The following is a 56,469-nucleotide window of genomic DNA, read 5'->3' on the forward strand; positions in this document are numbered from 1 at the left end:
TTCATCCGTCTGCACGCCACGAACGTACTGGGTTGTGGGAGTCGCCGATTCACACCCCCAACCACCACCCGCGGGCAGCCCGGTACCCGCCTTGGCCTGGTAGACCTCACTCACGGCGGTGCGGCATTGCGATGCCGCCAGCACCGCTTCCGACATCTTGGCCCGCACTGCATAGTCTTGGTACCAAGGCAGGGCGATGGCGGCAAGGATACCGATGATCGCGACAACGATCATCAGTTCGATCAGGGTGAACCCCTTTTGGAGAGCGTGTTTCATGAATACTCCTTCTTGAGCAATGGTGATGTGTCTTGCAAAGCTTGGCGCCGCAGGTTCGCGCCGCCATGAACGCGGCGAAGAATACCCCAAGACTTCGTCGCACAGCGGTGCGGCCAGCCCCGCATCGGCGCAGAGGCTTGACGCGCGTCAAACCAAGTCGGGAATCGCCGCGTCAGATGGATTCAGGTAATTGGATTGTTCGCCAAGGCCACACATGTGGCCGCGCGCCAAGTTTGGCGGCTGGCTTACAAATCGAACTCTTGACCCGCTTGAAGGCCATGCAGTTCATACAGGCGGCGGCCATGGTCCGTGGCCCCCGGCGGCGCGGACTTCTGCGCGTTGTCGCGCTGAAGCCCACCCAACTCCACGAGGATTTGAACTGTCTCCGTCGGCTTGGTGTGCGTGATGTAGATGGGAAAATCCTTCTCCGGCGAGATTTGCGCAAGCTCCTGCGCCAGAGTGTCAGGGGCCAGATGCTGGCTGATTTCCGCCAGCTTGCTTTCCCGGCGGCTGAAGGCTGTTTCAATCACCAGCATGCGCACACCGTCCAACTGATTGACACGTTGCCAGAACGCAGGGTTGGGCCCCGTGTCTCCACTGAACACCCACGTGGCAGCCTTGCCATCCTTGCGCATAGCCGGGTCGGCACTGACTGCGTAACCCACGGCAGGCACGGTATGCCGAGCTGGCAAAGCCTCGATGCGCCGACCGCCGATCTCCTCGACTTCGCCAGTTTCAATCGCCGCGAAGCGCATGAAAGGCGCCGCCTCGGTGGGAATGCGGCTGAAGTCGGGCCAGATGAGGTTGTTGAAGATATGCGCCCGCATGGCCTCGATGGTTTGCGGCAGGGCATGCACGATGACGGGCTGGCGGCGACGCGCACCCATGGCATCCAGCATCAATGGCAGAGCCGTGATGTGGTCCAGGTGGGCATGGGTGATGAAGACATGATCAACGCGCAGCATCTCGCCGACGGTCAGGTCACCGACCCCCGTGCCAGCATCCACCAAGATGTCCGTATCGATCAGGAAAGAAGTGGTGCGGCTACCTCGCGCGATCGCGCCAGAACAGCCCAAAACCCGCACCTTCATGTTTGCTCCATCGAGCATCAGCCCGCTTTTGAATTGCCCGAAACAGAAACTTGTGGAGAAAAACCCAAGGCCGTTCGCTCATGATCATGCCCGAAGCTGTTTTTTTCTGCAACATCTCGAAACATGTCGCCAGCATAACCCGGCTCGTGCCGATCGGTGACGCGGCCATCGCAGGTACAGCCCCTGGGTGAGAGAAAAATCACAAGGTAGGCCGTTGCCCTTGCGCATGGACCAACAGGACCGTGATGTTGTCGCGGCCACCCCGGTCATTGGCCATGTCAACCAGGGCTTCGGCACGGAGTTCCAAGCTCAGTGGCAAACGCAGCAGTTTGGCGATGTCCGTGTCGCGCAACATGTCTGAAAGGCCATCAGAGCACATCAGGTAGATGTCTTCAGCCTCGACCGGATGTGTGTGCACTTCCAGCATGACGGCGGAATCCACGCCCAGAGCACGAGTCACCAAGTTGCGGTGAACGGAGACCTCCGCTTGTTCCGCCGTGATGAGCCCCGCATCCAGCTGTTCCTGCAATAAGGAGTGGTCGCGGGTGACACGTGTCAATTGGCCATCTCGCAAACGGTAGCAGCGCGAATCCCCAATATGACCCAGCACCAGGTCTCGGCCATGGAAAACTCCTACCACCAGCGTGGTGCCCATTCCCGAGTATTCAATGTGTTCACGCGCCGCCTGCAACACGGCGCTATTGGCGTGCGCAACGCTGCGCTCAAGGACACGCCGGATATCTTCCAGAGTAACAGGATTGCCGGCGTCGTCGGCACGGAACCAACCACTCACATCGCGTTGGATATTGGCGCAGGCCATGCTGCTGGCCACCTCGCCAGCGTTGTAACCGCCCATGCCATCCGCCAGAACCGCCAGCCCCGCCGCGTCGTCCAAGGCAAAGGCGTCCTCGTTGTTGCCGCGCACTCGACCCTGGTCGGTACGCGCGCAAAACCTGTAGCTCAAACTGCTTGCTGCCATGGCTTTTCATTTCTCCGCCACGCCAGACGCCTACCCATTCGTGAAGTGCCGCGGGACTCATTGCATCGCCCTTCAACGGGTCGATGCTGCCGACATTAGCAGAGCCCAGAGCGGCCCGCAAGCTAGCTCACTTTTGTGTCGTGCAATTTGCATTTGCACACACCGGTCTCTCGGCGATCGTGACCAAGCCACGCCCCGCAGGGCATGACTTTGAATCAAAACTCAAAACGCCAGGCAATCAAGTTGCCGTGTGGCCACGTTTCTGCAAGCTTCTGCCCAGCAGCACAACCAGAATCGCACCCAACGACGCCGCCGCGTAATGCAGCCAAGGCTGGCCCGCGAGGATCGGTTTGAGAACGTTGTCGTTCATGATGGTCTCGCCGCCAACCCACCCGATCAAGGCGGCGCCCAGCGTTACGATGATCGGGAAACGCTCCATCAAGTGGATCATCAGCGAGCTGCCAAAAACCACCAAGGGAATGCTGATTGCCAGGCCCAAGACCAGCAACACGACGCTCCCGTGCGCTGCTGCAGCCACCGCGATCACGTTATCCAGGCTCATCACCAGATCAGCGATCAGGATGGTACGAACGGCGGCCATCAGGCCACCGACCTGCTTGCCATCCCCCTCGTCTTCCTCGTCCTCGCTCAAGAGTTGGACTCCAATCCAGAGCAGCAGCACGCCACCCACGATTTGCAAGAAAGACAATTCCAGCAACTTGGCCGCCACGACGGTCAGCGCAACCCGTAGCACCACTGCCGCGCCGGATCCGAACAGGATCGCCCGCTTCTGCTGATGCAGAGGCAAGGAGCGCGCGGCCAAAGCAATGACCACGGCGTTGTCGCCGGACAGAATGATGTTGATCCAGATGATCTTGAGCAGACCGATCCAGAAGTTGGCATCCTGCAAGAATTCCATCAAAAAACTCCTTAGCTGTTATGGTTTCTAGTAGAAGGAATGAAGCCCGATGATCCATGCGGACCACCGGGCCAGATATAGAGGAAAACGTCAGTTCTTGACCGGAGTCAAGAGGAAAAACGCTCGCCGCCCATTCAGAGCATGGCCTTGAGCAGCTTGCCCATTTCCGAGGGGTTGCGCGTGACCTTGAAACCGCACTCTTCCATGATGGCCAGCTTGGCATCGGCGGTGTCGGCTCCACCAGAGATCAGAGCGCCCGCATGGCCCATGCGCTTGCCGGGAGGCGCGGTGACGCCAGCGATGAAGCCGACGATGGGCTTCTTCATGTTGGCCTTGCACCAGCGCGCGGCCTCGGCTTCGTCAGGGCCACCAATCTCGCCGATCATGATCACGGCGTCGGTGTCCGGATCGTCGTTGAAGGCCTTCATCACGTCGATGTGCTTCAGACCGTTGATCGGGTCACCACCGATACCCACGGCGCTGGATTGGCCAATGCCGAGTTCGGACAGCTGCGCGACGGCTTCATAGGTCAGCGTACCCGAGCGGGAGACAACACCCACGCGACCCTTCTTGTGAATGTGGCCGGGCATGATGCCAATCTTGATTTCGTCGGGCGTGATCAAGCCGGGGCAGTTCGGGCCCAGCAGCAAGGTCTTCTTGCCACCCTTGGCCTCTTTTTCCTTCATCTTGTTGCGCACGACCAGCATGTCGCGCACCGGAATGCCTTCCGTGATGCAAATCGCCAGGTCCAGGTCAGCCTCGACGGCTTCCCAGATCGCATCGGCCGCGCCCGCCGGGGGCACGTAGATCACCGACACGGTGGCGCCGGTCTGCTTGGCGGCTTCCTTCACCGAGGCGTAGATCGGGATGTTGAAGATCGACTCGCCGGCCTTCTTCGGGTTCACGCCAGCGACGAAGCAGTTCTTGCCGTTCGCGTATTCCTGGCACTTCTCGGTGTGGAACTGGCCGGTCTTGCCCGTGATGCCCTGGGTGATGACCTTGGTGTTCTTGTTGATGTAAATCGACATGATGGATTCCTTCGCGTCTGGTCTGGGCTTACTTCACGGCGGCGACGATCTTGGTCGCGGCCTCGGCCATGGTGTCGGCGCTGATGATGGGCAGGCCGCTCTCGGCCAGCATCTTCTTGCCCAGTTCTTCGTTCGTGCCCTTCATGCGCACGACCAGCGGCACCTTCAGGCTCACGGCGCGGCTGGCCGTGATGACGCCGGTGGCGATGGTGTCGCACTTCATGATGCCGCCAAAGATGTTGACCAGGATGCCCTTGACCTTGGGGTTCTTGAGCATGATCTTGAAGGCCTCGGTCACCTTCTCGGGCGTGGCGCCACCGCCGACGTCGAGGAAGTTGGCCGGCTCGCCGCCGAAGAGCTTGATGGTGTCCATGGTCGCCATGGCCAGCCCGGCGCCGTTGACCAGGCAGCCGATGTTGCCGTCCAGGCTGATGTAGGCCAGGTCGAACTTGGACGCTTCGATTTCCGCGGCGTCTTCCTCGTCCAGGTCACGCAGCGCGACGATTTCGGGGTGGCGGAACAGGGCGTTGGAGTCAAAGTTGAACTTGGCGTCGAGGGCGATGATGTTGCCCTTGCCGTCGCGGTTCAGCGGGTTGATTTCAACCAGCGAAGCGTCCGTGTCCATGTAGCACTTGTAGAGCTTCTGGCAGACGTCGATGAACTGCGGCACGGAGTCGGCAGGCAGGTTGATGCCCTTGGCCAGTTCCTTGCCGTTGGCTTCGGTGAAACCGGTGAGCGGATCGACGAAGATCTTGACGATCTTCTCGGGCGTGCTGTGCGCCACTTCCTCGATGTCCATGCCGCCTTCGCTGGAGGCAATGAAGGCCACCTTCTGCGTGCCGCGGTCGGTCACGGCGGACAGGTAGTATTCCTTCTGGATGTCAGCGCCTTCTTCAATGTAGAGGCGACGCACCTTCTGACCCTCGGGACCCGTCTGGTGGGTCTTGAGCTGCATGCCCAGGATCTGGCCGGCCAGCGTCTTCACGTCATCCACGGTCTTGGCGACCTTGACGCCGCCGCCCTTGCCGCGACCACCGGCGTGAATCTGCGCCTTGACGACCCAAACCGGGCCACCCAGCTTCTGCGCAGCTTCAACGGCTTCTTGAACGGTGAAGGCTGCAATGCCGCGCGGCACAGGCACACCAAACTGACGCAAGATTTCCTTGCCTTGGTATTCGTGGATCTTCATGAGGGCTCTCTCAGGAAATGGTTTCTATCGGTTGCCGAAGCCGGTGGCCGGACAGGGCGCATCGTCAAAGTTGCGCAAGGCGCGGGCACGGCCAGCGGATCGCGCTGGTTCAGACGCAGCGCCGAAATGTATCATGTTGCCCTGCACAAGGTCGGTGCGCCGGGACCCGGCGAGCCGCGTTGGCAAATCAGCCAACCTCGGCCTGGGTTGGTCACTCCCATTCCGCCACCATGACCCGAAAAAAAGTCTTCATCGACGGCGAAGCAGGTACCACGGGCCTGCAAATCCGTGAACGCCTGCAAGCCATGCCGCAGGTGGAGCTGCTGAGCATCGCCTCCGAGCGTCGCAAGGACCCTGCGGCCAAGCGCGAAATCTTGGCCACGGCCGACTTGGCCATCCTCTGCCTGCACGACGAGGCTGCCGTGGACACCGTGGCCCTGGTCGATGCGCTCGAGGCCTCGGGCGAGTTGGGTGGCAAGCCAGGGCCGCGCATCATTGACGCGTCGACCGCGCACCGCGTGGCCCCCGGGTGGGTTTACGGCTTTCCCGAGCTGACACGTGAGCACGCGCGGGCCGTGGCCCAGGCACGGCGGGTCGCCAATCCGGGTTGCTATCCGACGGGCGGTATCGCGATGCTGCGCCCGCTCATCGACGCAGGCCTGCTGCCCAAGGACTACCCCATCGTGCTGTCGGGCTACTCGGGTTATTCGGGCGGTGGCCGCAGCATGATCGAGGCCTATGAAGTCACCAAGACCGCGCCGCCTTTGGAGGTTTACGGTCTGGGCCTGACCCACAAGCATCTGCCTGAGTTCCAGCGCTACACCGGCCTGACACGTCGGCCCATCTTCGTACCCGCCGTGGCGAACTATTACGCGGGCATGATCGACCAGATCGGCTTGCAGTTCGATTTGATGAACGGGGTACGCAAGGCCGGGCAGTTGGAAGAGGCGCTGCGCGCCCACTACGCGGGCAGCGAATGGGTGCGTGTCGTGCCGCCTCAAACGAGCGGCCGCCTGGAGCCCACCGCGCTCAACAACACGAACCAGATGGAGCTCAGCGTCTATGGCAACGACGCGTTGGGCCAGGCCGTGCTGGTGGCGCGCTTCGACAACCTGGGCAAGGGCGCCAGCGGCGCGGCCGTGCAAAACTTGAAGTTGATGCTAGGACTGTGAGTTGTGGGCGTCCGAGTCTTCGCTTCCATGCCCGTGATGGTCAGGGTCTAGCCGCTGGGTGTTGAGCACCCGGCGCACGACATCCCCTGAAAACCCGCGCGCCAGCAGAAACCGGCCTTGCCGCGCGCGGTCCTTCGCGTCTACCGGCGCGGCCTCAAAACGGCGCTGCCAGACTTGGCGAGCACGTGCTTCCTCGCTGTCCTGCAAGCCTGCCAGGGTCTGGTTGATGAGCTCGCGGTCCAACCCTTTGTCTTGCATCTCTTGCCGCAGACGCGCTGCGCCATAGGCACTGGCACGGCGGTGCGCCAAGGATTCCGCGGCACGGCGTTCGTCCAGGAATCCCCGCGCTTGCAACTCGTCCAGGGCCTGGGCCAGGGTCCCAGGCGCTTCCTCGAAGCGCGCCAGCTTACGCTCCAACTCGCGGCGGGTATGTTCGCGCTGGCTCAGCAAGCGCAAAGCCCGGCCTTTCAGGCTGGGCTGAAAGGCCAGTTTGCGGTTGTGCTCTGGCGCGTTGGACGAACCAGGCCTGTCGGTCACCGACATGGGCCGGGCGTCAGGCTTCAGCGTCGTCGCCGCCGGTCGAGGCCATGGGCGATCCCCCCTCGCCGCGCAGCGGGATGCCCAGCGACTCACGCACCTTGTTCTCGATTTCCAGGGCCAGTTCCGGGTTCTCGCGCAGAAATTCACGGGCGTTGTCGCGGCCTTGGCCGATTTTTTCGCCGTTGTAGGCATACCAGGCACCGGACTTGTCGATGATGTGGGCGTTCACCCCCATGTCGATCACCTCGCCCTCGCGGCTGACGCCCTCGCCGAACAGGATGTCGAATTCAGCGCTCTTGAAGGGCGGGCTGACCTTGTTCTTCACCACCTTGACCTTGGTCTCGTTGCCAATGGCGTCTTCGCCCTTCTTGATGGTGCCGGTGCGGCGGATGTCCAGACGCACCGAGGCGTAGAACTTCAGTGCGTTGCCGCCGGTGGTGGTTTCCGGGCTGCCGAACATCACGCCGATCTTCATGCGGATCTGGTTGATGAAGATGACCATGCAGTTGGTCTTCTTGATCGTGGCGGTCAGCTTGCGCAACGCTTGGCTCATCAGACGGGCCTGCAGGCCGGGCAGGCTGTCGCCCATTTCGCCTTCGATTTCGGCCTTGGGAGTGAGCGCGGCCACCGAGTCCACGACGATGAGGTCCACGGCGCCGGAACGCACCAGGCTGTCCACGATCTCCAGCGCTTGCTCGCCGGTGTCTGGTTGACTGATCAGCAAATCCTGCAGGTTCACGCCCAGTTTCTGCGCGTACTGGACGTCCAGCGCATGCTCGGCGTCGACGAAGGCGCAGGTGCCGTTGAGCTTCTGCATCTCCGCGATGACCTGCAGCGTCAGCGTGGTCTTGCCGGAGGATTCCGGACCATAGATCTCGACCACCCGGCCGCGGGGCAGGCCGCCGACGCCCAGCGCGATGTCCAGCCCCAAGCTCCCGGTGGAGACAACCTGGATGTCCTCGATCTTCTCGCCTTCGCCCAGACGCATGATGGTGCCCTTGCCAAACTGCTTTTCGATCTGGGCCAGGGCGGCCTGCAGGGCTTTGGCTTTTTCGCTGTTGGCGTTCTTGACGGCGGTGTCCATGGTGTTTCCTTGGTCGGGTTGAAGAGGGGCGCCTGATTTTTCTCACAGGCTGGATGCTTGAACAGGACTTTATCAGCGCGATACTTTCTCGTAAAGCTGATATTTAGTCATTTTGGCTTACTATCTGCCCGTGATCTCCAACAGCCCTTTCCCCCAAGCCGCTCAGCGCATCGATGAGGGGTGGCGTCAAACCCATCTGGGCCGCCTGCTGGGCCATGCCATGCGCCGGTTTGACACCCGTGTGCAGGCGCTGATGGCGCATGACGCTGACGTCCCCCTGGCTTTGTCCCATTTGGCGGCGCGCGGGCAGATCAGTGCCGCGCACATTCACATCACCCGGCACCTGGCCGTGGCGGGCTCCCGGCTGCAGGATCTGGCCGACGCGGCCGGCATGAGCAAACAGGCCATGGGCAAGCTGGTGGACCAGTGCGTGGCATGGGGTCTGGTGACGCGCGAGGCCGATCCGCATGACGGCCGCGCCAAGCAGGTGCGCTTCACGCCCGCAGGCCTGGCCTGGCTGAGCGGCTTCCAGCGGGCCGTGCAGCAAGCCGAAGCCGAGCTGCGGCAGTCCGTGGGCGAGGAGGTGGCCACGGTGATCGCCTTGGGCCTGGAAGCCTACACGGGCAGCTAAACCGCGTGTCGACATCCAGAGGCGCGGCGAAGTCTGTCGAAACCTGATCAACGAGAAAGGCTGCCAGGCAGCCTGCCGCCGCCTAGAATCGCCTCAGACATGAAGCAGCCCGCCCCCGTAAGGCGGTGAACTGCGCGGAGACACACGCATGCGAATTCTGATTGCGGAAGACGATCAGGTGCTGGCCGACGGCCTGCTGCGCACCTTGCGCGGCTCGGGCGCCGCGGTCAACCACGTGGCCAATGGCGCCGAGGCGGATGCAGCCTTGATGACGCAGCCGTCCCAATTCGACCTGCTGATCCTGGACCTGGGTCTGCCCAAGCTGCACGGCCTGGAGGTGCTGCAGCGCTTGCGCGCCCGTGGTGCCAGCCTTCCCGTGCTCATCCTCACCGCGGCGGACAGCGTCGAAGACCGTGTGCAAGGCCTGGACTACGGTGCCGACGACTACATGGCCAAGCCCTTCAGCCTGCAGGAACTGGAGGCCCGCGTGCGCGCCCTGACACGCCGGGGTTTGGGGGCAGCCAGCGGCCTCATACGTCATGGCCCGTTGGTCTACGACCAGGCCGGCCATGTGGCGACCATTGACGGCCGCTTGGTGGAGCTGTCAGCTCGCGAACTCGGTTTGCTGGAGGTGTTGCTCCAACGCTGTGGCCGTCTGGTCAGCAAGGACCAGCTGGTCGACCGCCTGTGCGAGTGGGGCGAGGAAGTGAGCAACAACGCGATCGAGGTCTACATCCACCGCCTGCGCAAGAAGATTGAACGCGGCCCCATCCGCATCGCCACCGTGCGCGGCCTGGGCTACTGCCTGGAAAAGATTCAGCCGGAAGCCACGATGGGGATGGATGCCGATTCCCCTTCCCTGGCCTAGGGCTCGGCCAGAAGCATCTCCAACGCGGTTCCATGCCTTTCGGCAGAAAGCTCTTTCACCGGGAACAACGCTCGCTGTTCGGGGAGATCCTCGATTGGATGCTGACGCCACTGCTCATCCTCTGGCCAGTCAGCCTCATCCTCACATGGTTGGTGGCCCAGAACATCGCGGGCCGCCCCTTTGACCATGCCCTGGAGCTTCAGGTCCGCGCACTGGCGCAGCACCTGAGCCTCCAGAACCCCAATCCCCGCGGACAGACCCGCTTCGATCCGCCCATGCCCGCGCGCACCCTCTTGCACGCGGATGCCACGGACACTTTGCATTTCCAAGTTCTGGGTGCACAGGGTGAGTTTCTTTCGGGTGACCCTGATTTCCCGCCACCACCGGCCCTCGAAAGCCCGGAGGGCATTGCCCGCCCGGGTCTGGAACCGGGCGTCGTGCAGTTGCGCAATGACGAGTTCGAAGGCACGCCGGTGCGCATCGCCCACCTTTGGATTGCGCTTGCGCCCATCCCCTATACCGAGGGCGCGCCTGCCAAGGGATCATTGCTGGCGCTGGTCCAAGTCGCGGAGACCCTGGACAAGCGCTCCCTCTTGGCGGCCGAAATCATCAAAAGCGTGATGCTGCCGCAGTTTGCGATCCTGCCCCTGGCCGTGCTGCTGGTCTGGCTGGCGCTGGCGCAGGCCATCCGTCCCCTGGATCATCTGGCCAGTCACATCCGCGCACGGGCGCCCGAGGATCTGAGCCCCCTGGAGACACGGGCCGTGCCGCTGGAAGTGGCGCCCCTGGTGACTTCGATGAACGACTTGCTCACGCGGCTCAAGGAGTCGGTGGCCGCCCAAAAGCGCTTTCTGGCCGATGCCGCGCACCAGCTCAAGACCCCGCTGGCGGGCCTGCGCATGCAGGCGGATCTGGCACAGCGCCATGACGCCAGCCCGGAGAACCTTCGGCAATCGCTGCAGCAGATCGTGCGGGCCAGCACCAACGCCACCCACACCGTCAACCAGCTGCTGGCCCTGGCCCGGGCCGAGGGCAGCGGCGCTGCGCTTGCTCATCAGCGGTGTGACCTGGCACAAATCACCATGGAGGCCATGCGTGAAGTGGTGCCCTTGGCACTGGAAAAGCATCTGGACTTTGGCTACGACGGCCTCGCCCCAGGAACGCCCATTGCGCAGCTGGACGGCAACCCCACCTTGTTGAAGGAACTGGTGCGCAACCTGCTGGACAACGCGATCAAGTACACGCCCAGCACTGCGCAGCTGCCCGGTGTCATCACAGCCCGCGTCCTGTCCAACGCCGCAGGGCAGTTGATGCTGCAAGTCGAAGACTCCGGACAGGGCGTGCCGCAAGCGGAGCGAGGGCTGATCTTCCAGCCCTTCTACCGAGCCTTGGGCACGCAGGCCGATGGGTCGGGACTGGGCTTGTCCATCGCGCAAGAAATTGCGCGTCAGCACCAGGCACGCATCGAGGTCGAAGATCTGAACCCGAGCCTGGCGCAGCCTGGCGCCCGGTTCACGGTGCGCTTTGCGGGGGGAAAGGCCTCCTTGTCCTGAACCGACTGCAGCGCAAGCGGCTCAGGGTGAGCAGGTCGTCGACGCCTTGCCGTTGAGGGTGGGCAGAGATTGCAATGCGGCTTGGCCCGCGGCCGCTTGGGAGGCATCCGCGGCCTGCACGCGAACCCACGCCTGTCGGCGTTCGGGCCATTCCTGCACAACACGCGCGGTGCGAACGCCGCGCTTTTGCATCGCTTCGAGTTCGTCCTGGGCCTTGGCTTGGGTCTCGAAGCGCGCCAATGACAAGCCCGGCTGCAGCTCCGGGTTATCCAAGGTCTGCAAGCCGCGACGGGTGCGTGGCGAGAGCTGGGCGCGCTTGCGATCCAGTTCCGCCGTGTTGGCGTAACGGCCCATGTAGATGATCCAACGCGCGGGCGCCGTGACGCGCACATCCAAGGTCCAACTCCCTGCGGGAAGAGACTGCCCGAGTTGGCGGCGTACGGCCTCCAGCTGCGCGGCCTGGGTCACGTCCCACGGACCCGCCTGCCAGCACTGCGCGGTCGCGCGGGCTGATGATTCCTCCGCGACTTCGGGAGTCGGAGCGGTCGGAGCGGTCGGAGCGGCGACTTGCGGCACCGGAGCGGTAGGCAGGACCGGAGTGGACAGTATCCGTAAGGCCTCCGGTCGAACCTGCTGCGCAAGGCGCTCGGGTTCATGCTGTTCCACCGGCGCCCAGCCATAGGCGCGCAACATGCCTTGCGACCAGGCGAAATAGCCAGCGTTCAGCAGTATCAGCAAGAGAGCGACGACGCGCAGCATGCAAGCAAAAAGGAAGGGTATGAACGCAACCGTGAGCCTTGCGGCAGGACTCAGCCCGGCATCGGCCGCACACTGACTTCGGCGGAATCGATGGTTTTCAGGCCCGTGGAAGTATGCACCAGCAACGCGCCGCGCTCATCAACGCCTTGCGCCATCCCCTCGGTGCCATCGCTGAGCCTCACCGCGCGGCCAGTGAAGGCGTCGCGAGCCAGCCAGGATGCTCGCACGGGGGCGAAACCCTGTTCCTGAAACCTTAGCACCGTTCGCACCAGCGGCAGGGCGAGGCGCGAAAGCACAGCCGGCGCGTCCCATCCGGGGTTGATTTCGCGTGCCCAGGCCGGGGGAGTGCGCATGTCCGACGCGCCCTGGCTCACACGCTCGCTGATGTTCAGGCCCACGCCAATCACGGCGTACCGCAGGTCCAGCGCTTCGATCAGCACGCCAGCAAGCTTGCGGTCCTGCCACCACAGATCATTGGGCCACTTGAGTCGCACCTCTGGATGCAGGCTCTCAGCCAGGGACAGGCCCACGGCCAGCGACAGACCCGACCAGTCCTTGCGCTCCAAGGGCAGGCCCAAGGAGAACATGAGCAAATCGCCCGGTTGCACGCCGCTGTTCCAGGCCCGGCCCAGTCGGCCCCGGCCTGCGGTCTGTTGCTCAGCGACCAGCAGCACGGGCTCACGCTGGCCATCACGCGCACGGCGCATCAGCTCGCTGTTGCTGGAGTCGACTTGCGGCAACACCTCGACCGTGAAGCCTGGCAGCAGGGGAGCCACCTCTTCCCAGACTGCCTCGGCGGGCCAGCGCAGCGGCGGGGAGCCTGCCTTGTTTTTCAAGCTCACGCTGAGGGACAAATCGCGCCTCAGCGCTTGGGCGCCAGCAAGGTGCCTCGGCAATTCTTGCTGCCGCACCAGCAGGGGTACTCGGCCTTGAGCTTCTTGGTGTAAGGCTCGTCGATGATCAGGCCGTAGTCGTAGTTCAGCTCCTCGCCCGACTTGATCTTGCGCAGCGCCTTGATGAAGACACGGCCCTCATCGGTCTCGTCCGCTTCGCAGTTGGGGTTGCAGGAATGGTTGATCCAGCGCGAGGCATTGCCGCCCACCTTGGCGTCGATCACATGGTCTTCGTCGACGTGGAAATAGAAGGTGTGATTGGGGTCCTTCGGATCGTGCGGGTGACGGCGCAGCGCTTCCTTCCAGTTGATGATCTCGCCCACGTACTCGATGATGATCTCGCCCTTGGCGATGTCCTGCAGGGCGAACACGCCCTTGCCATGGACGCCGGAGCGCCGCACCTGGATACGACGGCCGGAAGCGGAGGAAGCGGCGGGAAGTTTGGACACGGCGGATTTTTTTGGTAAGGTGAACTCGTATGGGCGCGCGCGGGCGCGCCCGCGTAGGCGTGCGCACGCGTGTGCGTGCGCGAGACAGGGATTGTATTCATGAAGACTTTGGTCATTGCAGAGAAGCCATCGGTCGCGCAAGACATCGTGCGCGCCCTCACGCCCACGGCCGGCAAGTTCGAGAAGCACGACGAGCATTTCGAGAACGAGCAGTACGTGGTGACGAGTGCCGTGGGGCATCTGGTGGAAATCCAGGCCCCCGAGCAATACGACGTGAAGCGCGGCAAATGGAGCTTCGCCCACCTGCCCGTGATTCCGCCGCATTTCGAGCTCAAGCCCGTCGACAAAACCAAGACCCGCCTGAACGCCGTGGTCAAGCTGGCCAAACGCAAGGACGTGGACAAGCTGATCAATGCCTGTGACGCGGGCCGGGAGGGCGAGCTGATCTTCCGCTTGATCGAACAATATGCCTTCGGCAGCGAAGATGCCGCTGGCGCCCGCGCCAAGACGCAACGCAAGCCGGTCTCGCGACTGTGGCTGCAAAGCATGACGCCGCAAGCCATCCGCGATGGTTTCGAGCAGTTGCGCAGCGACAAACAGATGCTGCCCCTGGCCGACGCGGCACGCAGCCGCAGCGAAGCCGACTGGCTGGTGGGCATCAATGGCACGCGTGCCATGACCGCCTTCAATTCCCGCGACGGTGGTTTTTTCCTCACGACCGTGGGCCGCGTGCAGACGCCGACGTTGGCCGTGGTGGTGGAACGCGAGGAACAAATCCGCAAGTTCATCAGCCGCGACTACTGGGAAATCCACGCGACGTTCGGCGCGCAGGCCGGCGAGTACGCTGGCAAATGGTTCGACCCGAAGTGGAAGAAGAACGAGGAAGACCCCGAGAAAAAGGCCGATCGTCTCTGGAACGAGCGCGACGCGCGCGCGATCGCCGACGCCGTGCGCGGCCAGCCGGCCACCGTCACCGAGGAGAGCAAGCCCAGCACGCAGGCCTCGCCCATGCTGTTCGACCTGACCAGCCTGCAGCGCGAAGCCAACGGCAAGTTCGGCTACTCGGCCAAGACCACCTTGTCCTTGGCGCAAAGCCTGTACGAACGCCACAAGGCCTTGACCTACCCGCGGACGGACTCGCGCCATCTGCCTGAAGACTACCTGGCCGTCGCCAAGCAGACCTTCGAGATGCTGGCGGACTCCCACCTCAAGCATCTGGCACCGCATGCCGCGACAGCACTGAAGAACGGCTACGTCAAACCCAGCAAACGCATCTTCGACAACGCCAAGGTCAGCGATCACTTCGCCATCATTCCGACGCTTCAGGCACCGAGCGGCTTGAGCGAAGCCGAGCAGAAGCTCTACGACCTGGTGGCGCGGCGTTTCATGGCGGTGTTCTTCCCCAGCGCCGAATACCAAGTCACCACCCGCATCACGACCGCCGCCAGCCATCAGTTCAAGAGCGAAGGCAAGGTGCTGGTCAAGCCAGGCTGGCTGGCCATCTACGGCAAGGAAGCCGAGGACGAAACCGACGACAAGGACAAGGAGAACAGCAAGATCCTCGTCCCCGTCCAAGCCAACGAAAAGGTCAAGACCCAGGCCGCCGACGCCAAGGGACTGAAGACCCGCCCGCCAGCCCGCTACAGCGAAGCCACCCTGCTGAGCGCGATGGAAGGCGCCGGCAAGATGGTGGAGGACGATGAACTGCGCGAGGCCATGAGCGAGAAGGGCCTGGGTACGCCTGCCACGCGAGCCGCCATCATCGAAGGGCTGCTCAACGAAAAGTACATGCTGCGCGAGGGCCGTGAGCTGATCCCGACCGCCAAAGCCTTCCAGCTGATGACCTTGCTGCGTGGCCTGGGCGTGGAGGAGCTCTCCAAGCCCGCGCTGACGGGCGAATGGGAGTACAAGCTCTCGCAGATGGAGCGGGGCCAGCTCACGCGTGAGGCCTTCATGCGCGAGATCGCGGCCATGACCGAGCACATCGTCAAGAAGGCCAAGGAATACGACCGCGACACCGTGCCCGGCGACTACGCCACCCTGGCCACGCCCTGTCCGAACTGCGGTGGCGTGGTCAAGGAAAACTACCGTCGCTACGCCTGCGTGGGCAAGAAGGGCACGGGCGAAGACGCCTGCGGCTTCTCCTTCACCAAAATGCCCGCCGGCCGCGCCTTCGAACTGCCCGAAGTAGAGCAGTTCCTGCGCGACAAACGCATCGGCCCCCTGGAGGGATTCCGCTCCAAGGCGGGTTGGCCGTTCACCGCCGAGATCGCGCTGGTCTTCAACGAAGAAGAAAAGAACTGGAAACTGGAGTTCGACTTCGGTAACGAAGACGAGTCAGAGACCGGCGAGCTGGTCGACTTTTCCGGCAAGACCTCGCTGGGCGCCTGTCCCAAATGCGGCGGCGCGATCTATGAGCACGGCAAGAACTACGTGTGCGAAAAGTCCTTGCCCACGCCCGCGCAGGCCACGCCGAGTTGTGACTTCAAGAGTGGCCAAGTCATCTTGCAGCAGCCCATTGAGCGTGAGCAAATGATGAAGCTGCTCGCCACGGGCAAGACCGATCTGCTCGACAAGTTCGTCTCCATGCGCACGCGCCGTCCTTTCAAAGCCTATCTGGCCTGGAACGCCGAAGAGGGCAAGGTGAGTTTCGAGTTCGAGCCATCGAAGTTCCCGCGCAAGGCGGGGGCCACCACGGGTGCACGCGCGGGCGCAGCCGCCAAGTCGGGGGCTCCCGGCAAGACGGCGGCCAAGAAGGCGCCCGCCAAGAAAGCCGCCGCGAAGAAAACCACGGCCAGAAAGCAAAGCGCAGGTCTGACGCCCAGCGCCGAACTGGCCGCCGTGATCGGCAGCGAGCCGGTGGCTCGCACGGAAGTCATCAAGAAAATCTGGGACTACATCAAGGCCCAGGGCCTGCAAGATCCCAAGGACAAGCGCAGCGTGCTGGCGGATGCCAAGCTACAGCCCGTCTTTGGCAAGGACCGGGTGACCATGTTCGAGATCACCGGCCTGGTCGGCAAGCACCTCAGCTGAGGGGCTCGGGCCTGAACGCGTGGGTCAGCCCTTGAGGAGGGCGCGCACGCGAGCGTAATTGCGCTGCACCTTGGCGATGTAGCTGGCCCGCTTCGCGGGGCTGATGGCGTTGTAGGCGCCCACCGCCTTCCAGAGCGTGCCGTGCTGTTGGATCTTCTTGGACAGGATCCAGGCCCCGACGTAGATGTTGGTGCAGGCGCCCTTGAGCTTCTCGCGGTGGATGCCCATTTCGGCCAGCTGGGGTAGCCAGCGGGTGTTGATCTGCATCAGGCCGACGTCGTGCGTGCCATCGGCATTGGTCGGCCCGACCGCGTTCGGGTCAAAAGCCGACTCGGTCTTGGCGATGGCGATCAGCATGTGCTTGTCCACCCCGAAGCGCTCGGCCGCCGCCGTGAAGCAAGGGTCGAAAGGCGACCACGCATGACTGGCAGGGAAATCCGTCGGCGTGGGCGCAGCCTTGAGCTGGGCAGCCTGTTGCGCGCCAGCCGCGCCAGCGAGCGTGGTGGACAACAACAGGGACGCCCAGCCTTTCATGGTCACACTCCGTTTATTTCGCGACGACCACCCGGGCCATTTCCAAGCATTTGTTGGAATAGCCCCACTCATTGTCGTACCAGGATACGACTTTGATGAAGGTTTTGTCCAGGGCAATACCCGCATCGGCATCGAACACGGAAGTGCAGGTTTCGCCACGGAAATCGGTGGCGACCACTTTGTCCTCGGTGTAACCCAAAATGCCCTTGAGCGCGCCCTGGCTCTGGGCCTTCATCTCGGCCTTGATCTCGTCGTAGCTGGCATCTTTTTCCAACTCGACCGTCAGGTCAACGACCGACACATCGGACGTCGGCACGCGGAAGCTCATGCCCGTCAGCTTTTTGTTCAGCGCGGGAATGACCACGCCCACGGCCTTGGCGGCGCCGGTGCTGCTCGGAATGATGTTTTCCAGGATGCCGCGGCCGCCGCGCCAATCCTTGTTGCTCGGGCCGTCCACGGTCTTCTGCGTGGCGGTGGCAGCGTGCACCGTCGTCATCAAGCCGCGCTTGATGCCCCACTTGTCGTGCAGCACCTTGGCCACGGGTGCCAAGCAATTGGTGGTGCAGGAGGCGTTGGAAATGATGGCTTGGCCTGCGTAGGTCTTGTCGTTGACGCCGAACACGAACATGGGCGTGTCGTCCTTGCTCGGGGCCGAGATGATGACCTTCTTCGCGCCCGCAGCCAGGTGCTTGCCGGCGCTGTCTTTGTCCAGGAACAGGCCCGTGGACTCGATCACCACTTCGGCGCCCACCTCGCCCCACTTCAAGTTGCTGGGATCACGTTCCTGGGTGAGACGGATCTTGCGTCCATTGACGACGAGCTGGCCGCCTTCAATCGAAACCTCGCCCTTGAAGCGACCATGCACGCTGTCGTACTTCAGCATGTAGGCCAGGTAGTCGGGCTCCAGCAAGTCGTTGATGCCGACGATTTCAATGTCCTTGAAATTCTGCACGGCCGAGCGGAACACATTGCGGCCGATGCGGCCAAAACCGTTGATGCCTACTTTGATGGTCATGGTTACTCCTTAAAGTTGAATCAATCGCTCACGCGCGCCTTACGGGCAATGAGAAAAAAGGCGGCGCTTGACACAAGTACTAAGCCGGCCTGAAGGAAGCGTTCGTGAGCCGCTTGCCTGCGTTCAACCACCAATTCAGCATACGACCAGACCATTCGATCTCCCTGCTGAAGTTGCAGCACTTGCGCAAAGTCATTCCGTTCAACCCACAGCCTGACCCGCGTAGGCATGGCCGGGTCCATTGTGATTCGCGCCAAACGTACCAGCACTTGCGGGTTATCTGGGAAGGCGAAGCTACGCTCCTTTTGCTGCTCATCCAGTCCGACCAGCATGTAACGTGTACTACTACCGGTTCCTCGCCTTGTTGTCTCCTGCAAGAATTTCGTTGGCTGAATCTCGTGATATGCGAGCCTGTCCAGCGAAGGCGGTAATTGCGCGACCCCGGCCATGAGCAGAAATAGCACCAGCACAAGCGACAGCGTGCTCATCCAATACAGTGCATCTCGCGTCATTCCGGATACTTGCATGCGCGATTTCTAGCCGAATCAACTGCCCAACACGGCGCGCACCGTGTGCGCGACGTTCTCTGGCGTGAAGCCGAAATGCTTGAACAGCACCGGCGCGGGCGCCGATTCACCGTAGCTGTCGATGCCCACGACGGCCGAGCAGCCGTATTTCCACCAGCCCCCGGTGGCGCCCATTTCAACGGCGACACGCGGCAGGCCGGCGGGCAGAATGGCCTGCTTGTAGGCCACCTTCTGCCGGTCGAACACGGTGGTGCTGGGCATGGAGACCACGCGCACAGCGATCTTCTGTGCGGCCAGCAGTTCCTGGGCCTTGAGCGCCAGAGCGACCTCGGAACCGGTGGCGATGATGAGCGCCTGGGCTTTTTTCTTCAGGCCCACATGTTCAGGTTCCGACAGCACGTAAGCGCCGCGGCTGATGTCACCCAGGTCCCGCTTCGGGGCGTAAGCCAGGTTCTGGCGCGACAGCAGCAGCGCTGTGGGCCGCGTCTTGTTCTCCAGCGCCACCGCCCAGGCCACGGCGGTCTCCGCCGTGTCGGCAGGACGCCAGACGTCCAAGTTCGGGATCAAGCGCAGGCTGGCCGCGTGCTCGATGCTCTGGTGGGTGGGACCGTCCTCGCCCAGGCCGATGCTGTCGTGCGTGAACACATGCACCACGCGCTGCTTCATCAAGGCGGCCATGCGGATGGCATTGCGGCTGTAGTCGCTGAAGGTCAGGAAGGTGCCGCCATAGGGGATGTAGCCCCCGTGCAGCGCCACGCCATTCATGATGGCGGCCATGCCGAATTCACGCACGCCGTAGTTGATGTGGCGACCCACCTTGCCATCGGCCGACTTGACCACGGCACCCGTGCTGTCAAAGCGCAGGGCTGGGGTGTGGCTGGTGTTGGTGAGGTTGGAGCCAGTCAGGTCGGCGCTGCCACCCAGCAGTTCGGGCAGCGCGGCGGTGAAGGCCTCCAGCGCGATCTGCGACGCCTTGCGCGTGGCCACGGTGTCGGCCTTGCTGTGCGCGGCCACGGCGGCGTCCACGGCCACCTGGGCGAAAGCCTTGGGCAAGTCACCGGCCATGCGGCGCTTGAACTCAGCCGCGAGTTCAGGATGGGCGGCGGCATACGCGCTGAACTTGTCGTTCCAGGCGGCTTCGGCGGACTGGCCACGGTCCTTGGCGCCCCAATCGGCGTAGACCTCGGCCGGGATATCAAAGGGCGCGTGCGGCCACTCCAGCGCCTCGCGTGTCAGCTTGATTTCGTCCGCCCCCAGGGGCTCGCCATGCGCCTTGGCCGTGCCCGCTCGGTTAGGGCTGCCCTTGCCAATGCTGGTCTTGCAGATGATCAGCGAGGGGCGTTCGGTTTGCGTCTTGGCCTTGGCGATGGCTTCGACGACCGCCTGCGGATCATGGCCGTTGATGGGACCAATCACGTTCCAGCCATAGGCGACGAAGCGCAGCGAGGTGTTGTCCGAGAACCAGGGCTGCACCTGGCCATCAATGGAAATGCCGTTGTCGTCGTAGAGGGCGATCAGCTTGTTGAGCTTCCAGGCACCGGCGAGGGCGGCCGCTTCATGGCTGACACCTTCCATCAAGCAGCCATCGCCCAGGAAGACGTAGGTGTGATGGTCCACGATGGCATGGCCGTCGCGGTTGAATTCCGCTGCCAAAAGCTTCTCAGCCAGCGCCATGCCCACGGCGTTCGTCACACCTTGGCCCAGCGGGCCGGTGGTGGTTTCCACGCCAGGGGTGATGCCCACCTCGGGGTGTCCAGCGGTCTTGCTGTGCAACTGGCGGAAGTTCTTCAGTTCGCCGATGGGCAGGTCATAGCCCGTCAGATGCAGCAAGGCATAGATGAGCATCGAACCGTGACCATTGGACAGCACGAAGCGGTCACGGTCCGCCCAGTGCGGATTCTTGGGGTTGTGCTTGAGATGCTGGCCCCAGAGCGCGACGGCCATGTCGGCCATGCCCATGGGGGCGCCGGGATGTCCGGAATTGGCTTGTTGTACGGCGTCCATTGCCAGCGCACGGATTGCGTTGGCCATCTGTTGGGTGTTTGCCATGTTGGGGGCGACTCCGGAGAAATCAGCGCGTTGGTAGGGGCGGGGAAACCCGGCATTTTACCGGGCGTCCCGCCGCAAGCCCCGCGCGACCCGGCATGGGTCCATGTCGAGCCGCGCGTGCCAGAATGAAGCGCATGCCCGACTCCTCTTTTCCCGCGCAGGCCTTGATCCTGGCCGCCGGCCGCGGCGAGCGCATGCGCCCGCTGACCGACACCACGCCCAAACCCTTGCTTCAGGTCCGGGGACGCCCTTTGCTGCAATGGCATGTGGATGCGCTGGCCCAGAGCGGATGCACGAACTTGGTGATCAACACGGCCTGGTTGGGCGAGCAGATTCCTGCCCATTTCGGCGCCACGCCCCACGCCAGTGACGGCCAATTCTTGAACATCACTTACTCCGAGGAGGGCCGGGATTTCGGGGGCGCGCTGGAGACCGCTGGCGGCATCGTGCGCGCCTTGCCCCACCTGGCCGAGGTCTTCTGGGTCGTGGCTGGCGACGTGTACACACCGGGCTTCACCTTCAGCGCAGATGCACTGGCGCGGTTTGCCGCGAGTGGCAAATTGGCGCACCTCTGGTTGGTGCCCAACCCGCCTCATAACCCACGAGGAGATTTCGGGCTGGGTCCGGATGGTCTGGCCCTGAACATCCCTGCCCCACTTCGAGAGAAGCAGCGCGCTTACACCTACAGCACCATCGGCCTTTACCGGCGCGCATTTTTTACAGCGCCTTTTGTCCAGTCCGTGAGTGCCATCCCACCAGGGAATCCGGGAGGCGTCAAAGCCCCACTGGCACCGATGCTGCGCGCGGCGATGGACAATGCCACCGTGAGCGCTGAGCTGTACACGGGGCCTTGGACCGACGTCGGCACACCCGAACGCTTGCGCGAGCTCAACGCCACGCACCCCGAGGCCCACACCACCGAGACGCCATCGCCATGAACGCTCCGCTGAAGAACCCTGCCTGGTTGACGCCCGCCCCCATCGCGCTCTACGCGCAACGCCGCGCGCGGCTGGCGGCGCAAATGACGGAGTTGGGAGGACCGGACGCCATCGCCATCATCCCCACAGCGCCGGAGCGCATGCGTAACCGCGACAGCGATTACCTGTTCCGCTTTGACAGTTACTTTCACTACCTCAGCGGCTTCACGGAGCCAAACGCCTGGCTGCTCATCGATGGCAAGGGTCACACCACCCTGTTCTGCCAACCCAAAGACTTGGAGCGCGAAATCTGGGACGGCATCCGCCTCGGCCCGGAGGCGGCTCCGCTGGCGCTAGGCGTGGACGCGGCCTATTCGGTGTCCGAACTGGAGCAGCGACTGCCCAAGCTGCTTGAGAACCAAGCCACGGTTTGGTACCCCTTTGCCACGCACGCCGGACTGGAAGCCCGCGTCGACGGCTGGCTCAAGACCGTGCGCACCCGGGTGCGTTACGGCGCGCTCTGCCCCGAGGCTCAGCGTGACCTCTGCGCGCTGCTCGACGAAATGCGATTGATCAAGGACGAGTACGAGCAAGACGTGATGCGCCGCGCTTCGGCCATCAGCGCCCGTGCGCACATCCGCGCCATGCAACTGTCCGCACGCATGCTGCGGGGGGGCAAGGACGTGCGCGAATACCACCTGGACGCCGAACTGCTGCACGAATTCCGCCTTGGCGGCTCGCAGTACCCGGCCTATGGTTCCATCGTCGCCGCTGGAGCGAATGCTTGCGTGCTGCACTACCGCGCCGATGCCGCGCCCGTGCGGGACGGCGACCTGGTGCTGATCGACGCAGGCTGTGAACTGGATGGCTATGCCAGCGACATCACGCGCACCTTCCCTGCCAATGGCAAATTCAGCGGACCTCAGCGCGCGCTGTACGAGCTGGTGCTGGACTCGCAGGACGCGGCCGTGGCGGCGACCCAAGCGGGTGCACGCTTCAACGACCCGCACGACGCGGTGGTGCGCGTGTTGTCGCAAGGCCTGCTGGACCTGGGCTTGCTGGACAAGAACAAGACCGGTTCCGTGGACGACGTCATTGCCAACCGGGGCTACTTCCGCTTTTACATGCACCGCACGAGCCATTGGCTGGGCATGGACGTGCATGATTGCGGCAGTTATGTCGAGCCTTCCGAGCGGGGGCGCACGAGCGAACGCAAAGACGCGCTGTCGGGCGAGACCATCAAGGACCGGCCGAGCCGCATCCTGCGCCCCGGCATGTGCCTGACCCTGGAGCCCGGCTTGTACGTGCGCCCCGCCGAGGACGTGCCGGAGTCTTTCTGGAATCTCGGCATCCGCATCGAGGACGACGCCTTGGTCACCGACAACGGCTGCGAGCTGATCACTCGGGGCGTGCCAGTCAAAGCCGACGAAATTGAGTCCCTGATGCGGGCCTGAACACCGGCCCATTTGCCCGGACCCCGTACGAGCTTGGCTCGGTGGCGCCCCCACTGGGTTCGGTCCCGGAGTCTTTCATTGCTATTGTCTGTTTAGGCAAAAGCAATCCTTCGCCACATCATGATTGACTATCATTGACGACACTTTGATAGTTGATATTCATGAGGTGAGTCATGACCCGCTTTGCCCGCGCCAATTTGCCCGTACTGAAGAAAACCGCCAGCTACTACGTGATGCACATCGTCGTGGCCGCAGGGGTGGCATACGCCGTGACCGGCAATCTGCTCATGGCCTTCACTCTGAGTCTGCTGGAACCCACGGTTCAGGCCGTGGCCTTCTTCTTTCATGAAAAGGCCTGGGAACGTCGGCTTCGTCGGCAAAATGACGCGATTCCCCCGCTTTCGGCAAGCTCCTTGGCTCCCACGCCTGTGCGCTGAAGTGCCTTAGCGCAATGCCGCGTTAGTACGGCGTTATCCTGACGTTCCCCTTCTGCCTGCGGCATTCGCGCCACAACTTTTCAGCCTGCTCGGTGGCGGGGCATACAATCCAACTCCCCCAAAAAGAGCAAACCGCTTTTGTCCGGGCGCCCACAGTGCATAGGGATGCATCATGCGGTCGCATCATCCACGGGCAATTGATTTGCTGCAGGAGATTCCTTGATGTCCAGCACCCCGTCGTCCAACGACAAACGCGAGCAAATCCGCCGCGCCGCCCTTGAGTACCACCAGTTTCCGGTCCCCGGCAAGATCGCCATCGCGGCCACCAAGCAGCTGATCAACCAGCATGACCTGGCGCTGGCCTACACCCCTGGCGTCGCCGCACCCTGCGAGGAAATCGCCAAGGATCCCGACGCCTCCTACAAGTACACCTCCCGCGGTAACCTGGTGGGCGTGATCACCAACGGCACGGCGGTGCTGGGCCTGGGCGACATCGGTCCGCTGGCCGGTAAGCCGGTCATGGAAGGCAAGGGCGTGCTGTTCAAGAAATTCGCCGGCATCGATGTGTTCGACATCGAGATCGACGAGAAGAAGGACCTCGACAAGCTGGTGGACATCATCGCCGCCTTGGAGCCCACCTTCGGCGGCATCAACCTCGAAGACATCAAGGCGCCGGACTGCTTCTACGTCGAACGCAAGCTGCGCGAGCGCATGAAGATCCCGGTCTTCCATGATGACCAGCACGGCACGGCCATCGTGGTAGCGGCGGCCCTGATCAATGGCCTCAAGGTAGCCAACAAAGAACTGAAGAACGTCAAGCTCGTCACCTCTGGCGCCGGCGCCGCGGCATTGGCCAGCCTGAAGCTGCTGGTCAAGATGGGGCTGCCCAAGAAGAACATCTGGGTGACCGACATCGCGGGGGTGGTCTACGAAGGCCGCACCGAGTTGATGGACGAGGACAAGCGTGAGTTCGCCCAAAAGACAGATGCGCGCAAGCTCGGCGACGTGATCGCCGACGCGGACATCTTCCTGGGTCTGTCCGCAGGGGGCGTGCTCAAGCAGGACATGGTGAAGAAGATGGCGGCCAATCCCATCATCGCCGCCCTGGCCAACCCCACGCCCGAAATCACGCCCGAGGAAGTGAAGGCGGTGCGCGACGACGTGATCATGTGCACGGGTCGCACCGATTACCCGAACCAGATCAACAACGTCTTGTGCTTCCCCTACATCTTTCGGGGCGCGCTGGACTGCGGCGCCTCCACCATCACCGATGAGATGGAAATCGCCGCCGTGCACGCGATGGCCAAGTTGGCGCAAGCTGAACAGAGCGAAGTGGTCGCCGCCGCCTACGTGGGCGAACCCCTGATCTTTGGCCGCGAGTACTTGATCCCCAAGCCCTTTGACCCGCGCCTGATGATCGAGATCGCGCCCGCGGTCGCGCAGGCTGCGATGGACGGTGGTGTGGCTCGTCGTCCGATCGCGGACATGGACGCCTACCGCGAGAAGTTGCAGGCCTATGTCTACGCCTCGGGCACGACGATGAAGCCCATCTTCACCGCCGCCAAGGCCGCCAGCAAGAAGCGCATCGCTTACGCCGAGGGCGAGGAAGAGCGCGTGCTGCGCGCGGCTCAGATCGTGGTGGACGAGGGACTGGCTCGCCCCACCTTGATCGGTCGCCCGGCCATCATCGCCCAGCGCGTCGAGAAATTCGGTCTGCGCCTGAAAGAGGGACAGGACTACGACGTGGTCGACACCGAATACGACGAGCGTTACCGCGACTTCTGGCAGACCTACCACCGCATGACCGAACGCAAGGGCGTGACGGTGCCGATCGCCAAGATCGAGATGCGCCGCCGCTTGGCGTTGATCGGCGCCATGCTGCTGCACAAGGGCCATGTGGACGGGATGATCTGCGGCACCTGGGGCAACACGGCGATGCACCTTCAGTACATTGACCAGGTCATCGGCAAGCGGGCGGGCGTCAACACTTATGCGGCCATGAATGGGCTGCTGCTGCCGGACCGCCAGCTGTTCATCGTGGACACCCACATCAACTACGACCCCAGCGCCGAACAAATCGCGGAAATCACCATGATGGCGGCCACCGAGATGCAGCGCTTTGGCCTGCATCCCAAGGCGGCCTTGCTTTCCCACTCGAACTTTGGCCAGAGCTCGCAACCTAGCGCCGTCAAGATGCGCCAAGCACTGGAACTGCTGCGGGGGCAAGCGCCCTGGCTGGAAGTCGATGGCGAAATGCACGGTGACGTCGCGCTGGACGCCGACATGCGCAAGGTCATCATGCCCAACAGCACCCTCACGGGACAGGCCAATCTGCTGGTGCTGCCCAATCTGGACGCGGCCAACATCGCCTACAACCTGCTCAAGACTGCGGCAGGTGGTGGCATCGCGATCGGCCCCATGCTGCTGGGTGCCGCTCAACCGGTGAATATCCTGACGCCCAGCACCACCGTGCGCCGCATCGTCAACATGACGGCCCTGACGGTGGCCGACGCCAACGCGACGCGCTGATCGTTCATCTCTGGGCGAGAGCGCGTGGGGCTAGGACAGCCCAGCTCGCCGAACAGTGCGTAATCCCCTAGGGGCCTGCCTAATGTTTAGGCAGGCCCTTGCTTTTTTCACCCAGATCAGCGACACTTTCGGGCTTGGAATCTTCCGGGTGAGCCCGGTCGTCATAACAGCTTAGTCTTATGTTGCGCGGCCTCGTCAGCAAGTTGGTGCTTACTGGCTTGTTGTCTTGGCTGGTTTGCCTGCCCCTCGGTGCCGAGGCTCCTCCTCCTCGTGCCGCGAGCTCCGCCAAGGCTACTTCGGCCCTCGTTTCGTTGGCTGATTTGCCGCCGCAAGGCGCTGAAACCTACCGCCTGATTCTCAAAGGCGGGCCGTTTCCGTACGAGAAAGATGGCACGGTGTTTGGCAATCGAGAGCGTTTGCTCCCGCTCCATCCGCGTGGCTACTACCGCGAATACACCGTTCCAACGCCGGGCCTGTCCCATCGTGGCAAACGACGTATTGTCTGCGGCGGCACTGTCCGTCAGAAACCAGACGCCTGTTATTACACCGCAGACCACTACGCCAGTTTCCGCCGGATCGCGCCGTAAAACGTTTTTCAACAAGAAAGTGAAGCGGAGATGGATACGCCACTTCGTACCGTTAGAACCAACATCGTCCAGTCGATCCGCGCCTTCCGGGTGCCGGATTTGCAAGAGGCAGCTCAGGCCCTTGGGCACCATTTCCTGTATGCGAACCTCGCGCAAGCGCAATCCAAGCAAGATGTGCTGGATTTGATCGCCCAGCAGTTCATCCTGCCCACCCATGTCGGCAAGAACTTCGACGCGCTGTATGACGTGCTGACGGATCCGCTGCACAAGTCCGGCCCACAGCCTGGCTTCATCGCCGTGCTGGAGCACATTCCGGCCAACGCCAAGTTCGACAAGGAAGCTCGCGAGCAGCTTCTGGACATCTTCCGTGACGCCGCCGACTATTGGGGCGATCGGAAGGTGCCGTTCCGGTGTTTCTATTCTTTTCTGTAGCCCGTTCTGCGCAAAGCAACAGCCAAGCGGAACGGGCGAACGAGGCTGAAAACGGCGGCGAGCAATCACAGCTCATGACCACCGAGACCGTGGACGATGACAGCGGCGAGAAAATGCCGACCGACAAGCTGGTGGACGTCTCGCCCCTGGCGCTGCGCATGAGCAGCCCATTCAACGCGAGTTACTGGCAGGCTGCGGCCTGAGCCAAGGCCAAGTACTCGGACACCGGGACCTCCTCCGCACGGCGTTGCAGATCAAATGTGTCTGCAACGCCTTTTTCTTCGAGCCAGCGCCCGAGCGTGTGGCGCAGCAGTTTGCGCCGCTGGCTGAAAGCCACCTGGATCATTTCCTCCAGCAGTCTGGCATCCAGCACAACCGGCGCGGAACGCGGTACCATTCGAACCACGGCGCTGTCGACCCGTGGGGGAGGATCGAAACTCTCTGGCGGGACGAAAAGGACGTCCTCCATCTCATAACGCCACTGAAGCATGACGCTGAGCCGACCGTAATCTGCCGTCGAGGGCGCCGCCACCATCCGGTCAACGACTTCCTTCTGTAGCATGAAGTGCTGATCCACCACCGCGTCGACATGTGCGAGCAGGTGGAACAGGATGGGGGTCGAGATGTTGTAGGGCAAGTTGCCCACCACCCGCAGCTTTTGTCGGGCCAATGCAGCGAGCGCCGAGAAATCCACCTTGAGCACGTCAGACTCGATGACTTCAAGCTGAGTGTGTTTGCGCAAACGCGCGGCGAGATCGCGATCCAGTTCGATGACCGTCAGGCGACCCAATCGCTCGACCAAAGGCTGCGTCATGGCCGCCAAGCCGGGCCCGATTTCCACCATGCATTGCCCGGGTTCAGGCCCGATGGCGCGCACGATGCCGTCGATGATCGCCTCGTCCGCGAGAAAGTGCTGACCGAAGCGTTTACGCGGTATGTGCTTCATCGGCACACATCCACCGCCACACCTGGCCAGAACGCCTTGTTCATTGCGGTGCCTCGCGCAGTTCCACGTAGGCACGGGCGCGGGTGTCGCGAACCCAGTTGTCATACGCCTCCGCCATCTTGCGCTCGCGAAGCATGTTGCGGACCAGTTCGCGCTGCTCGCGCTCGTTCAGTGTGGCTTGTCGCCGCTCCAGCAGTTGAATCAGGTGCACGCCAAAACGCGAAATCAGCGGCTCACTGATCTGACCCGGAGCGAGTTGGTTCATGACGTTCTCGAATTCGGGAACGAACATGCCTGGATTGGCCCAGCCCAGATCCCCACCCTGCACCGCGCTGCCATCCTGGGAGTTTTGTCGCGCCAAGGTGGCGAAGTCTGTATCGCCGGACTGGATGCGTCGGCGGAAATCATTCAGCTTGTCACGCGCCTGAGCCTCGCTCAGTTGCGCACTGGGAATCAACAGAATGTGTCGGGCTCGGCTTTGAGTCACGGTCTGCGGCGGCGGCGCGGGTTGGCGGCGTTCGATCAGCTTCAGCACATGGAAGCCCGCACCGGAGCGGACAGGCTCACTGATCTCGCCAACCGCCAGCATGCGCACGGCATTCGTGAAGAGGGCTGGATATCGATCGCCAGCGCGTAAACCGAGCTGGCCGCCATTGGCGCGGTCTGATGCGTCTGAAAGCTCCCGCGCCAAGGCGCCGAAATCGATACCTTTTTCGCGAGCGCGCCGCGCGATCTGCTCGGCTTTACGCAGTAACTCCATCTGGACAGGTTCGCTGGCATCTTCCGGAACAGCAACGAGGATGTGAGCGATGTGGATGAGCTGGCTGGCGGGATTGCTGTTGCGCTGCTGTTGCTCCGTCAGGTATTGCTCGACATCCGCATCGCTGACTCGCACACGGGCATCGACCTCGCGCTCTCTGAGCCGGGTTAGAAGGAGTTGATCCTTGAGCCGGGCCCGCAGTACCTGCGGGGTCATCCCATCCTGCTGCTGCACCTGCTGGCGCAACTGAGCCACACTCATCTGATTCTGGCGCGCCACATTCTGCTCAGCCTGGTCTACGGAAGGCTCGTCGATTTTCAGCCCCATCTCGCGCGCGAGCTGGAGTTGGGCCCGTTCGTTGATGAGTTGATCCAAGACTTGCCGGCGCAATGCTTGACCGTCAGGCGCAGGCCTACGTTGAGCGGCAAACTGGCGCAGTGCGCGTGCAACTTCCGCGTTCACCTGCGCGTTGGTGATCGGTTCCGAGTTGACCACAGCCACGATGTAATCAGCGGAGCGCACACTGAGGGGCGTGGCCGTGCCTTGCGCATGCGCAACCCCGAGCAAGGCGAGGAACATGGCCGCGTACACAGCGCGGCCAGCAGCGGAGGGGAGGGTCATGGTCTTCGAATCACTCGTAATTGCTGAACCGGCTTGGCGAGGTGGTTTGCTCGCGCAGCAGCTGATAGCGCGGGATGTTCTTCTGCAAGGTTTGCAAGGGGTCAACACCCACGCGAGCGAAACCCACCAGTTCCAGTTGGAACATGACGCGCTGGTTAACCGTGGTCAAACCGGTTTGCAGGCGTTCGAATACGACACGTCCCAACCAGCAGCCGGCATCATATTCAAAGCCCATGGTCGTATCGACCAGCTTGCGGTCCGTTTGGCTGTAGTTGAGTCGCCCAACGCTGTACCAGCGCCCCGCGCCCTGACCACGCCCCGGCCCGAGGTCCTCGCCCCAATCACGCCAGAGGTCATTGATGGGCCACTGCCAGCCGAGATCAATCAACTCGCTGTCTTCACTGGTTTCGCTCTGTGCACGCTGAAACCGATAGGCCAGATTCACGACTCGGTAAGGACTGGGGTTGTAGCGCACGCTGAAGGTGCTGCGCTCGGACTCACCCAGACGGTCGTTCCACTGCACCGCCGAGTCGACATGCCAACGCGGGTCAATATTGAGCTCGGCTCCCAGCAAGATGTCACTCAGCCCCTCGGGAGAGGCTGTGCCTCCTGGGAGCGTGACGCGTTGGTCTTCAAAGCGCAAGCGCTGGGCGACGCCCAAGTGCAAGGTCTCAGCACCCCTTTCGGCGTCGAAAAGACGCGTCGAAAGACCGACGGTCAGCAGATTGTTATCTGCGATGCGGTCATTGCCCATGTAGGTGTTTTCGCTGTAGATGCTGGTGAGGCTGAAGTCCTGGGCAGCGGAGTCGTAATTGGGCAAATACCCCTGCTCTACAAACGGGGTTCGCGTGTAAAAAAGACGAGGCTCCAAGGTTTGCCGGTAAGCAGAACCGAAATAACTCGCCTCGCGCTCAAACACCAGGCCTGCGTCCAGGCTGTAAGTGGGCACAGTCCGGGTGGCACTGGTTGCATCCGAACTCAAACCATTCAGGGAACCTGAATAACTGCTGAGATCAATCGCCTGCTCGAACTGGTAGCTTGTCGCATGGATGGAGGCCTTGGGAATGACGAAACCCGCAGCGCCACGAAATGGATAACTGAGAGAACCACGCCACACCGTTCTGTCCGCGTTGACACGGTCCGTCGTGCTTTGACTCGCCAACGCCAGTTCATCGACCGTGAACTGGGTGTAGTTGCCGTCCAGACTGATGTCAAAACCGCCCAAATTCGGTTCGACGTAACGCGCTATCAACTGCTGCTGGTCATACGGCGGCACGATGGGCGCATCGGACACCTGCAAGGTCTGCCAACGCAGTACGCGGGCTGTCGCCGAGTACGGCCCTTGCCCCCAGTTAACGCTGACATCGGCGGGTAAAAGGCGCTGAGTCAAGGAATTGCTGGCTCTCGGAAAGTCTCGCCAGTAGTTGTCGTCACTCACGCGCGAGATGTTCAGGTTCAAGCCCAGTGAACCATAGGAACCGGAAACGCCACCCCTGTGCTCCAAGTAGTAGCCTTCTCGATCCATCTCGCGCAGCTTGTCGTCGGGCATGTAGTCCACGCGCAGACGTCCGTTGTAGCCCGGCTCCAAATAGCGGAACTCGCCGCCATAGTTAACGCCTCGCTGGCTCATCCAGGTCGGGTAAATGGTCGCGTCGCGGTTGGGCGCGATGTTCAGGTAATACGGCAGCGTGATTTCAGTCCCGCTGACATTGTCGACCCCGTAGACTGGGGTGAGCATCCCTGAGCGACGCTCGCCGCTCAGCGGAAAGGTCATGCTGGGCAAACCCAGCACAGGAACATTCTGGAAGCGCAGGGTCGTGTCCTCGGCCTCAGCCACCCCTTCCTCGCTGTCCAGGTGCAGTGTGGTGGCGCGCAAGAACCATGCGGGCACCCAGTCAGGCCCGCCTTCCTTGCGGCAAGTGGTGAAGGTGGCGTTTTGCACCACGGAACGGGTGTCGTCCAAAAAATCAATGCGTTCCGCGTCGCCATGGGCATCGGCGGGAAGCAAATAAAAGCGGGCATTCGTGAACGAACCTTCGAACGCGTCAACGCGCAAATCCAGGGTTTCGCCCTCAAAAACATTACCGGCCTGGTTGACGCGAACCGAGCCGCGCGCATGCGCGGTATCGGTGGCTTGGTCATACTCCAATTTCTGGGCGCGCAACACCATATCGGCTCGCCTGAACTCGACGTCGTCCTCGGCCAACAGACTGATGCCTGTTTCGGACTCCATGCGTTGCCCCTCCACAAACGATGGCGCCTGCGCCCTTTGCTGCGCCGTCAGACGGTCTTGCAGCAAGGGGCTGACCTTCAATTTCAATTCGGCATCGGCCGCACCGCCCATCAGCAAGCAGAGCAGAGCGAGCAAAGAGCGCGTGATGGGAGGGTCAGAGCGAAACAAGACGGAAAGATCCGGGGCAACATCGAAAAATGCCTGCAAGCACTTGCAAACATGACCACAGGCCGGGCGGGCGGGCAAGTCGTTTTTGCCCGCTAGGGTGGGGCCCGCAGTCCACCTGTTTGTAGAATGAACCAGCCTGAATTATCCATGAGCTCTACCGCTTTGCGCCCCACCCCCATTCCCCCCGCGAGTTCCGAGATTGAGTGGGCCGATCCTGATCGCGCCGCAGCCTTTGCACGCTGGCTGGAGGACCTGGCACGCCCTCAGCGGCTTCGGGTTGCCAGCTTGCGCATGGCGTCGGCCGATGCCAGCTTCCGCCGCTACTTCCGAGTTGACACCGAGGACAACGCCAGCCTCATCATCATGGACGCGCCACCAGACAAGGAGAACTGCGCGCCTTTCGTCCAGATTGCCGCACTCATGGCTGAGGCTGGGCTGCTCGCGCCCCGCATCTTGAATTGGGATGAAGGCCAGGGATTCATGTTGCTGACCGACTTGGGCACACGCACCATGATGCAAGTGATCCAAGCCGATCAGGCACAGGCCAATTTGCCCCTTTACCGCAAAGCCATTGACGCCTTGGTCCGCTGGCAGCAGGCTTCACGTCCAGGCGTTTTGCCCCCCTACGACGCGGCTTTGCTGCGCCGCGAACTGGAGCTTTTTCCCGACTGGTATCTGGCCCGACATCGGGGCATCACGGTGGATGGCAAATTGCGCAAAACACTGGACGAGATCTTCGACTTGATCATCACGCGCAACCTGGCCAGCCCCTCGGTCTACGTGCATCGCGACTTCATGCCGCGCAACCTCATGATCCCCGGGGATCCGAACCAGCCCCCATCGGTGCAGCCATCCGAGGAGCGTCTTGGGGTTTTGGATTTCCAGGACGCTGTATATGGCCCCATCACGTATGACATTGCCAGTCTCATGCGAGATGCATTTCTGAGCTGGGATGAAGATTTCGTGATCGACATCACAGTTCGGTACTGGCAAGCAGCGCGTCAGGCTGGTTTGCCGGTGCACGAAGACTTCGGTGAATTCTTCCGGGCTGTGGAGTGGATGGGACTGCAACGCCATCTGAAGATCGCAGGCATCTTTGCGCGACTCACTTTGCGCGATGGCAAGCCCAAATACCTTGCGGACGCACCTCGCTTCATCACTTATATCCGCGCCACCTGCGCACGGTATGCGGAACTGAAACCCTTGCTGCGCCTCGTGGACGAGGTTGAAGGCATCAGCGAGGCCAGCGGCTACGCGTTCGGCCGAGTCTGAGCGTACTGACCTAAAGCCAACTTGCGTCTTGAGCGCGATCTTTCTGGATGCCACGCTTTCACTGCCCCGAAGAACCTTCGTCGGTGCTGCGCGCTGGTGGCGAGTTCGAACTCCCACCTGAGACCGCCCGCCATGTACAGGTGCTGCGCCTTCAACCCGGCGATACCCTCACGCTGTTCACCGGTCGGAATGGCGAATGGACCGCCACCATTTTGCGCATGGGGCGGGCCAGCGTCACGGTGCGGGTGGATCAGCACCATGCGGTGGAACGCGAAGCGCTATTGGACGTCCATCTGGCGGTCGGCATGCCAGCGAATGAACGCATGGACTGGCTTGTGGAAAAAGCCGTGGAACTCGGCGTGGCCAGTATCCAGCCCCTGCTGACAGAACGCAGCGTGCTGCGCCTGAGTGGCGAGCGCGCATTGAAGAAGCAGTTGCACTGGCAAGGCATCGCCACCGCGGCTTGCGAACAATCCGGCCGCAATCGTCTGCCTTCGGTGCACCCCGTGCGAGCTTTGCTGGATTTTGTGGTCTGGAATCCACCCGAGGTCCATCGGCGTTTTGTGCTGTCCCTCGACGGAGACAGCCTGCCCTTGAGCCAGGTTCTTGCGTCCAAGCCCCCAACCGGCCCAGTGCTCCTGCTGTCTGGCCCCGAGGGGGGCCTGAGCCCCAACGAGGAACAGGCCGCGCGCGCCGCTGGCTTTGAGCCACTCAGTCTGGGGAAACGCACCCTGCGGGCGGAAACCGCGCCGCTGGCAGCCCTGGCGGCGTTGACGCTTCAAGGCTTCAGCTGAACCGTTGGGCCAGCCATTGCGTCAACTGCCGGTAGACCGGCTCGCGATGCAATTCGTTGAAGATTTCGTGGTAGTGCTGGGCGTAGCAATGGGATTCGACCAACTTGGGTTCGCCCTGCGGTACCCCGCGAGCGAACGCCGCGCTACCCGCTGGATTGACCAGCTTGTCTTGACCGGCGTACAGCAGCAGGGTAGGGGTGTGCCAGTGCCTCGCCGCTTTGACGACCCGAGGTCCGGCGTCAGCGATGTAGCGTGCGAGGCGAGCGGAAATGCGGTCGTGTACCAGGGGGTCCTGTTGGTACGCCTTGATCACCTCGGGATCGTGCGACAGCCAGCTCACGTCCAGTCCGTTGCGCACGCGCAGATGGGGTGCGATGGTGGGCAGGATGGCCAGCAAGAGGCGTCGACCAACACTCAAGCCCGCGTCCAGCGCGGGCGAGGACAGAATCAAGCCATCAATGCGCACGCGGTTCAAGGCCACGGCATGCGCCGCCACCAGGCCTCCCATGCTGTGGCCCAGCAGGATCAGTGGCAAACCCTGGCCAACTGTCCGGCGTGTGAAGTTCACGATGTGGGCCAAGTCATCGACGAGGCGGCGACGTGACGGCAGTCCACCCCGCACGCCGCTGGAATGACCGTGTCCGAAGTGGTCGTAGGCCCGCACGATGAAGTTCTGCATGCGCAGGCGCCGGGCCATTTCCTCGTAACGCCCGCTGTGCTCACCCAAGCCGTGAACGATCAGTACCACGCCACGAGGATGCGCGCCCAGGTCAAGAGGCCAATCACGCAAGGCGAGTTTCTGGTGATCAGCGGTCGTGTAGGTGCTTTGATCCATGGGTGTGCGGTGTGTCAGGGCATGTGTGCGATCACCTGCGCCACCGCGGCGGTCAAGCGCTGGGCATAAGGCACATGAAGGAACTCGTTCGGTCCATGGGCATTGCTTTTCGGCCCCAGCACGCCGCACACCATCATCTGCGCCTGGGGAAACCCACGAGACAGCATGTTCATCAACGGTATCGTCCCGCCCTGGCCGATGAAGCCACACGGTGCGCCATAAAAGTTGCGCGAGGCCTCGTCCAGCGCCTGACCAAACCATGGTGCAGTCTCAGGGGCATTCCAACCCGTGGCCGAGCCCGTGCCTTCAAACGTGACTCGCGCCTGGTAAGGCGCGTTGTCCTCCAGCAAGGCCTTGACCTCTTGCACGGCCGCCGCCGCGTCCACCAGGGGCGGCAGGCGCAAGGACAGCTTGAAAGCGGTCGACGGCCTGAGCACGTTGCCTGCGTTCTGCAGATCAGGCAACCCTTGCGCACCGGTCACGCTCAAGGTCGGCATCCAGGTACGGTTCAGCAGGGCCTGCACGGGGTCGGTGGTCATGGGCAGCGAGAAGCGGGTATCGCCCTCGCAGTCGTAATGCACCCAGGGAAAGCGCTTGTAGAGGTCCTCACCCAAGATGGCCGCAGTGGCGCGGGCCTGGGCCAGTCGCTCCGCAGGCACCTCGCAATGCAAGCGGGCCGGCAGCAGGCGGCCGGTGGCGCTGTCCTCAAGCCGGTCCAGCACATGGCGAAGGATGCGAAAGCTCGAGGGCACCACGCCGCTAGCGTCGCCCGAATGCACGCCCTCGGTGAGAATCTCCACCTTGAGCGTGCCACTGGCCATGCCACGCAGACTGGTCGTCAACCACAGCTGCTCATAGTTGCCTGCCCCACTGTCCAAGCAAACCACCAATCCTACGTCCCCTAGACGGTCCTTGCCGCCCGACCCCAAACCTCGAAGCGTGTCGACGTAGGGCAAGAGGTCATAAGAGCCGCTTTCCTCGCACGTTTCGATCAGGCCGACGATGCGCGGGTGAGGAAGCCTCTGCTGTTGGAGCGCGGAGATGGCCGAGATGCTGGCGTAAACGGCGTAGCCGTCGTCAGCACCGCCGCGGCCATAGAGTTTGCCGTCTTCGTACTTAGGCGTCCACGGGCCGAGATCGTTGCGCCAGCCATTGAACTCGGGTTGCTTGTCCAGGTGACCGTACATCAGCACGGTTCGCTGCGATGGCTCCTTGCCGTGAAGTGCTTCCTGACGTCCACTGGCGGGAACCTCGAAGAACAGCACCGGAGTGCGGCCCTCAATTCGGAGGATCTCCAGTCGCAGGCCGTGGATCTTTTGCGCTTCCACCCATGCAGCCGCGTTGCGCACCACCGTGTCGAGGTGCCCATGGTCAGCCCATTGAGGGTCGAACATCGGCGACTTGGCAGGAATCGCGATGTAATCCCGCAACTGAGGCAGGATTTCACGGTCCCATGCTTGACGGACGTCTTGCAATGCTTGGGCTGGTTCGAACGCATCGCGTGCGGCGGCAGAGAGTGGGGCATTCATGGTGGCGGACTCCCGAAATGCTTCTGAATGAGACTGCGTGATCCTACGCCGCTACGCAAGGCCGCGCCAGACATCCAGTCATGGCGGCCTAGACGCCGCCTAACCTCAACGTTCAGCCTGCATCCGGCTGTGCCGAGGGCGCAGCTCGGCGGAAGGCCTCTAGCTCCGCACAGGCGGCATCGACCGCGCTGATCAGGGGCCACCGGGTCAGGTCCACCTTGAAGCGGCGTGCACTTTCGACTTGCGGCACGAGGTACACTTCCGCCAGACCGGGCATGTTGCCGTAACAAAAGGCCCCACGCTGTCGGTCGGCGGCCAACAGCGTTTCGATGGCATCAAAACCAGCGCTGATCCAGGTTCCGCACCAAGCATTGACGGTGTCGGCGTCAGCGGCGAAGTTCTTCCTCAAGTACTCAAGGATGCGACGGTTGTTGATGGGATGGATATCGCAGGCCACGACGGACGCCAAGGCCCGCACGTGCGCGCGCGCTTCTGGGTCACGCGGCAACAGGGCGGGTTCCGGGTGGCGCTCTTCCAGCCATTCGATGATGGCGGGCGATTGGATGAGCACCGTCCCGTCCTTCAGCGCCAGGGCCGGCACGAGTTGTTGCGGATTGATGGCCTTGAAGGCTGCCTGAAGATGTTCTTCCTTACGCAAGTCCAAGGCCACGTACTCGGTATCTAAGCCTTTGAGATGTAGCGCGATGCGCAGGCGGTGCGAAGTGCCGCTACGGAAAAAGTTGTAGAGCTTCATAGATGGACGCGCCTTCATCGTGTTTTTTTGGATCCGCGCATTGTCACCAGTCCGCTGCCGCGGACTAGACTTTCACGCGGGTCATCCCAGCATCGGCACGAGTTTTGGTAAGTCGAACATGTCCGTCAACGAGAGAACTTCAGTACCGCAGTGCTGGCCCTCAAATTAGGCCAGCAACGCACGACTTTGCCCATGTGCAAGCCAAAGCTGTCCTGGATGTGCAATCCATTGCGATGCGCCAGGACCTCCAGGTCGGTCAATGTGCCCACACGGATGTTTGGTGTGTCGTACCACTGGTAAGGCAGGCGGCGAGTCACGGGCATGCGTCCGGCCAACACGCTCAGGCGATTGGGCCAATGGGCAAAATTGGGGAATGCCACGATGCCGGTCCGGCCCACGCGCGCGGTCTCCTGCAAAACGGTTTCAGCATTTCGCAGGTGCTGCAAGGTATCGATCTGCAACACCACGTCGAAACTCTGGTCGCCGAACATCGAAAGGCCCTGATCCAGGTTCAACTGAATGACATTGACGCCTCGCTGGACACAGGCTTGGACGTTCGCATCGTCCAGCTCCACGCCGTAACCCGTGCAACCCCGCTGGGCTTGCAAATGGGCGAGCAAGGCGCCGTCTCCGCAACCCAGATCCAGCACCCTGGATCCGTGGGGCACCAAGCTGGCGATCGCTTCAAGCATGCGCGTGTCGCTCATGTCAGCAGCTCCCGAGCCATGTTGTTGAAGTAGGACCGAACAACACCCAGGTAACGCGGATCGTCCAGCAAAAAGGCATCGTGACCATGAGGCGCGTCAATTTCGGCGTAGCTCACGTCGCGCCGGTTGTCGAGCAATCCCTTGACCATCTCTCGGCTGCGTTGGGGCGAAAAGCGCCAGTCGGTTGAGAAGCTCACCAGCAGGAACTTACAGCGTGCCGTGGCCAAGGCCACAGTCAGGTCCCCACCATGCTGGCGCGCTGGGTCGAAATAGTCCAACGCGCGTGTGATCAAGAGGTAGGTATTGGCGTCGAAGTAGTCGCTGAATTTGTCGCCTTGGTAGCGCAAGTAGCTTTCTATTTGGAATTCGATGTCTTGGGTGCTGTACTGGTACCCGGACCTGACCACGCCATCCACCGCCCCGCGCAACTCTCGGCCGAATTTTTCATTCATCACATCGTCGCTCAGGTAAGTGATGTGGCCGATCATGCGGGCGATACGCAGTCCTCGCTTGGGAATCACGCCCTGTTCATAGAAATGACCGCCGTGGAAGTCCGGATCCGTGACGATGGCGCGACGCGCCACTTCGTTGAAGGCGATGTTTTCGGCGTTCAGATTGGGAGCGCTCGCGATCACCACGGCATGCCGCATACGCTCTGGATACTGCAAAGTCCAGCTCAACGCTTGCATGCCTCCCAGGCTGCCGCCCATGACAGCCGCCAATTGGCCGATGCCCAACTGGTCAAGGAGGCGGGCTTGCGCGTTCACCCAATCTTCCACCGTCACGACCGGAAAGTCCGCGCCGTAAACCTTCCCCGTGTCAGGATTCACATGCATGGGTCCTGTGGAGCCAAAACAAGAGCCGAGGTTGTTGACGCCGATCACGTAGAACTTGTCGGTGTCAACAGGCTTGCCAGGGCCAATCATGTTGTCCCACCATCCCTCTGTGCCTGGCTGCCCTGCGTAAACACCTGCAACGTGGTGAGACGCATTGAGAGCGTGACAAATCAGGACAGCATTGGATCTGTCCGCGTTGAGACTGCCATAGGTTTCGTAGGTCAGGCTGTAACAACGGATGCTGGCGCCACTCTGTGTCGTCAGAGGGGCTTCGAAATACATGGTCTGGGGCTGGGCAATCAGCATCGAGAGCGTCGAAAAACAAAAAACCCGGCGCAGCATTCAGCTTGGCCGGGTTCCTGCTCGCAGAAAGCCCCTTCTTTAGCTGAACTTTGGAAGCAGCACCTTGAGGTGCCGTTCCAGCGCCCGCAATCGGGATCAAATCGGCGCTTCAGCGAGTATATGCAACTTTGTGCCACCCCAAAGAGGTGCTCTCTCAGACGAAGAATTGCATATTGGGCGAGGGTGAAAACACGAGTTGGTCATCTGCGGAGATCCATAACCGCTGTGCGAATTGGTATACGGACCGTATCCCTCATTCTCTGGAATTCGCACTTTTTGCGCTCCGACGTCGTTTCTTTACCATGGAAACACAAACTTTTAACGCTTTATGGTTTCTCCTAGGCCCGGTTTTCTTGCTCCGCCGCTGATTCCAAGTTCATAATAAGAAAGTGTGGGTGAGGGAGGTTTACCTAAGCAGCTCAACACAGGATTGCGGTAGTCTGCCGAATTCGCATCGACTCACGAATTGTTTGCGTTTCAGGGACCCCATCGCTTGTCATCGGTTTTTGAGGAGTCCCTAGATGGGCAACAAACTTTACGTGGGCAATTTGGCCTATTCGATTCGTGACAACGATCTTGAACAGGCCTTTGGCCAGTTCGGTGCTGTCACTAGTGCGAAAGTCATGATGGAACGTGACACGGGCCGTTCCAAGGGCTTCGGTTTTGTCGAAATGGGCAGCGATGCCGAAGCTCAGGCCGCCATCAATGGCCTGAACGGCCAACCCCTGAGCGGCCGAAACGTGGTCGTTAACGAGGCTCGTCCGATGGAGCCTCGCCCGCCGCGCAGCGGTGGCTTTGGTGGTCCTCGCCGTGAAGGCGGTGGCGGCGGTGGGTACGGGGATGGCGGCGGCGATGGTGGTTTCCGTAGCCCCTACGGCAACCCGCGCGGTGGCAACGGTGGCGGTGGGCGTCGTAGCTACTGAGCGTTGTTGATTTTGGTTTGGGCAACTTAGTCCCAATCCAAGATTTCTGTCGTTCCAGATTTTCAGAGAAGGCCCTCGGGTTTGTCCCCCGGGGGCCTTTTCTCGCTATCTATTAGATTTATTCAAGCGGTCGTTGGCTGGGTTCTGCCGACGACGAGGGCATGACCTGAATGTCAGATACCGCACCGCGAGGCAGTAAGGTGCCGCGTACACGGCCGCGAAGTTCGATCACCTGATCGTAGTTGCTGAAGTTCAAGTTCTGTGCCTCGATGCGGCTCTCGCCGTGCATCAGCTCCACCGGCATATTGGAGAGTACGCGCTCCTCCTCGAGAAAAGCGTGCAGGTACTCACTTTTAAAGCTCACTCTGGGTAAGGCACGGCCTTGCTTGTCGATCACGGCAGGTCTTAAGACGTGCGCTTTGCCGATCAGTTCCACCTCGGTCGCCTTTGAGGTGGTGATCGCTCGCGCAGCTGTTGCCACCGTGTAGTAACCGCGCTCGATGTTGTAGTTGCGCATCTGGACACCGCTGATTTCAAGCATGTCGTTGTAGGGATAGTGCCAAGCTTGATCCCCATAAATCTCGCTCTTCAGTCGGCCTTCTTGGTCAAAGGTTTTGACGGAAAAACGCTTCATTTCATAGTCGGGATCGCGTCGGACTTCTTTCTCTACGCGCGGCGTGGCAAACAAGGAGGAACTGCGCATCAGCCAGTAAGTGCCCAAGGCCAACAAAAGCATGAGCAACATGGGCAGGTAAATCGTGATCCGGTCCCAGCCCTGGCGCAACAAGCGGCCCGCTCCTTTTTGCGTCACTGCACGACCTCTTCCAACAGCTGCGCGTACTTGCCACTGCCGATGAGAAGCAAGTCGCAAAACTCACGCGCTGCACCCGCACCACCGGCGGCCCGAGTGACATGGTGTGCGCAGGCCAGAACTTCGGCATGCGCATTGCCCGGAGCACACGCAAGCGCACTGCGCGCAAGCACGGGAAGGTCAGGCCAGTCGTCGCCAATGGCAGCCGCTTGGCTCCAATTCAAACCCAGGGCCTGCAAGGTTTGTTCCGCCGCTGGGCGTTTGTCTTCCGTACCGTAATGCACATGGGTGATTCCCAGGGCTTTGAGTCGAACACGCAATGCAGGGCTGTCGCGCCCCGTGATCACGGCGGGCGTGATGCCAGCGCGCTGCAACAGCTTCATTCCATGGCCATCCAGGGTATGGAAACGCTTGAGCGATTCACCTGATTCACCGAAGTACAGCCCCCCGTCGGTGAGTACGCCATCAACGTCGAAAAACGCCACCTTGATATTCTGCGCATGCAGCAGCAGCTCTGGCGGAAACGATAAGGTGGCACGCACGGGTCGTTGGCTCATATGACTTTCGCTCGCATCAAATCGTTGGCATTCAGGGCACCGCACAGTCGCCCCGCTTCGTCCACGACAAACACGCTTGTGATTTTTTGCTGCTCCATCAGCTTGGCGGCTTCGACGGCGAGGGCGTCGCGTGAGATGGTGCGCGGATTGACGTGCATGACATCTCGAATCTTCGCGTGCCGGATTTCTCCACCTTTTTCGATGAGTCGCCGCAAATCCCCGTCCGTGAAGACGCCCACAGGGCGGTTTTCTTGATCCACGATGGCGCCAGCGCCCAGCCCCTTGACACTGATTTCCCGCATCAATGTCATCAGATCAGCATCCAACGGGACTTTGGGGACCACATCTACGCTGCGCATGATGTCGCTGACCATCGTCAGCAGTTTGCGACCCAGCGCACCGCCAGGGTGGGAACGCGCAAAATCTTCCGCCTTGAAGCCGCGCGCATCCAGCAAGGCCATGGCGAGCGCATCACCCATCGCGAGCTGAGCGGTTGTGCTGGCGGTGGGTGCCAAGTTGTGCGGGCAGGCCTCTTTCTCGACGGAGGTGTCCAGCAGGTGATCCGCGTGCCGAGCCAAACTGGAAGTCGACCGCCCAGTCATGGCGATCAAGGGCACGCCCATGCGTTTGATCAACGGTAACAACACGGTAAGCTCCTCGCTTTCACCGCTGTTGCTGATTCCGAGCACAACGTCTTTCACGGTGATCATGCCCAGATCGCCATGGCTGGCCTCCGCAGGATGAACGAACATCGCGGGGGTTCCCGTGGAAGCCAGCGTGGCAGCGATCTTGCGTCCAACATGGCCGCTCTTGCCCATGCCCATGACCACGACACGGCCGCTGCTGGCAAGCACACATTGCACGGCGGCGGTGAACCGTGCATCCAAGCGCTTCGCCAAAGCAGCAACTGCGTGCGCTTCTATGTCCAGCGCCTCACGGGCGATGGACAACGTTCGTGTGGAATCGAATGTTTTGGTGTTCATCCCCGGATTATCCGGCACCGTCCGCCAGATCGCCATCACAAGTCCCGCGGCCATGCACCGATAATCCCTCCATGGACTCTTCTGCCTACCTCCGCTCCCACATCCGCACCGTGCCCGATTGGCCAGCACCTGGCGTGCAATTTCGGGACATCACGCCGCTTTTGCAGGATCCAAAGGTTTTTCGCGTTCTCATCGACACATTCGTCCACCGCTACATGGACAAGCATCTCCGTCCAGACGTCGTGGCCGGACTGGACGCGCGTGGTTTCATCATCGGCTCCGTGCTGGCCTACGAGTTGGGCGTGGGTTTCGTTCCGATCCGCAAGAAAGGCAAGCTGCCCTTCACAACGGTTGAGGAAACCTACGAGCTGGAGTACGGTAGCGCGACCGTCGAATTGCACACGGACGCCGTACGGCCAGGCGACCGTGTGCTGCTGGTCGACGACCTGATTGCGACGGGCGGCACCATGATGGCGGGCAAACGTTTGCTTGAAAAGCTAGGAGCAACGGTGATGGAAGGCGCCGCAATCGTGGACCTGCCTGAACTTCAAGGATCGCGTCGGCTGCGCGAAGGCGGTCTTAGCTTGTTCACGTTGGTAGATTTCTCGGGACACTGAGCCGAACCCGGGGGATTCCCCGTTTTCATTTGCCAATGCAGAAGCGGGTGAAAATCACCCCGAGCAGATCGTCGCTGGTGAACTCCCCGGTGATTTCGTTGAGCGCGTTCTGAGCCAGGCGCAACTCTTCGGCCAGAAGATCGAGGGCCAAAGCTTGCTCATCCAGATTCATTTGGGCGGCTTGCAAATGCCGACTGACGCGATGTAACGCCTGCACATGCCGTTCGCGCGCCAAGAACAGGCCTTCCGGTGCGCTTTGCCAGCCTACCGTGCGCAGCAAGACTTGGCGCAGCAGGTCCAATCCTGCACCGGTCTTGGCGGATAGGGAGACTCCCGACATGCTCGCAGTTTCTGGGGCCTGATCCTGCTTGTTCCAGATGTGGATGACCGGCACACCCGATGGCAATCGCAGAGCCAGGGCTTCGTCTGCCATGCGGTACTCTGCCTGTGTCTGGCGCGTGAGGTCATGCAGAAATAGCACGGCATCCGCGGAAGCAATCTGCGCCCAGGCGCGTTCAATGCCAATCCGCTCCACTTCGTCCTGACTATCCCGCAAACCCGCTGTGTCCACCACGTGCACAGGCACGCCCTCGATTTGTATGGTTTGCTGGACCACGTCGCGTGTGGTTCCAGCGATCGGGGTAACGATGGCCAGTTCGGCGCCCGCCAAGGCATTGAGCAAAGAACTCTTGCCGGCATTCGGCTGCCCTGCGATCACGACCTTGATGCCCTCGCGCAGCAGGCTGCCCTGGCGGGCCTGTTGCAGAACGGTCTGCAATCGTGCCTGCAGCCGCGCAAGCTGTCCTTGCGCATCGGCCTGGCGCAAGAAGTCGATGTCCTCCTCGGGAAAATCCAGCGTCGCCTCGACGAGCATGCGCAGATGCACCAGGGCCTCACGCAGTTGGGCGATCTCACGGGAAAAAGCACCCTCCAGGGAACGGCTTGCGCTGCGGGCCGCAGCCTCGGTGCTGGCGTCGATCAGGTCAGCAACGGCTTCGGCCTGGGCCAAATCCAGCTTGCCATTCAGGAAGGCCCTCTGCGTGAACTCGCCAGGCTGGGCGATCCGCGCACCGGGCAGAGCTTCCAGGCACCGGGCCAAGAGCAATTGCAGGACCACCGGACCCCCATGCACCTGCAGCTCGAGCACGTCCTCGCCTGTGTAGGAGTTGGGCTCGGGAAAGTGGATCGCCAATCCATGGTCAATGGCTTCACCTCTTGCATCGCGCAAGGGTAGATAAGTCGCATGGCGCGGTATCAGGGCCTTGCCGCAAACCGCATGGACAAGGGCAGACAGATTGCGTCCGCTGGCCCGCACGATGCCGACGGCGCCTCGTCCGGGCGCCGTCGCAATCGCGACGATGGGTTCCTGATGGCGGGACAGCATGGTTCGATTGGTCCACTCATCCGTGGTGCGATCCGACCCCATTGCGACGGCCATGGACCCGCGCAATACAAGTCTCTGGCTTCGTAACTGAAAGGGTGCGCCGCAGAGCACCCCCAAGGATTACCTGAACTTCGGCAAGTTGAACTGGGGCGGCACGCCCATGCGTTTGTTGATGACCCATTGCTGGGCGATCGACAGCACGTTGTTCGTCACCCAGTAGAGCACCAGACCGGCCGGGAAGAAGAAGAACATCACGCTGAAGACCAGGGGCATGATCCACATCAGCTTGGCCTGCATCGGGTCCGGCGGCGCCGGGTTCAGGGCCGTCTGCAACATGGTGGTCAAGGTCATCACCAGCGGCAAGATGTAATACGGGTCTTCCGTCGAGAGATCTTTGATCCAGAGGACCCACGGCGCGTTGCGCATTTCAACACTGGACAAGAGCACCCAGTACAAGGCAATGAACACAGGAATCTGGATCATGATGGGCAGGCAGCCGCCCAGCGGATTGACTTTCTCCTCGCGGTAGATGCGCATCATCTCCTGCTGCATCTGTTGCGGTTTGTCTTTCAAGCGATCGCGCATCTCGGTGATTCGCGGCGCGATCGCCTTCATCTTGGCCATGCTGGCGTAGGCTTTGGCGTTCAGCCAGTAGAAGGCAATCTTGAGCAAGACCACCAGCGCCACGATCGACCAGCCCCAGTTGTGCAAGAAGCCGTGCAGCTTGTCGAGCAGCCAATACAAAGGCTTGGCCAGGATGGTCAGCCAGCCATAGTCCTTGACCAGCTCGAGACCGGGAGCCAATGCTTCCAGCTGCTTCTCTTCCTGCGGGCCGACGAAGAGTCGCGCATCCAGCACGCGAGTGGCCCCCGGCGCCAGCACTTGCAGCGGCGCGATCATCCCAACTGCATACAGGTTGTTGCTGACCTTGCGGACGAAGATTTCACGTTGCACGCCGTCAGCCAATAGCCATGCGCTGGCAAAGTAATGCTGCACCATGGCCACGTAGCCGTTGGTCGACTCTTTGTCGAAGTCAGCCTTGCCTTTTTCGATATCCCCAAACTCGACCTTGTGGTATTTCTTGGCCTCGGTGTAGATCGCCGGACCCGTGAACGTGGAATAGAACGAGGAACCGCCTGGGATCTTGTTGCCGTCGCGTACCAGTTGTAGATAGACCTGGGGCGTGACCGCTTCCTGACCAACATTGCGCACTTCATGCTTCACATCCACGGCATAGCTGCCTCGCTGAAGTGTGTAGGTCTTGAGAAGCTGAACGCCACCGGAAACCGGTGATTCGAACTGCACCGTGAGCGTATCGACACCGTCCTTGAGTTCACGCTCGCTGCTGAGCAGCTTCATCACGGTCTTATGGGTCGGTAGATCTTTGCCCCCGATCAGGCCCGTCTGGGACAGGTAGACACGGTCTTTGCTTTCATCGAAAAGAACCACCGGAGTTCGCGCATCATGGGACTCGTGATGGCGCAGAAACTCTGAACGCACCAAGGAACCGCCCTCGGTGTCGAACGTCAGCTTCAGGACGTCGGTCGAAAACGTCACTCGCTCATGTGGCAAGGAGGATGCCAGTTGAGCAGCGGCCTGAATGGCAGCCACTCCCCCATCCACCGCGGCCGATGTCAGCTGTCGCGCCTGGGGCACTTCAGGATTCGGCACTGTGGCGGGCTGATCAGCTGCCGTAACGGGCTTGGCCACTGCGGCGGTCGGTGAAGGGAAGAACGTTGCAGGACGTCCGTTGTGAATCTGCCATTGGTCCCAGAGCAGAACAATTGAAAAGCCGAAAATCACCCAGAGGATGGTGCGGCGGATGTCGTTCATGTCGTTTTCTTTTCCGAAAGGGATTTCAACAAACCTGTGAATAAACGCGGTTTTTGCTCGGGAACGGGATCGTATCCGCCAGCACACCACGGATGACAACGCAACAGACGAGCCACTGTCAACGCACTGCCTGCACGCGCGCCATGCTTATCCAGTGCTTCCAAGGCATATCGTGAACAGGTGGGCTCAAAACGGCACGCCGACCCTAGCCAGGGGCTCAAAAAATAGCGGTACCCATGTACAAGGGCCATGAGCGCGCGAGCAGGCCAGCGCACCATCAAACTTTGCCTTTGCTCATGCCCGCTGCCCTGGTGAATAGACGTTCAAGCTCCGTGCGGACTGCGTTGCGCAAGAGGGTCGACGCGGCACTGCGAAACTGATCCACACCGTAGGCGGTCTTCAAGCGAACCAAAAACACGGATTGGGGCATTGCCGCGCGCAGAGCATCCAGGTGTTCCTCGCCCACACCATAAATCTGACGCCTGATGAGATTGCGAGTGACAGCCCGTTTCGCCCAACGTTTGGGCGTGACGGCGCCAAGCCAAGGCCCTTCTCCAGGGAACAAGACTGGAATTTGCGCAGCCATTTGTTCAACCGGGCTCTGCAAGGCCAAGCCATGCAAGACGAAATGCTCGGTGCGAGCCAAGGGCGGGCTGGAACGCAGAGCCTCAAATTGAGGCTGAACCCTCAGCCGACGCGCTTTCAATGAGAGGCGAGACTCAGACTGCCAGGCGCTTGCGACCCTTGGCGCGCCGAGCGTTAATGACGGCACGGCCGCCACGCGTCTTCATGCGAACGAGAAAACCGTGGGTGCGAGCACGACGGATCTTGGAGGGTTGGTATGTGCGTTTCATGGAATGTCTACCTTGGGGAAACCTTGGATTATCCCAAAAAAATGCATTTCCGACAATGAGACAGCCAGCGCCGCCGTCCGAACACGTCCGTGGTCAATGTGGGACATAGTGGCAGAACACTTGGTGTGGATAAATTATTGACAAGGTACAATCGTCCGCCTCAGTTCATGCAACATATCCACAACAGAATGATTTACGCATGAGCGACGGATTCTTCCACGCCCAGCAGGGCTCCACCCAGGATATTGGCCACAGCCTCTGGCAGGCATGTGTGGATCAGCTGGCGCAAGAGCTGCCGGAACAACAGTTCAATACCTGGATCCGGCCTTTGTCTGCCCGTTTGGCAGATGACTATTCCTCCCTGACACTGTACGTTGTCAATCGTTTCAAGCTGGACTGGATACGAGCTCAGTACAGCAAGCGTATCGCTGCCTTGTTGGAGAGCATTTACGGGCAACCAATCGCACTGGAATTGGCGATCGCGCCTCGCGAGAACGTCAATGTCGTTAGAAATCAGGGGCCCGCTTTTGTTGACGCGGAATCACTCCCCGAGGCAATACCTGCGGACGAAGTTTCCTACAGCGTAGCGTCGGTGCAATCCGCGTCCTCTAGCCGCCATCGCCTCAACACAGCGTTGACTTTTGATACCTTGGTTGAAGGTACGGCGAACCGCATGGCCAGGGCCGCCGCCATGCACGTGGCAGGTTCCCCAGGGCAACTTTACAACCCCTTGTTCATCTATGGCAGCACTGGTTTGGGCAAAACCCATCTGATCCATGCCGTCGGGAATCGCTTGCTGGCCGAAAAACCTGGTGCCAAGGTGCTTTACACGCACGCGGAATGGTTCGTCACGGATGTGGTGAAGGCCTACCAGCGCAAAACGTTCGATGAGTTCAAGGACAAGTACCACTCGTTGGACCTCTTGCTGATCGATGATGTGCAGTTCTTTGCTGGCAAAGACCGTACCCAGGAAGAGTTTTTCAACGCGTTCGAGGCACTGCTCGCGAAAAAGAGCCACATCGTGATGACCAGCGACACCTACCCCAAGGGTTTGCTGGACATCAATCAACGCTTGGTCTCTCGTTTTGATTCTGGTCTGACGGTTGCCATCGAGCCCCCTGAGCTGGAAATGCGCGTGGCCATCTTGATCAACAAGGCCCAGAGCGAAGGCGCCAGCATGCCAGAGGAAGTCGCATTTTTCGTCGCCAAGAATGTTCGCTCCAACGTGCGTGAACTGGAAGGCGCCTTGCGCAAGATCCTGGCTTATTCGCGCTTCAACCAAAAGGAAGTGTCGATCCAGTTGGCACGTGAGGCCTTGCGGGATCTTCTCTCCATCCAAAACAGGCAAATTTCTGTAGAAAACATCCAGAAAACGGTGGCCGATTACTACAAGATCAAAGTGGCGGACATGTACAGCAAGAAGCGCCCTGCATCGATTGCACGGCCCCGCCAAATTGCCATGTATCTGGCCAAGGAATTGACGCAGAAAAGCCTACCGGAAATCGGTGAGTTGTTTGGCGGTCGTGACCACACCACGGTGTTGCACGCTGTACGAAAAATCTCGGGCGAACGCCAACAATTGACTGAACTGAACCAACAACTGCATGTGCTGGAGCAGACCCTCAAAGGATGACCTCCAAATCAGACATGGCCACGGTCACAAACCCTGGGGATAACTTTCTAATAAGTTCACACTTATCCACAGGATTTTTAAGAATGCTCGACTTGTTCAAATTGCTGCGCACGCAAAAAGATTTCGTCCCACAGCCTAATCATCATCGCAAGTGCTTGATAAAAATAGAGAAAATGCAGCTGTCCACAGAAACCAGCTGACTTCTATCTACGACTACTAATTTTTAATAAAGATTCTGGAAGTTATTCAAGAAGAGGTTGACATGATTGTCCTGAAGGCATCACAAGACAAAGTCCTATCCGTGCTTCAATCCGTTGCGGGCATTGTCGAACGCCGCCACACCTTGCCCATCCTGGCCAATGTGATGCTGCGCAGGTCGGGCAACGCCTTGCAATTGACCACCAGCGATCTGGAAATTCAGATCCGTACCGTGGCTGAATTCGACGGCGATTCCGGCAACTTCACCACCACCGTGGGTGCTCGTAAGTTGATCGACATCCTCAGGACCTTGCCCTCCGATCAGACGGTGACACTTGAATCCAGCCAGAACAAGCTGGTTCTCAAAGGAGGCAAGAGCAAGTTCACCTTGCAGTCCTTGCCTGCGGAGGACTTTCCACTGGTCCAGGAGGCGGCCAATTTCGGTCCGAAGTTCAGCGTGCCCCAGAAGACACTGAAAGAGCTGCTGGCACAGGTTTCCTTTTCCATGGCAGTTCACGACATCCGTTATTACCTCAACGGCATCTTGTTCGTGGCCGAAGGCCAGCAGCTCAGCTTGGTAGCCACCGATGGTCACCGCTTGGCTTTCGCCTCAGCAACCTTGGACGTGGAAGTCCCCAAGCAGGAGGTCATCTTGCCGCGCAAGACGGTACTGGAGTTGCAACGCCTGCTGTCCGACAACGAAGGCGCCATCGAGATGCAGTTCGCGGGCAATCAGGCCAAATTCAGTTTTGCGGGCATGGAATTCGTGACCAAGTTGGTCGAAGGCAAGTTTCCCGATTACAACCGCGTCATTCCCAAGAACCACAAGAACACCATCGTGCTGGGTCGCCAGCCGCTTCTGGCCAGCTTGCAGCGTGCGGCGATTCTTACCAGCGACAAGTTCAAGGGTGTGCGACTCAACATCGAGCCCGGCACCTTGCGCATTGCCTCGACCAATGCCGAGCAGGAAGAGGCTGTCGACGAGTTGGACATTGACTACAACGGCGACAGCATCGAGATTGGTTTCAACGTCACGTACTTGATTGAGGTGCTGGGCAACATGACGCAGGAGATGGTCAGGGTGGAACTCTCTGATTCCAACAGCTCCGCCCTTGTGACGATCCCCGACAACGCCAACTTCAAATACGTCGTGATGCCGATGCGCATCTGAATTTCTGAGCCTTGTTTTTCAGCCCGCGGTGTGGATGCCATCGCGGGTTTCTCGTTTTCAAGTTAGACCCTTCCAGAAAAGACCCTCCATGAGCGAAGCAGAAAAACCCGTTGGCGCCGGCGCGGGTGGTTATGACGAGTCCTCGATCCAGATACTTGAGGGGCTGGAAGCCGTGCGCAAGCGCCCAGGCATGTACATCGGCGACACCTCCGACGGCACCGGATTGCATCACCTTGTTTTCGAAGTCGTGGACAACTCCATCGATGAAGCTCTCGCTGGGTATTGCGATGACATCGTCGTCACCATCCACACCGACAACTCCATCAGCGTCACGGACAACGGCCGAGGCATTCCGACCGGCGTCAAGATGGATGACAAGCACGAACCCAAGCGCTCGGCGGCTGAAATTGCCCTGACCGAATTGCACGCGGGTGGCAAGTTCAACCAGAACAGCTACAAGGTGTCGGGGGGCTTGCACGGTGTGGGTGTGTCTTGCGTGAACGCTTTGTCGCGTTGGTTGCGTTTGACCGTGCGCAATGCTGGCAAGGTGCATCAACTTGAATTTGCTCGGGGGGCGGTGCAAAACCGTTTGTTGACCCAGCAAAACGGCGTGGAAGCGTCCCCGATGAAGGTGATCGGTGAGACCGAGAAGCGCGGCACGGAGGTGCACTTCCTGCCTGACACCGAGATCTTTCAGCAGAACAACGAGTTCCACTACGAAATCCTGGCCAAGCGCCTGCGAGAGCTGAGCTTCCTCAACAACGGTGTGCGGATCCGCCTCAAGGACGAGCGCAATGGCAAGGAGGACGATTTCTCTGGCGCTGGGGGTGTCAAGGGTTTCGTCGACTTCATCAATGCCAACAAGAAGGTGCTGCATCCCAACGCTTTCCATGCGATTGGCACCCGGCCTGCCGACAGCTATGGCGGAATTCCCGGCACCGAGATCGGCGTGGAAGTCGCGATGCAGTGGAACGACGGCTACAACGAAAGCGTGCTCTGCTTCACCAACAACATCCCGCAGCGAGACGGTGGCACGCACTTGACGGGTTTGCGTGCGGCCATGACGCGCGTGATCGGCAAGTACATCGAGAGCAATGAGCTCGCCAAGAAGGCCAAAGTCGAAGTGACGGGCGACGACATGCGCGAAGGTCTGTGCTGTGTGTTGTCTGTCAAGGTACCTGAGCCGAAGTTCAGCAGCCAGACCAAAGACAAGCTGGTGTCCAGCGAAGTGCGCGCCCCGGTGGAAGACATCGTGGCCAAGGCGCTGACCGACTATTTGGAAGAGCGTCCCAACGACGCCAAAACCCTGTGCGGCAAGATTGTTGAGGCGGCCCGTGCTCGCGAGGCGGCCCGCAAGGCGCGTGAAATGACACGCCGCAAAGGGGTGCTGGATGGCATGGGCCTTCCGGGCAAACTGGCCGATTGCCAGGAGAAGGATCCGTCGCTGTGCGAGATCTACATCGTCGAGGGTGACTCCGCCGGTGGCAGTGCCAAGCAAGGGCGCGATCGCAAGTTCCAGGCGATCTTGCCGCTGCGCGGCAAGATCCTGAACGTGGAGAAAGCCCGGTACGAGAAGCTGTTGACCAGCAACGAGATCGTCACCTTGATCACCGCCCTGGGCACGGGCATCGGCAAGGCCAGCAGCGACTCGGGCAAGTCGGGCGCCGATGATTTCAACATCGACAAGCTTCGCTACCACCGCATCATCATCATGACCGACGCGGACGTGGACGGCGCGCACATCCGCACGCTTTTGCTCACCTTCTTCTATCGGCAGATGCCGGAGCTGGTCGAACGGGGTCATATCTACATTGCCCAGCCGCCGCTGTACAAGGTGAAGTCCGGCAAGGAAGAGCTGTACCTCAAGGACGGATCCGCCTTGGATGCTTACCTGTTGCGTATTGCCCTCGCGGGTGCGTCCATCCACACCGGTGGCGTGACGAACACCGTGATCCAGGGTGATACGTTGGCCGAACTGGCGCGCAAGCACCAGCTGGCCGAGAGCGTCATTGCTCGTCTGCACAACTTCATGGACGTGGAGGCACTGCGCGCGGTGGCCGATGGTGTGGAGTTGAAGCTGGACACCGTGGCCGAAGCCGAGGCCTCGGCCGTGGCCTTGCAGGCCAAGTTGCGCGAACTGGGCAGCGGCTCAGAGGTCGCGGGTGAATTCGATGTTCGCACCGACAAACCCATCCTGCGCATCAGCCGCCGTCACCATGGCAACGTCAAGAGCAGCGTCATCACCCAGGACTTTGTCCATGGCGCCGACTACGCCGCGCTGGCGGAAGCGGCGCAGACCTTCCGAGGGCTGCTGGGCGAGGGCGCCAAGGCGGTTCGGGGTGAGGGTGAAAAGCAGAAGGAAGAGAAGGTTGCCGATTTCCGTTCCGCCATGGCTTGGCTGATCAGTGAAGCCGAGCGCACCACCTCTCGCCAACGCTACAAAGGCTTGGGGGAAATGAACCCCGGGCAACTTTGGGAGACGACCATGGACCCGACCGTGCGTCGCTTGCTGCGGGTTCAAATTGACGATGCGATCGAGGCGGACCGCGTCTTCACCATGCTGATGGGCGACGAGGTGGAGCCGCGGCGTGACTTCATCGAGACCAACGCCTTGCGCGCGGGCAACATCGACGTTTGAATTCCTGAAAAAGTACAAGGAGATCACCATGGGAATGTTCAGCTGGCAGAAAAAAGACACCGAGGTGCTTGCCCAAGGCGGCGTGATCGCGCCCGACGAACGTTTGCCCTGGGGGCAGACCGCCGCGATGGGCGTGCAGCACGTCATCGCCATGTTCGGTGCGACGGTGCTCGCGCCGATCCTGATGGGTATTGATCCCAACGTCGCGGTGCTGATGAGTGGCATCGGCACCCTGATCTTCTTTCTGATCACGGGTGGCAAGGTACCGAGTTATCTCGGGTCTTCCTTTGCCTTCATCGGCGTGGTGATCGCCGCCACGGGGTACGCGGGTTCCGGCCTCAATGGCAATTTGGGTGTGGCTCTGGGTGGCATCGTCGCGTGCGGCGTGGTGTACATCGTGATCGGAGCCATTGTTCAGGTGATCGGCATCGGCTGGATTGAGCGTCTGATGCCGCCCGTGGTCACGGGTTCGGTGGTCGCCGTGATTGGCTTGAATCTCGCGGTGGTGCCGATCAAGAACATGGCGCCCACCAACTTTGATGCCTGGATGCAGGCCGTGACTTTCTTGTGCGTGGGAGCCGTCGCCGTGTTCACGCGCGGCATGGCGCAACGCCTGTTGATCCTCCTCGGTCTGATCGTGGCCACTGTCATCTACGCCTTGCTGACCAATGGCATGGGATTGGGCAAGCCCTTGGATCTGTCGGGCATCGCCGCAGCGGCCTGGCTCGGCTTGCCGACCTTCACCGCCCCGGTCTTCAGCGCGCCGGCCATGTTGCTGATCGCGCCGGTGGCGGTCATCCTGGTGGCCGAGAACCTGGGACACATCAAGGCGGTGACGGCCATGACGGGCCGCAATCTTGATCCTTACCTCGGTCGGGCCTTCATCGGTGACGGCGTGGCCACGGTGGTCAGTGGCGCGGCGGGGGGCACAGGCGTGACGACCTACGCCGAGAACATTGGCGTCATGGCTGCGACCAAGATTTACTCCACGGCGGTGTTCGTCGTGGCCGCGTCGATCGCCGTGCTCCTGGGGTTCAGTCCCAAGTTTGGCGCCGTCATCCAAGCCATTCCCTTGCCCGTGATGGGCGGTGTTTCCATCGTTGTGTTTGGCTTGATCGCCGTGGCGGGCGCGCGCATTTGGGTGGACAACAAGGTCGATTTCTCGGACAACCGCAACCTCATCGTCGCGGCCATCACCCTGATCCTGGGCACAGGCGATTTCACCCTGCGTTTCGGTGGGTTTGCCCTGGGTGGCATCGGTACCGCGACGTTTGGCGCTGTGCTCTTGTGGGCCTTGCTCGGTCGGTCGGCGAAATAAACAGCCGACGACGCCAAAAACAACCGTAAAACACGGAAGAACGGCGTGGCGCTTGCACGCCGTTTTTTTTGGGGCCTCGTGCACGCATAATTCAGCCCACCCTCCGCAGAAGCCATCCGGTTCATGAGCGAGAAGACACCCTTCGAGATCGCCCGCGAAACGCTCAAGCAGATCACGCTGCGTAAGCTGCCGCCGACGCCGGTCAACTACCAGGCCATCTACCACGCGGTCGCCGGTTTGCCGCAGGTGGAACTGTTTCCCGAGGAACACTTGCGCCGGATTGCCCAGGCTTTGCCCGCTCGCAATCCGGGGCAGGAAAAGCAACTGGGCCTCCTGGATTACGCGATCAGCCAGCGCAATTGGCTGGGGGTGCAAAACGCCCTGCTCGGGTACTCCGGATTTGCCGTCCCAAGCGGTGTGCCGCATCCCGCGGCGCCGGAACCTGTTGCCGCTGATGTTCCGAGCATGGTGCCTGAGCTCCTTGAGCAGATTGCCCGCCTGATCGAGTTCGCGCAACCGGCCTTTGGCGGCGAAGACACTCGCTTCCACGAGCGCATGCAGCAGACCCTGCAAGCCTTGCGCGATCCAGCAACCAGCGTCATCAGGGTGCGAAGTCTCTTGGCGGACTTCAACCACCGCCTGTCCTTCGCCGCCGAGGAACAAGCCGAAATCCGGCTCGCCTTGTTCAAGCTCTTGCAGCTGATCATCAAGAACATTGGTGAACTGAGCCCCGACGATGCCTGGTTGCAAGGTCAGATCAAGGCGCTCCAGGCCGCCGCGCAACCCCCTTTGACGCTGCGTCGCCTGGACGAGGTTGAACATCAGCTCAAAGACGTGATCTTCAAGCAGACCGAAGCCAAAGGCCGAGCCATCGAAGCCCAGGAATCCTTGCGTCAGATGTTGGCGGCGTTCATCACCCGCTTGTCGCAGGTCACGGCCTCCAGCAGCGACTACCAGGAAAAGATGGAAGACAGTCTGCGCGATCTGGAGCAGGCCAAGAACCTGGAGGACATCGGCCCTGTGCTGCGTGGCTTGATCCGGGCGACCCGAGACATGCGGCTTGAGACGGTCAATGTGGGTGAAGAGCTGCAGTCCATGCGCGCTCAAGTACAAGCCAAGGAGGCGGAGCTGCGCAAGTTGCAGGCGGAGTTGGAGCGCTTGAGTGCGCAGGTCCGTCACGACGGACTCACCGGTGCACTCAACCGGCAGGGCCTTGATGAAGCCTTTGTGCGCGAGCTTTCAACGGTGCGGCGCAAGGACGCGCCTTTGTGCGTCGCCTTGCTCGACATCGACAACTTCAAGCGGCTCAATGATGCCCGTGGGCATGAAACTGGCGACGTGGCCTTGCAGCATTTGGTGGCCGTTGCCAAGGAGAACCTGCGTCCTCAGGACACTCTGGCCCGTTATGGCGGTGAAGAGTTCGTCATCTTGCTGCCAGAGACCGGGCTGGAGTCGGCTATGGAAGTCATGATCCGGCTGCAGCGTGAGCTGAGCAAACGATTCTTTCTCGCGCGCCCGAAACAAGGTGTGAAAACCGAGAACGCCGTGGAGGCTGTGGGTGGCGATCAGGAGAAAATCTTCATCACGTTCAGTGCAGGAGTTGCCCAGTTGACCGTCGATGAAACGGCGGAGCAGGCCCTGCATCGCGCCGATCAGGCCATGTACTTGGCCAAGCGTGCGGGCAAGAATCGCGTGGTCGCTGCCTGAAACGGGTTCGAGGGTGTGAGGAGCTTGCCATCATGACTTTGCTGATCGTCGGACTGTTGCTTTTCCTGGGGGTGCACTCCATCGGCATGCTGGCACCTGCTGCGCGTGAGCAGTGGCGTGCGCGGCTGGGTGCGGGCACCTGGAAGGCGCTGTATTCCCTGGTCGCCCTCGCCGGCTTGGCGTTCATCGCCTGGGGCTTTGACGCTGCACGGGAGTATCCGGTGATCATCTGGATGCCTGCCTCGCCCGGCATGGCCATCGGCCTGCGTCATCTGGCGGTCTTGTTCACCGTGCTGGCCTTTGTGTTGCTGGCGGCCGCTTATGTGCCGGGCAATCACTTGAAGGCACGCTGGGGCCACCCCATGGTGCTGGGGGTGAAAACCTGGGCCCTGGCCCATCTGCTGGTGGCGGGCATGTTGGCTCACCTGCTGCTGTTCGGCAGTTTTTTGCTTTGGGCCATCGTCAATTACGTAGTCTCGCGTCGGCGCGACCGGCGTGCAGGAGTCACGTACCCGCAGGGCCGGTGGACCGCCACGGTCTTGGTCGTGGCCCTGGGGTTCGCTGGCTGGGCGGTATTCGCCTTCGGCTTGCATGGCTTGCTGATCGGAATCAAGCCACTTGGTTGATCCGGACTTGGGCGTCATCCCGCCCAGTCAGGTGCTCAGCGCGGACGCGGGCCAGGACCCGGGCCACCCGGCTCTTCGCCAAAGAGGGGCCGCCGCGTGCGTTCATCGAAAGTCTTTTGCTGCTCCGCGCTCAAGGATGCGTAGAAGGTTTTCGTCGCTTCTTCGCGTCGGGTCGCTGCTGCGTCACGCTCCTGACGCAACGTCCGCATCCGGTCCAGGCGTTCCGGCGTCTTGAGCTTCGCCCAGTCTTCGCGGGGGGAGCCCTCGCGATTGGCGCGAGCCTCGCGCGCTGGGGGTTTGACGGCCGCTTGGAAAGTTTCCCAAGCGCTGGTCTGGGATGGTGTCAGTTTCAGACTGGCCTTGAGTTCTGCAAGTCGTTGTTCCCAGTGGTCCGTCTGACCTGGCGCCATGCGATCAGGGTGGTGATCGGCTCCGCGTTCACCGTGCATTTCCGATCCAGGGCCATTGGCCGAG

The 56,469-nt window shown here is 61.3% G+C and carries 53 protein-coding genes and 1 pseudogene (2 of these 54 cut by a window edge); 22 read left to right on the top strand and 32 right to left on the bottom strand.

Features of this window, described 5'->3' with window-relative positions; genetic code table 11:
- From ACLBKS_RS09480 to sucC, 6 genes are all read right to left on the bottom strand, one after another.
- Positions 1-276, bottom strand: partial view of a pilin gene (locus tag ACLBKS_RS09480; protein ID WP_410192561.1) — the 5' portion only. 204 nt of this gene lie to the left of the window's left edge; the window shows 276 of its 480 coding nt (coding positions 1-276); the start codon lies at positions 274-276; its stop codon lies beyond the left edge, outside the window.
- A 245-nt stretch (positions 277-521) separates the two neighbouring features.
- Positions 522-1,367 (bottom strand): 3',5'-cyclic-nucleotide phosphodiesterase, encoded by an 846-nt coding sequence (locus ACLBKS_RS09485; protein WP_410192562.1) that lies wholly within the window; start codon positions 1,365-1,367, stop codon positions 522-524.
- Between the two features lie 199 nt (positions 1,368-1,566).
- Entirely contained in the window at positions 1,567-2,346 is a 780-nt protein-coding gene (locus ACLBKS_RS09490; protein WP_410192563.1) for a Stp1/IreP family PP2C-type Ser/Thr phosphatase, read from the bottom strand.
- A gap of 238 nt (positions 2,347-2,584) precedes the next feature.
- Positions 2,585-3,265: a TerC family protein gene (locus ACLBKS_RS09495; RefSeq protein ID WP_410192564.1), complete on the bottom strand. Its 681-nt coding sequence runs from the start codon at positions 3,263-3,265 to the stop codon at positions 2,585-2,587.
- A 134-nt stretch (positions 3,266-3,399) separates the two neighbouring features.
- Complete coding sequence (sucD, locus tag ACLBKS_RS09500) at positions 3,400-4,293, bottom strand: succinate--CoA ligase subunit alpha (protein WP_006299001.1); 894 nt, start codon at positions 4,291-4,293, stop codon at positions 3,400-3,402.
- Positions 4,294-4,321: 28 nt separating this feature from the next.
- Entirely contained in the window at positions 4,322-5,482 is a 1,161-nt protein-coding gene (gene sucC, locus ACLBKS_RS09505; protein ID WP_410192565.1) for an ADP-forming succinate--CoA ligase subunit beta, read from the bottom strand.
- Positions 5,483-5,712: 230 nt separating this feature from the next.
- Between sucC and argC the strand changes: the two genes are divergently transcribed.
- Entirely contained in the window at positions 5,713-6,654 is a 942-nt protein-coding gene (gene argC, locus ACLBKS_RS09510; protein ID WP_410192566.1) for an N-acetyl-gamma-glutamyl-phosphate reductase, read from the top strand.
- Here the strand turns inward: argC and recX are convergent.
- Positions 6,643-7,197: a recombination regulator RecX gene (gene recX, locus ACLBKS_RS09515; RefSeq protein WP_410192567.1), complete on the bottom strand. Its 555-nt coding sequence runs from the start codon at positions 7,195-7,197 to the stop codon at positions 6,643-6,645. The two genes, argC and recX, sit on opposite strands and share 12 nt — an antisense overlap.
- 10 nt (positions 7,198-7,207) lie before the next feature.
- A complete protein-coding gene (recA, locus tag ACLBKS_RS09520; protein WP_410192568.1) occupies positions 7,208-8,278 on the bottom strand; it encodes a recombinase RecA in 1,071 nt (356 codons plus the stop codon).
- Positions 8,279-8,408: 130 nt separating this feature from the next.
- Between recA and ACLBKS_RS09525 the strand changes: the two genes are divergently transcribed.
- The 3 genes from ACLBKS_RS09525 to ACLBKS_RS09535 all read left to right on the top strand — a co-directional run bounded on the left by ACLBKS_RS09525 (position 8,409) and on the right by ACLBKS_RS09535 (position 11,330).
- Positions 8,409-8,909: a MarR family winged helix-turn-helix transcriptional regulator gene (locus tag ACLBKS_RS09525; RefSeq protein WP_410192569.1), complete on the top strand. Its 501-nt coding sequence runs from the start codon at positions 8,409-8,411 to the stop codon at positions 8,907-8,909.
- 148 nt (positions 8,910-9,057) lie between these two features.
- On the top strand, positions 9,058-9,777 hold the full coding sequence (locus ACLBKS_RS09530; RefSeq protein ID WP_410192570.1) for a response regulator: 720 nt from the start codon (positions 9,058-9,060) through the stop codon (positions 9,775-9,777).
- A 32-nt stretch (positions 9,778-9,809) separates the two neighbouring features.
- Positions 9,810-11,330, top strand: a complete 1,521-nt coding sequence (locus tag ACLBKS_RS09535) for a sensor histidine kinase (RefSeq protein ID WP_410192571.1) — start codon at positions 9,810-9,812, stop codon at positions 11,328-11,330.
- A 21-nt stretch (positions 11,331-11,351) separates the two neighbouring features.
- Here the strand turns inward: ACLBKS_RS09535 and ACLBKS_RS09540 are convergent, their stop codons facing one another.
- From ACLBKS_RS09540 to ACLBKS_RS09550, 3 genes and pseudogenes are all read right to left on the bottom strand, one after another.
- Positions 11,352-12,089 carry an SPOR domain-containing protein gene (locus ACLBKS_RS09540; protein ID WP_410192572.1) on the bottom strand — a complete coding sequence of 246 codons (738 nt, stop codon included), beginning with the start codon at positions 12,087-12,089 and terminating at the stop codon, positions 11,352-11,354.
- Positions 12,090-12,139: 50 nt separating this feature from the next.
- Entirely contained in the window at positions 12,140-12,931 is a 792-nt protein-coding gene (locus tag ACLBKS_RS09545) for a biotin--[acetyl-CoA-carboxylase] ligase (protein WP_410192573.1), read from the bottom strand.
- Between the two features lie 23 nt (positions 12,932-12,954).
- A pseudogene (locus tag ACLBKS_RS09550) lies at positions 12,955-13,431 on the bottom strand (SET domain-containing protein); the annotation flags it as partial.
- 99 nt (positions 13,432-13,530) lie between these two features.
- Between ACLBKS_RS09550 and ACLBKS_RS09555 the strand changes: the two are divergent.
- Positions 13,531-16,464 carry a DNA topoisomerase III gene (locus tag ACLBKS_RS09555; RefSeq protein WP_410192574.1) on the top strand — a complete coding sequence of 978 codons (2,934 nt, stop codon included), beginning with the start codon at positions 13,531-13,533 and terminating at the stop codon, positions 16,462-16,464.
- A 24-nt stretch (positions 16,465-16,488) separates the two neighbouring features.
- Here the strand turns inward: ACLBKS_RS09555 and ACLBKS_RS09560 are convergent, their stop codons facing one another.
- Genes ACLBKS_RS09560 through tkt form a run of 4 tightly spaced genes read right to left on the bottom strand, consistent with a single transcriptional unit; the run spans position 16,489 to position 20,589 of the window.
- Positions 16,489-16,998 carry a lytic transglycosylase domain-containing protein gene (locus ACLBKS_RS09560; RefSeq protein ID WP_410192575.1) on the bottom strand — a complete coding sequence of 170 codons (510 nt, stop codon included), beginning with the start codon at positions 16,996-16,998 and terminating at the stop codon, positions 16,489-16,491.
- A 13-nt stretch (positions 16,999-17,011) separates the two neighbouring features.
- Positions 17,012-18,013, bottom strand: a complete 1,002-nt coding sequence (gene gap, locus ACLBKS_RS09565; RefSeq protein WP_410192576.1) for a type I glyceraldehyde-3-phosphate dehydrogenase — start codon at positions 18,011-18,013, stop codon at positions 17,012-17,014.
- Positions 18,014-18,033: 20 nt separating this feature from the next.
- Positions 18,034-18,501 (bottom strand): hypothetical protein, encoded by a 468-nt coding sequence (locus ACLBKS_RS09570; protein ID WP_410192577.1) that lies wholly within the window; start codon positions 18,499-18,501, stop codon positions 18,034-18,036.
- Between the two features lie 57 nt (positions 18,502-18,558).
- Entirely contained in the window at positions 18,559-20,589 is a 2,031-nt protein-coding gene (gene tkt, locus ACLBKS_RS09575; RefSeq protein WP_410192578.1) for a transketolase, read from the bottom strand.
- Positions 20,590-20,723: 134 nt separating this feature from the next.
- On the opposite strand from tkt, the gene ACLBKS_RS09580 reads away from it, so the two are divergent.
- The 7 genes from ACLBKS_RS09580 to ACLBKS_RS09610 all read left to right on the top strand — a co-directional run bounded on the left by ACLBKS_RS09580 (position 20,724) and on the right by ACLBKS_RS09610 (position 27,148).
- Positions 20,724-21,527: a nucleotidyltransferase family protein gene (locus ACLBKS_RS09580; RefSeq protein ID WP_410192579.1), complete on the top strand. Its 804-nt coding sequence runs from the start codon at positions 20,724-20,726 to the stop codon at positions 21,525-21,527.
- The gene (locus tag ACLBKS_RS09585; protein ID WP_410192580.1) at positions 21,524-22,960 is read left to right on the top strand and encodes an aminopeptidase P N-terminal domain-containing protein; all 1,437 of its coding nucleotides are present in this window, start codon (positions 21,524-21,526) and stop codon (positions 22,958-22,960) included. Before ACLBKS_RS09580 ends, ACLBKS_RS09585 begins: the two co-directional genes overlap by 4 nt.
- 173 nt (positions 22,961-23,133) lie before the next feature.
- On the top strand, positions 23,134-23,397 hold the full coding sequence (locus ACLBKS_RS09590) for a DUF2061 domain-containing protein (RefSeq protein ID WP_410192581.1): 264 nt from the start codon (positions 23,134-23,136) through the stop codon (positions 23,395-23,397).
- 222 nt (positions 23,398-23,619) lie between these two features.
- A complete protein-coding gene (locus ACLBKS_RS09595) occupies positions 23,620-25,926 on the top strand; it encodes an NADP-dependent malic enzyme (RefSeq protein WP_410192582.1) in 2,307 nt (768 codons plus the stop codon).
- 179 nt (positions 25,927-26,105) lie between these two features.
- Entirely contained in the window at positions 26,106-26,513 is a 408-nt protein-coding gene (locus ACLBKS_RS09600) for a ribonuclease domain-containing protein (RefSeq protein WP_410192583.1), read from the top strand.
- Positions 26,514-26,543: 30 nt separating this feature from the next.
- Positions 26,544-26,945, top strand: a complete 402-nt coding sequence (locus ACLBKS_RS09605; RefSeq protein ID WP_039853722.1) for a barstar family protein — start codon at positions 26,544-26,546, stop codon at positions 26,943-26,945.
- 74 nt (positions 26,946-27,019) lie between these two features.
- The gene (locus tag ACLBKS_RS09610) at positions 27,020-27,148 is read left to right on the top strand and encodes a hypothetical protein (RefSeq protein ID WP_410192584.1); all 129 of its coding nucleotides are present in this window, start codon (positions 27,020-27,022) and stop codon (positions 27,146-27,148) included.
- Here the strand turns inward: ACLBKS_RS09610 and rsmA are convergent.
- From rsmA to ACLBKS_RS09625, 3 genes are read right to left on the bottom strand one after another with little or no spacing between them, the layout of a single operon-like run.
- Positions 27,127-27,891, bottom strand: coding sequence for a 16S rRNA (adenine(1518)-N(6)/adenine(1519)-N(6))-dimethyltransferase RsmA (gene rsmA, locus ACLBKS_RS09615; protein WP_410192585.1), 765 nt, complete (start codon positions 27,889-27,891; stop codon positions 27,127-27,129). The genes ACLBKS_RS09610 and rsmA overlap by 22 nt on opposite strands.
- Positions 27,892-27,931: 40 nt before the next feature.
- Positions 27,932-29,272, bottom strand: coding sequence for a peptidylprolyl isomerase (locus ACLBKS_RS09620; RefSeq protein ID WP_410192586.1), 1,341 nt, complete (start codon positions 29,270-29,272; stop codon positions 27,932-27,934).
- Positions 29,273-29,282: 10 nt separating this feature from the next.
- Positions 29,283-31,673, bottom strand: coding sequence for an LPS-assembly protein LptD (locus ACLBKS_RS09625; RefSeq protein ID WP_410192587.1), 2,391 nt, complete (start codon positions 31,671-31,673; stop codon positions 29,283-29,285).
- 147 nt (positions 31,674-31,820) lie between these two features.
- Here ACLBKS_RS09625 and ACLBKS_RS09630 point away from each other — a divergent pair, with 147 nt between their 5' ends.
- Together ACLBKS_RS09630 and ACLBKS_RS09635 are read left to right on the top strand one after the other, a co-directional pair.
- Complete coding sequence (locus ACLBKS_RS09630; protein WP_410192588.1) at positions 31,821-32,945, top strand: aminoglycoside phosphotransferase family protein; 1,125 nt, start codon at positions 31,821-31,823, stop codon at positions 32,943-32,945.
- 47 nt (positions 32,946-32,992) lie between these two features.
- Positions 32,993-33,739, top strand: a complete 747-nt coding sequence (locus ACLBKS_RS09635; RefSeq protein WP_410192589.1) for a 16S rRNA (uracil(1498)-N(3))-methyltransferase — start codon at positions 32,993-32,995, stop codon at positions 33,737-33,739.
- Here ACLBKS_RS09635 and ACLBKS_RS09640 read toward each other — a convergent pair.
- From ACLBKS_RS09640 to ACLBKS_RS09660, 5 genes are all read right to left on the bottom strand, one after another.
- Positions 33,732-34,574: a lysophospholipase gene (locus tag ACLBKS_RS09640; RefSeq protein ID WP_410192590.1), complete on the bottom strand. Its 843-nt coding sequence runs from the start codon at positions 34,572-34,574 to the stop codon at positions 33,732-33,734. The two genes, ACLBKS_RS09635 and ACLBKS_RS09640, sit on opposite strands and share 8 nt — an antisense overlap.
- A gap of 14 nt (positions 34,575-34,588) precedes the next feature.
- Positions 34,589-36,103, bottom strand: coding sequence for a M20 family metallopeptidase (locus ACLBKS_RS09645; RefSeq protein ID WP_410192591.1), 1,515 nt, complete (start codon positions 36,101-36,103; stop codon positions 34,589-34,591).
- 112 nt (positions 36,104-36,215) lie between these two features.
- Positions 36,216-36,857 carry a maleylacetoacetate isomerase gene (gene maiA, locus ACLBKS_RS09650; protein ID WP_410192592.1) on the bottom strand — a complete coding sequence of 214 codons (642 nt, stop codon included), beginning with the start codon at positions 36,855-36,857 and terminating at the stop codon, positions 36,216-36,218.
- A gap of 125 nt (positions 36,858-36,982) precedes the next feature.
- Positions 36,983-37,564 (bottom strand): methionine biosynthesis protein MetW, encoded by a 582-nt coding sequence (gene metW, locus ACLBKS_RS09655; RefSeq protein WP_410192593.1) that lies wholly within the window; start codon positions 37,562-37,564, stop codon positions 36,983-36,985.
- Positions 37,561-38,706, bottom strand: a complete 1,146-nt coding sequence (locus ACLBKS_RS09660; protein WP_410192748.1) for a homoserine O-acetyltransferase — start codon at positions 38,704-38,706, stop codon at positions 37,561-37,563. The genes metW and ACLBKS_RS09660 overlap by 4 nt, the downstream gene beginning before the upstream one ends.
- A gap of 557 nt (positions 38,707-39,263) precedes the next feature.
- Here ACLBKS_RS09660 and ACLBKS_RS09665 point away from each other — a divergent pair.
- Complete coding sequence (locus ACLBKS_RS09665) at positions 39,264-39,665, top strand: RNA recognition motif domain-containing protein (RefSeq protein WP_410192594.1); 402 nt, start codon at positions 39,264-39,266, stop codon at positions 39,663-39,665.
- A gap of 118 nt (positions 39,666-39,783) precedes the next feature.
- On the opposite strand, the gene lptC is transcribed toward ACLBKS_RS09665, so the two are convergent.
- The 3 genes from lptC to ACLBKS_RS09680 form a co-directional block, all read right to left on the bottom strand.
- A complete protein-coding gene (gene lptC / locus ACLBKS_RS09670; protein WP_410192595.1) occupies positions 39,784-40,410 on the bottom strand; it encodes an LPS export ABC transporter periplasmic protein LptC in 627 nt (208 codons plus the stop codon).
- Between the two features lie 62 nt (positions 40,411-40,472).
- On the bottom strand, positions 40,473-41,033 hold the full coding sequence (locus ACLBKS_RS09675; RefSeq protein WP_410192596.1) for a KdsC family phosphatase: 561 nt from the start codon (positions 41,031-41,033) through the stop codon (positions 40,473-40,475).
- Positions 41,030-42,016 carry an SIS domain-containing protein gene (locus tag ACLBKS_RS09680; RefSeq protein ID WP_410192597.1) on the bottom strand — a complete coding sequence of 329 codons (987 nt, stop codon included), beginning with the start codon at positions 42,014-42,016 and terminating at the stop codon, positions 41,030-41,032. Before ACLBKS_RS09680 ends, ACLBKS_RS09675 begins: the two co-directional genes overlap by 4 nt.
- A gap of 71 nt (positions 42,017-42,087) precedes the next feature.
- Here ACLBKS_RS09680 and ACLBKS_RS09685 point away from each other — a divergent pair, with 71 nt between their 5' ends.
- Entirely contained in the window at positions 42,088-42,633 is a 546-nt protein-coding gene (locus ACLBKS_RS09685; protein ID WP_410192598.1) for an adenine phosphoribosyltransferase, read from the top strand.
- A 25-nt stretch (positions 42,634-42,658) separates the two neighbouring features.
- Here ACLBKS_RS09685 and mnmE read toward each other — a convergent pair whose 3' ends face one another.
- The 5 genes from mnmE to rpmH all read right to left on the bottom strand — a co-directional run bounded on the left by mnmE (position 42,659) and on the right by rpmH (position 46,704).
- The gene (gene mnmE / locus ACLBKS_RS09690) at positions 42,659-44,017 is read right to left on the bottom strand and encodes a tRNA uridine-5-carboxymethylaminomethyl(34) synthesis GTPase MnmE (protein WP_410192599.1); all 1,359 of its coding nucleotides are present in this window, start codon (positions 44,015-44,017) and stop codon (positions 42,659-42,661) included.
- A 120-nt stretch (positions 44,018-44,137) separates the two neighbouring features.
- On the bottom strand, positions 44,138-45,850 hold the full coding sequence (yidC, locus tag ACLBKS_RS09695; protein WP_410192749.1) for a membrane protein insertase YidC: 1,713 nt from the start codon (positions 45,848-45,850) through the stop codon (positions 44,138-44,140).
- On the bottom strand, positions 45,847-46,128 hold the full coding sequence (gene yidD / locus ACLBKS_RS09700) for a membrane protein insertion efficiency factor YidD (protein WP_410192600.1): 282 nt from the start codon (positions 46,126-46,128) through the stop codon (positions 45,847-45,849). The genes yidC and yidD overlap by 4 nt, the downstream gene beginning before the upstream one ends.
- Positions 46,128-46,556 carry a ribonuclease P protein component gene (locus tag ACLBKS_RS09705; RefSeq protein WP_410192750.1) on the bottom strand — a complete coding sequence of 143 codons (429 nt, stop codon included), beginning with the start codon at positions 46,554-46,556 and terminating at the stop codon, positions 46,128-46,130. The genes yidD and ACLBKS_RS09705 overlap by 1 nt, the downstream gene beginning before the upstream one ends.
- Positions 46,557-46,569: 13 nt before the next feature.
- Positions 46,570-46,704, bottom strand: coding sequence for a 50S ribosomal protein L34 (gene rpmH / locus ACLBKS_RS09710; RefSeq protein ID WP_006299042.1), 135 nt, complete (start codon positions 46,702-46,704; stop codon positions 46,570-46,572).
- A 199-nt stretch (positions 46,705-46,903) separates the two neighbouring features.
- Between rpmH and dnaA the strand changes: the two genes are divergently transcribed.
- The 6 genes from dnaA to ACLBKS_RS09740 all read left to right on the top strand — a co-directional run bounded on the left by dnaA (position 46,904) and on the right by ACLBKS_RS09740 (position 55,995).
- On the top strand, positions 46,904-48,337 hold the full coding sequence (gene dnaA, locus ACLBKS_RS09715; RefSeq protein ID WP_410192601.1) for a chromosomal replication initiator protein DnaA: 1,434 nt from the start codon (positions 46,904-46,906) through the stop codon (positions 48,335-48,337).
- A gap of 262 nt (positions 48,338-48,599) precedes the next feature.
- Positions 48,600-49,706, top strand: a complete 1,107-nt coding sequence (gene dnaN, locus ACLBKS_RS09720) for a DNA polymerase III subunit beta (RefSeq protein ID WP_410192602.1) — start codon at positions 48,600-48,602, stop codon at positions 49,704-49,706.
- Positions 49,707-49,794: 88 nt separating this feature from the next.
- The gene (gyrB, locus tag ACLBKS_RS09725) at positions 49,795-52,344 is read left to right on the top strand and encodes a DNA topoisomerase (ATP-hydrolyzing) subunit B (RefSeq protein WP_410192603.1); all 2,550 of its coding nucleotides are present in this window, start codon (positions 49,795-49,797) and stop codon (positions 52,342-52,344) included.
- A 34-nt stretch (positions 52,345-52,378) separates the two neighbouring features.
- Positions 52,379-53,662, top strand: coding sequence for a solute carrier family 23 protein (locus ACLBKS_RS09730; protein WP_410192751.1), 1,284 nt, complete (start codon positions 52,379-52,381; stop codon positions 53,660-53,662).
- Between the two features lie 123 nt (positions 53,663-53,785).
- Positions 53,786-55,369 (top strand): diguanylate cyclase, encoded by a 1,584-nt coding sequence (locus ACLBKS_RS09735; RefSeq protein WP_410192604.1) that lies wholly within the window; start codon positions 53,786-53,788, stop codon positions 55,367-55,369.
- Between the two features lie 32 nt (positions 55,370-55,401).
- Entirely contained in the window at positions 55,402-55,995 is a 594-nt protein-coding gene (locus ACLBKS_RS09740) for an NnrU family protein (protein ID WP_410192605.1), read from the top strand.
- 35 nt (positions 55,996-56,030) lie between these two features.
- On the opposite strand, the gene ACLBKS_RS09745 is transcribed toward ACLBKS_RS09740, so the two are convergent.
- Positions 56,031-56,469, bottom strand: the 3' portion of a protein-coding gene (locus ACLBKS_RS09745; protein WP_410192606.1) for a Spy/CpxP family protein refolding chaperone. Its footprint extends 92 nt past the window's final position; only the last 439 of its 531 coding nucleotides appear in the window; its start codon lies beyond the right edge, outside the window; it ends in the stop codon at positions 56,031-56,033.

Source organism: Hylemonella sp. W303a (genome assembly GCF_046452315.1).
Classification (GTDB): Bacteria; Pseudomonadota; Gammaproteobacteria; order Burkholderiales; family Burkholderiaceae_C; genus Hylemonella.

Bases quoted from the DNA above. Each gene is read 5' to 3' on its own strand.
- ACLBKS_RS09485 (WP_410192562.1), bottom strand. From the start codon at position 1,367: ATGAAGGTGCGGGTTTTGGGCTGTTCTGGCGCGATCGCGCGAGGTAGC.
- ACLBKS_RS09490 (WP_410192563.1), bottom strand. From the start codon at position 2,346: ATGGCAGCAAGCAGTTTGAGCTACAGGTTTTGCGCGCGTACCGACCAG.
- ACLBKS_RS09495 (WP_410192564.1), bottom strand. From the start codon at position 3,265: ATGGAATTCTTGCAGGATGCCAACTTCTGGATCGGTCTGCTCAAGATC.
- sucD (WP_006299001.1), bottom strand. From the start codon at position 4,293: ATGTCGATTTACATCAACAAGAACACCAAGGTCATCACCCAGGGCATC.
- sucC (WP_410192565.1), bottom strand. From the start codon at position 5,482: ATGAAGATCCACGAATACCAAGGCAAGGAAATCTTGCGTCAGTTTGGT.
- argC (WP_410192566.1), top strand. From the start codon at position 5,713: ATGACCCGAAAAAAAGTCTTCATCGACGGCGAAGCAGGTACCACGGGC.
- recX (WP_410192567.1), bottom strand. From the start codon at position 7,197: ATGTCGGTGACCGACAGGCCTGGTTCGTCCAACGCGCCAGAGCACAAC.
- recA (WP_410192568.1), bottom strand. From the start codon at position 8,278: ATGGACACCGCCGTCAAGAACGCCAACAGCGAAAAAGCCAAAGCCCTG.
- ACLBKS_RS09530 (WP_410192570.1), top strand. From the start codon at position 9,058: ATGCGAATTCTGATTGCGGAAGACGATCAGGTGCTGGCCGACGGCCTG.
- ACLBKS_RS09535 (WP_410192571.1), top strand. From the start codon at position 9,810: ATGCCTTTCGGCAGAAAGCTCTTTCACCGGGAACAACGCTCGCTGTTC.
- ACLBKS_RS09540 (WP_410192572.1), bottom strand. From the start codon at position 12,089: ATGCTGCGCGTCGTCGCTCTCTTGCTGATACTGCTGAACGCTGGCTAT.
- ACLBKS_RS09555 (WP_410192574.1), top strand. From the start codon at position 13,531: ATGAAGACTTTGGTCATTGCAGAGAAGCCATCGGTCGCGCAAGACATC.
- ACLBKS_RS09560 (WP_410192575.1), bottom strand. From the start codon at position 16,998: ATGAAAGGCTGGGCGTCCCTGTTGTTGTCCACCACGCTCGCTGGCGCG.
- gap (WP_410192576.1), bottom strand. From the start codon at position 18,013: ATGACCATCAAAGTAGGCATCAACGGTTTTGGCCGCATCGGCCGCAAT.
- ACLBKS_RS09570 (WP_410192577.1), bottom strand. From the start codon at position 18,501: ATGAGCACGCTGTCGCTTGTGCTGGTGCTATTTCTGCTCATGGCCGGG.
- tkt (WP_410192578.1), bottom strand. From the start codon at position 20,589: ATGGCAAACACCCAACAGATGGCCAACGCAATCCGTGCGCTGGCAATG.
- ACLBKS_RS09580 (WP_410192579.1), top strand. From the start codon at position 20,724: ATGCCCGACTCCTCTTTTCCCGCGCAGGCCTTGATCCTGGCCGCCGGC.
- ACLBKS_RS09585 (WP_410192580.1), top strand. From the start codon at position 21,524: ATGAACGCTCCGCTGAAGAACCCTGCCTGGTTGACGCCCGCCCCCATC.
- ACLBKS_RS09590 (WP_410192581.1), top strand. From the start codon at position 23,134: ATGACCCGCTTTGCCCGCGCCAATTTGCCCGTACTGAAGAAAACCGCC.
- ACLBKS_RS09595 (WP_410192582.1), top strand. From the start codon at position 23,620: ATGTCCAGCACCCCGTCGTCCAACGACAAACGCGAGCAAATCCGCCGC.
- ACLBKS_RS09600 (WP_410192583.1), top strand. From the start codon at position 26,106: ATGTTGCGCGGCCTCGTCAGCAAGTTGGTGCTTACTGGCTTGTTGTCT.
- ACLBKS_RS09605 (WP_039853722.1), top strand. From the start codon at position 26,544: ATGGATACGCCACTTCGTACCGTTAGAACCAACATCGTCCAGTCGATC.
- ACLBKS_RS09610 (WP_410192584.1), top strand. From the start codon at position 27,020: ATGACCACCGAGACCGTGGACGATGACAGCGGCGAGAAAATGCCGACC.
- rsmA (WP_410192585.1), bottom strand. From the start codon at position 27,891: ATGAAGCACATACCGCGTAAACGCTTCGGTCAGCACTTTCTCGCGGAC.
- ACLBKS_RS09620 (WP_410192586.1), bottom strand. From the start codon at position 29,272: ATGACCCTCCCCTCCGCTGCTGGCCGCGCTGTGTACGCGGCCATGTTC.
- ACLBKS_RS09630 (WP_410192588.1), top strand. From the start codon at position 31,821: ATGAGCTCTACCGCTTTGCGCCCCACCCCCATTCCCCCCGCGAGTTCC.
- ACLBKS_RS09635 (WP_410192589.1), top strand. From the start codon at position 32,993: ATGCCACGCTTTCACTGCCCCGAAGAACCTTCGTCGGTGCTGCGCGCT.
- ACLBKS_RS09640 (WP_410192590.1), bottom strand. From the start codon at position 34,574: ATGGATCAAAGCACCTACACGACCGCTGATCACCAGAAACTCGCCTTG.
- ACLBKS_RS09645 (WP_410192591.1), bottom strand. From the start codon at position 36,103: ATGAATGCCCCACTCTCTGCCGCCGCACGCGATGCGTTCGAACCAGCC.
- maiA (WP_410192592.1), bottom strand. From the start codon at position 36,857: ATGAAGCTCTACAACTTTTTCCGTAGCGGCACTTCGCACCGCCTGCGC.
- metW (WP_410192593.1), bottom strand. From the start codon at position 37,564: ATGAGCGACACGCGCATGCTTGAAGCGATCGCCAGCTTGGTGCCCCAC.
- ACLBKS_RS09660 (WP_410192748.1), bottom strand. From the start codon at position 38,706: ATGCTGATTGCCCAGCCCCAGACCATGTATTTCGAAGCCCCTCTGACG.
- ACLBKS_RS09665 (WP_410192594.1), top strand. From the start codon at position 39,264: ATGGGCAACAAACTTTACGTGGGCAATTTGGCCTATTCGATTCGTGAC.
- lptC (WP_410192595.1), bottom strand. From the start codon at position 40,410: ATGTTGCTCATGCTTTTGTTGGCCTTGGGCACTTACTGGCTGATGCGC.
- ACLBKS_RS09675 (WP_410192596.1), bottom strand. From the start codon at position 41,033: ATGAGCCAACGACCCGTGCGTGCCACCTTATCGTTTCCGCCAGAGCTG.
- ACLBKS_RS09680 (WP_410192597.1), bottom strand. From the start codon at position 42,016: ATGAACACCAAAACATTCGATTCCACACGAACGTTGTCCATCGCCCGT.
- ACLBKS_RS09685 (WP_410192598.1), top strand. From the start codon at position 42,088: ATGGACTCTTCTGCCTACCTCCGCTCCCACATCCGCACCGTGCCCGAT.
- mnmE (WP_410192599.1), bottom strand. From the start codon at position 44,017: ATGCTGTCCCGCCATCAGGAACCCATCGTCGCGATTGCGACGGCGCCC.
- yidC (WP_410192749.1), bottom strand. From the start codon at position 45,850: ATGAACGACATCCGCCGCACCATCCTCTGGGTGATTTTCGGCTTTTCA.
- yidD (WP_410192600.1), bottom strand. From the start codon at position 46,128: ATGGTGCGCTGGCCTGCTCGCGCGCTCATGGCCCTTGTACATGGGTAC.
- rpmH (WP_006299042.1), bottom strand. From the start codon at position 46,704: ATGAAACGCACATACCAACCCTCCAAGATCCGTCGTGCTCGCACCCAC.
- dnaA (WP_410192601.1), top strand. From the start codon at position 46,904: ATGAGCGACGGATTCTTCCACGCCCAGCAGGGCTCCACCCAGGATATT.
- dnaN (WP_410192602.1), top strand. From the start codon at position 48,600: ATGATTGTCCTGAAGGCATCACAAGACAAAGTCCTATCCGTGCTTCAA.
- gyrB (WP_410192603.1), top strand. From the start codon at position 49,795: ATGAGCGAAGCAGAAAAACCCGTTGGCGCCGGCGCGGGTGGTTATGAC.
- ACLBKS_RS09730 (WP_410192751.1), top strand. From the start codon at position 52,379: ATGTTCAGCTGGCAGAAAAAAGACACCGAGGTGCTTGCCCAAGGCGGC.
- ACLBKS_RS09735 (WP_410192604.1), top strand. From the start codon at position 53,786: ATGAGCGAGAAGACACCCTTCGAGATCGCCCGCGAAACGCTCAAGCAG.
- ACLBKS_RS09740 (WP_410192605.1), top strand. From the start codon at position 55,402: ATGACTTTGCTGATCGTCGGACTGTTGCTTTTCCTGGGGGTGCACTCC.